Here is a 57,671-nt window from a genome sequence, read left to right on the forward strand (position 1 = left end):
GTTTGGTTGGGGCGAGGGAGCGCATTTTTTCGACCATGCGTTCGTTGACTTTATTAATTAGGTTGGGACTGATTCGTTGCCGAAAGTGTACTAATAGAGATGGGTCAAATGGTAGTTCATTACTGTAGATGGATTGACCGATAAAGTATTGTAGATAGGGGTTTTCACGGATCTGTTCGACTGTTTCCCGATCGCTAATTCCGAGTTTTTCTTTGATGATTAATGCCCCCAACGCCATCCGAAAGGATTTGGCTGGTGCACCCATTTCTGTGGGGAAGTTTTTAGCATATTCTGCTTCAAATTCTGACCACGGGATTACTTGGGTCATTTTTACCCAACGGTTATCTGGTGACAAGCTGCCACATAAGGGCAGTTCAAACTCGGATGGGGGTTTTGGGGCCAGCTCAACTTTTCGGTACACGATCGCAGGTGGTGATGCACGGGTTTTGACCTATTTTACCTATTTATCTTGCACTTTACTCTCGAGCGCGCGATCGAAACCTTTCGCCACGCAATATGCTATCGATTATTCAGCAAGCCCTAAATAACTTAAATTTAGCATTTGTGACCGAGCCGCACTCAGAAGTATGGGTGTGGTTTAATGCACAATAAGCTATAGCAATCCTAAATGATTCACAAAATTTTACCAATTACAATGGTTGTTGAGTATAATAATACTTGTCTACTGGATAGTAGTGAAAAAACAATATGTCTGAGCAGCAATCTTTAAAAGAGTTAAGGGATTTTATCGATAGCAACCCCGACCCGAGAGAACTGAAACGAGCTTTAGCAGTAATGATGTGGATTGAGGGCGTACCTTGTTCTGAGATTAAAAAAATATTAAATGTATCAGCAACATTTATCAGTCAATGTAAAATAAAATTTATCAAAGATGGAGTTAAAGAATTAAAACTGAAATATCAGGGGTCAAAAGCATATCTAAGTCGAGAACAACGCCGGGAAATTATCAATTACTTAGATGCTCAAGAGTATTTGAGCTTACAGGAGGTTCGGGAATACATAGAAGACAAGTATGATGTTCGCTTCAAATCAAGTCAAAGCTATTATACATTGCTTGATGAAGCCAAGATTAGCGGGAAGAAAACTCAAAAGAAGAATCCCAAAAAAAACGATAAATTGGTAGAAACCAAGAAGATAGAAATAGAGAGAATATTAGAAGAAAACCGAGAAGAGATAGAAGCGGGAATACTTGTGGTGTATATGATTGATGAATGTCATCTGCTTTGGGGCGATGTCTGTGGATATGTTTGGGGAAAGACTAATAAAAGAGTAGAAGTGCCCATGACAAATCAGAGAGAAAGACAAACATATTTTGGTGCTTTAAATTATCAAACAAAACAATTTTTTGTGCGAGAATATGGAGCCGGAAATTCCGCAAATACAGTTTTGTTTGTAAAATACCTTCAAAGTCTAAATACAGGAGCGAGAATTTTAATATTTTGGGATGGGGCAAGTTATCATAAATACGCCGAAATGCGAGAATATCTTGGCCTGGTTAATCAGGATTTAGAAAAATCTGAATGGTTGATAAGATGTGAATTATTTGCACCTAATGCACTCCTTGCAAAACCCTGTAGAAGATATTTGGCTCCAAGGTAAAAATTTTCTGAGAGAACATTGGTATCTCTGTAAATCTTTCCCACTTATTAAAAAACTATTTATGCTTGTAACTCATTGTCAAATTTTTGAGTTCTCCAAATTAAATATGTATGGCTTTTTTGCTAAAAAGCCTAAATTAATACCAACTTAATCACGATTAGTGAAGCCGGATTTCTTTGCAACTGATTTAGGATTGCTATACCAGTAGTTGAACACCGAAGACAGGAACTCGTTGGGATTTATTTTACAAAGATATTGTGAAGTTAGCTTGAGAGTTACTAAAATATTAAAATAACAGCTCGCGAGTCGAATTTAAGAGGTAAGAGTTGAAACAAGTTGGGTTAGTGGCGATCGCCGCCGATGCGGTCGTCACCAAAGATGTCGCCGAGCGCGCTCTGTTGGCGGCGTCCCCGCCTGGCATCAGGCGCGGGTCTTCGACGAGACTGAAAAAATTGCCAGCCCAAACTCAAACTCTACCCGGGGCCGATTTAATTAACAGTTGCGACGGCAGCCTCGACCCCGAAATAAAACCCCAGCTAGTACAGTTGCGAGTGTAGCATTTCTACCGCAACACATCAATTCCAACTGCGGTGCGAGGGGCTTTGACCCAACCAAATTTTAACAAATAGGGCTAAGATTTTGCGTTTAAAATTCAACAAAAGCCTCAGGCTTTGAGTCGTAGGAGCCTCCACAACCTCAAATTTTTTCCCTCACTTTTCAAGCTGGTTTCAATCTTTCGAGTACCAACTCAGCGCGCCGCCGTGCAACTTTTCCCACGTAAATTCCTGTGCCCGCTCGCGGGCAGAGTCACTCATCCCAAGCCGCAACTCGGCACAACCAGCTAGCTGTTGCAAGCCCGTCACTAGGGCTTCTTCATCATAGGGCGAAACAATTATGCCATCTTTGCCATCTCGAACAACGCCGCCCGCTCCCATAGGGGACGTTAGAACTGGCAAACCGTTAGCCATCGCTTCATAAGTAACCAGCGGACTACCTTCTTCGAGACTGGGAAACGCAAAAAAGTCAGCTTCGCGATAAGCAAAGGCAATATAGCGTTTCTCAGAAAGATGAGGTACAATAACAGCAGTGAGTAAACCAATTCCCAAGATCGGATAATGTAACTTGATTGAACGCAAACTCTATCGCTTTTGCTAATTCTCGATAATTAGTCGTCTTGATAGAACGGAGAATGTTTTTGAGTTTTGACCATAAATGTTCAATTGGTGAGAAGTCGGGCGAATAGGGCGACAAGTATATTAATTTTGCCCCTTTCTTTTTGATGGCTTTTTCTATTTCTTCTCCGGTAGGAATAGTACAATTATCCATCACTACACAAACCGCTTTCCAGAGTTTTGGTACTAGCTTTCGGATAATAAAAGCCTCAAATGTAATTGTATCAGTTGTACCTGTTAAATTGATGGATGTTAGGATTTCGTTGACCGATATAGCTCCAATTATTGAGACATTTCTGCCCCGTTTATTCGGTTTTGGCCCCTGGGCTCTTGAACCTTTTAGCCTCCCTTGCATATAACCTAACCATTGCCAAGTTTACTCCACATTCATCAATGAATATTAAGTCTTTCAAACAAATTTGTCGAATTTTTTGCCAGAACTAATATCGCAGTTTCTGAACTCTTTCACTGCCTTTGTCTGACGGGAAAAGAGTTTTTTTTTAAGGTCATGTTTAAGAGTTTTGCCATTCTTCCCATCGTTGCTACGCTGATGGTAAAACCAATTTTTTGGTAGAGTAAATAACGGAGTTCTTCGAGAGTCGCATCATTATTTTCTTCAATCAATTTCGCGCTTAATCAGCAGTTGCTCTGCATTCAGTTTTAATTTGACTCCGCATCGCTCAGTTCGAGGAGCAATATTTTGGGTCTCACGATACTGTTTAATTATTTTTTGGACAAAACTTAGGGCTACACAAAAACGGTTGGCTATTGCTCTTTGTGACAGCGGTTCATTATGGTACACGTCCATAATTTTTTGTCTAAAATCAATCGAATAAGTTTTCATTTTTACTAATGTGTGATACTTGCTAAAATTATTGATAGTTGTCATTCGAGTGACTGCTATGGGGTGAGGGACTACTGCTCGAAGAGCCTTCCATTTAATTAGAGCTGCATAACATTTTAGGTTTCTATATTTTTCACTCCGTTCAAGTCAGTTATATCATACCTCATCTTTCTGAGAAATGCTATATCGCTGGTGTAATCCCTATGAATTACATCTGAGCGTGCTAAAATTCCGCTGCAAGTTTCAGCAATTGCTGGCTCCATACTTCCGCAAAGCAGTAGTCTGCCTTTAATTCCCGCTTTTTCCCAAGCCCGCAACAGCAAATGAGCTCCTTTTCTGACGCAAACACTGCCCACAAAGATAACAGTAATCGTGTCTGACAGTGGCTTGTCGATCGAAAAATGCGGGAAGCGCTTGGGAGACCACCCGTAGCTGGTAAGGATCAGTTTATGTTCGGGAACTCCCGCTCCAATAAAAGATTTTTTAACCTCGGGGCTCGGACAAAAAATGAAATCAGCCAAACTAATTTCTTCCTCCTCTTGCTGAATCATATCAGCAGTAATTTTGTGTTGGGGAGCGATTCCTAAGCGGCTGGAAGCATCATCAATAATAAATTTTGCCTGCTTTGTATAGCAGTTGATGCGCTCCAAAAAAATGGGTTTGCTCTGCAGCTTCACTTTCCTAAAGGTTTCAATCGAAGTGTGAGGCCACAAATAAATTGCATCAAAATCCTTGATATCTCGGAGGAAACGCTTTTCTGTAAAATCTTTAGGCCAGTCAGCGCTGCGGTAATACAGCCATTGGAGGTATCTGGGTACAGCTTCCACAAGATTTGGTCTACGACATGATGGATCGCAATTCGGAACAACCATGCGGACTTGAGAGTCAGGGTAATTCCACGGTTCGCAGAGTGAAAAAAATATATGGCTGACTGCCCGATCGCTACAGTAAATTGGGAACAAAGAACTTAAATTCAGCATTTTTGACCAATCTCCACTCAAAATGATGGGTGTGGCTTAATACAGCATAAGCTATAGGCAGTTTAACACCGAAAACCGCAGCTCAATAGAAGTTACAATATAAAGTAAAGATATTGTGAACTTACCTTGAGTATCACTATATTATTAAAATAACAGCTCAGTAGTCGAATTTAAGAGGTAAGACTTGAAACAAGTTGGATTAGTGGCTATCGGACGCAATGAAGGCTCACGGCTTCGCCAGTGCCTAGTCTCGGCCACAGACAAACTTGCCCGCGTCGTCTACGTCGATTCCGGCTCAACAGACGGCAGCCTAGAGTTAGCCCGATCGCTCGGAGCCGATACAGTAGAACTCGACTTATCTATACCGTTTACCGCAGCACGCGCCAGAAACGAAGGCTTTGCCCGCTTGCTGGAACTAGCACCCGACATAGAATTGGTCCAATTTGTGGACGGTGATTGCGAATTAGTTGATGGATGGATCGATCGAGCCTACAGCGAACTCGCAGCCAAACCAGACGTAGCAGCAGTATGCGGGCGAAGGCGCGAACGATACCCCGAAGCAAGCATCTACAACCAATTGTGCGACATCGAGTGGGATACCCCCATCGGCGAAACTAAAGCCTGCGGTGGCGACTCCATGATGCGCGCCACAGCATTTCAGCAAGTCGAAGGTTTCAATCCCGCACTAATAGCCGGCGAAGAACCCGAACTCTGCTTGCGGCTTCGCCAAAAAGGTTGGAAAATCCTTCGCTTAGATGCAGAAATGACCCTGCACGACGCGCAAATGACGAGTTTCGCTCAGTGGTGGAAGCGGGCTCAAAGAGCGGGTCACGCCTATGCCGAAGGTTCCTGGATGCACGGCAGCGAACCAGAGCGCCATTGGGTCAAAGAAACCCGCAGCACCTGGTTTTGGGGATTAGTCTTGCCAGCGCTAGCCTTGGCAATGACATGGCCGACAAAAGGCTGGGGCTTGTTACTATTGAGTGGCTACCCCTTAGCAACCTATCGCACCTATAACTATTATATAAAGCATCGGGAGCTCACAACTAAAGAGGCAGCCATCTACGCTTTGTCATGTGTATTAGCCAAATTTCCTCAGCTACAAGGTCAAATCCAGTTTCACCAGCGCCGATTTCTGGGGCAGCAGAGCAAGCTAATCGAATACAAAACAACCAACTCTATTAATTCAGCCAGCTAGAATTACAGCTAACGTCCCAGAAAGTCCACCCCTGAGTAGCCAACAAATGAGTAATAAAAAATTAAAAGTTTTACTAATTGTAGAACAGTGCAATCCTGACTGGGCATCAGTACCTTTGGTGGGGTACAATTTTTTTCAGAAAATAAACAATTTAGTTGATGCAACACTGGTTACCCATATTAGAAATAAACCAGCCCTTGAAAAACACCCAGAATATGAAAAAACCATCTACCTTGAAGAAGGAAAGTTAGCGAAACAATATTATAAAATAGTCGAAAATCTTACCGCAACCGGGCGAATAAATTGGCCAATGTATCATGCCTTGAATTACCCCATTTATGAACAATTCAATCAACAAGTATATCAAAAATTTAAAGGAAAAATCCTCAAGGGAGATTATGACATAGTTCATGCAATTACCCCCATGATGCCCCGCTATCCGTTTAAGGTAGTCAGTGTATGCCAGCAGACTCCTTTTATTCTAGGGCCGGTGAATGGGGGCATTCCCTTTCCACCAGGTTTTCAAGAAACGGCAAGACAAGAATTTGCTCAATTTAACTTTTTGAGAGCAGTTGGTAGAGCTTTAATTCCAGGTTATGCAGAAACTTACCAAAAAGCCGACAAAATCTTAGCAGGTTCAAAATATACTTTAAATATGCTAAAAGATTTGTTTGCAATCCCTGACCAAAGAATTGATTTATTTTACGAAAATGGGATTTCCGAGAAATTTTTAAATCAAAAAAATATCCTTAATAAAGATGTTAGCAAGATCAATCTGCTTTTTGTGGGTCGGTTAGTTCCTTACAAATGCGCCGATATTGTCATTGAGTCTATTGGCCAATTAGACCCGGCAATTCAAAGTAAAATCCGCTTAATCATAGTAGGAGACGGCTCAGAAAAAAACAATTTGGAAAATAGAGTGAAGGAGCTTAATTTAGGCGAAATAGTCAGCTTTGCCGGATGGGTTAATCAACAAGAAACTCTGGATCATTACAGAAAAGCAGATATTTTTTGTTTCCCTTCGATCCGAGAGTTTGGCGGCGCAGTGGTAATGGAAGCTATGGCTTGCGGGCTCCCCTGCATAGTGGCTAATAACGGCGGTATTGGTGAATACGTGAATGAAGAAACTGGTTTTAAGATCGAGCCGATTTCTAGAGAGTATCTCACCCAGGAGTTGACAAGTAAAATTAAGCTGTTAGTCGAAGACGCTCGGCTGCGGGAAAGTATGTCAGCTAAGGCGATCGAAAAAGCCAGAGAATTTGCGTGGGAAAACAAAGCCAGAAAAATCGTCGAGATTTACGAAAAAATGCTCGGTGAAAAAAGTGTTAGTGCATCGACATAGTAGACCGATATTGTTGAGTTAAAAATGAGAAAGCAGGTAAGAAATGAAGGCAAAAATTGGATACTTTATTCCTCAATTTCCCGGACAAACACACATTTTTTTCTGGCGGGAGCGACAATTTCTTGCAGAACTTGGAATTGAAACAGATTTAGTATCAACTCAACCGCCCCCCAGAGCGCTCGCTTCTCACGTATGGGCAGAAGAAGCTCAAAAAAATACTGTTTATCTATTTCCCTTTGCTGCGAAAGATTTTATTAACTCATTCCTAGAGGTTCTCAAAGCTGGTCCCGCTGCATGGTGGCAGTGCCTCGCAGTTATTGCCAAAGCGAATGACACATCCTTATCTCAAAAGGTTCGGCTATTGGCATTGGTTTTTGTTGCTGGCAAACTGGCAGGGTTAGCAAGAACAAAAGGTTGGTCGCACATCCACGTTCATTCCTGTGCCAATGCCGCCAGTATAGCGATGTTCGCCTCATTACTCTCAAAAGTATCGTATAGCCTGACGCTGCACGGCCCCCTAACTGACTACGGCCCTGACCAAGAACAGAAATGGCACTTTTCTGCCTTTGCAATAGTCATTACTAAAAAGCTTTATGACGAAGTGAACAAATGCCTTGCGGGTCATCTTCCTCCAAAGGTTGAAATAGCTCCTATGGGGGTTGACCTCTCGCGTTTCCAAAGAAAAACACCATACTCCGCATGGAATGGAAGTGATGCTTGCCACATTTTTAGTTGCGGACGTCTCAACAGATGTAAAGGTCATGCGGATTTGATTGCTGCGATAGATATACTCAGAAAACGAGGATTTAATGTTGAGCTGCAAATTGCTGGAGAAGACGAACAGGGTGGCAGTGGCTACCGCCTGGAGTTAGAAAAGCTGATCGAACAGCTTGGCTTGAAAAGTTGTGTTACCCTTCTCGGTGCGGTGTCTGAAGATACCGTCAATGAGTCCCTAGAAAAAGCACAGGTATTTGCCCTTGCCAGTTGGCACGAACCTCTAGGTGTCGCCATCATGGAAGCGATGGCAATGGAGATGCCTGTAGTAGTTACCGGGTCAGGAGGAGTAAAGGAGCTTATAGATGACGGGATTGATGGGCTACTTGTAGAACCTGAAGCCCCCGAGCAATTAGCAGACGCGATCGCCAATCTACTCCAAAATCCAGAACTTGCTTTGAGCCTCAGTCAGGAATCCCGGAAAAAAATCATGGCCAAATTTAGCCACGGCCGCAGTGCAGAAACTTTAGCTCAGTGCTTGGAAAAACTTGGAATAACTAACCCGTCTTAGTGATTCCAAAGAAGAAATTTCATCTCAGAGTACATAAATCCAGTGGAGTCCCAAACAAGTTATGCGAATTTTAATTGTTGCTCAGAATGCCTCAACTAAATTCGGCGGCGAGTCATTGCTGCCGGTCAACTACTTCAGGATACTTCGATCGCGCCAAATAGAGACATGGTTAGTGACGCACGCCCGCACCCAGGCAGAACTCACAGGGCTGTTTCCAGAAGATTGTGATCGAATGCACTTTGTACCCGACACTTGGCTGCACCGGCTGCTTAACAATTGCGGGCGATTTATCCCTGAAAGAGTGAATGAATTTACTTTTGGGCTGCTCACTCACCTGTACACCCAAGTGCTACAGCGTCGTATTGTCCGGCGGCTGGTGAGCGAACACGAGATTGATATTGTACACGAACCGACACCTGTCTCGGCAACAGTTCCTTCGTTGATGTTCGGATTGGGGGTGCCGGTAGTTATCGGGCCGATGAACACGTCGGTTAAATTTCCTCTGGCTTTTCGATCGCGCCAAAATCCGACCATCGATATTTTAATCGCGATCGGTCACCAGTGCGTCGATTTCTTCAATCGTCTTTTTCCAGGTAAAATCAAAGCCGAGACGCTGTTAGTGGCAAACGATCGCACGAAGCAGGCACTTGCATCTGGGGTGCAGGGTAAAATTATGGAACTTGTGGAAAACGGCGTGGATTTCTCGGTGTGGCGAGCGGACTCTAGCTTATCAAGAGCAGGGATCGGGCAGGTTCATTTTATTTTTTTAGGCCGACTGATCGACTGGAAAGCTGTAGACTTGCTGCTAGAAGCCTTCGCGCCCGTCGCCGCTCAAACCGATGCAGTCTTGGAAATCATCGGTGATGGGCAAATCCGAGGGGAACTCGAAGCTCAAACAGCTCGTTTAGGCATCGACAGCAGCGTTGTATTTAGTGGCTGGCTGTCTCAGGAGGAGTGCGCTCTCAAAATGCAACAAGCTGATGCAATGGTTTTCCCCAGTTTGCGGGAACCAGGGGGAGCCGTGGTTTTGGAGGCAATGGCAGTGGGCTTGCCCGTCATAGCAACGAACTGGGGCGGCCCTGCAGATTATCTGAATTCCACTTGCGGTATTTTAGTAGAACCGACTTCTAAAGAAGGATTTGTCAAGGGACTGACAGATGCGATGCTCAAGCTCGCTCATTCAGCAGAATTGCGGCAGAGTATGGGTTGTGCGGGACGGGAACGAGTTCGGCAGCATTTTGATTGGGAACGCAAAGTCGATCGAATACTTGAAATTTATCAACAAACCATCGACGATTGCCCGAAGCATGAGGTAGCCGACCATTAAAGCATAAAGCAGCAGCTTTCAGGTTGAAAGCTGCTGCTTGGGGGTGCTAAAAAAGTATGTGGCGGTCCAAAGACCCCCCTGTACATCCTAGCGATCGATCTAAAAACGGGTTAACCCGTTTGTTTGGTTAACCCGCGAGCTTGGAAACTTGCAGTTCAATTAGTTTTGCACTACCAGCTTAACGTTGGCATTTTGCAAACCGCGCTGCTTGACTGCGGCCAAGGTCTTGTTAACTGCGTACTTCTGGTTGATAGAGTTGATTAACTCAGTTTGATTGTGTTTTTTGGCGACGCCCCAGAGGTCGGCAATCAGGTCAAAGGAACCATCGCTATTGCGAGACCAACCTAGGTCATATTCGCCTTCGAGAATCGCTACGATGTCGGAGCGAACGCGCTGACCGTTATAGCCACGAACATCAGCTTCTGACTTGACTGAAATGCCCAAGTCGCGCAGGGAAGCTTTCAGGATTTCGGCATCGGTGATTTTGGTACGCAGAGTGCTAAAGTGAGACATTGGATTTCCTCCTAATAAAACTGAGAGAGAAACAACAACGGTCTGGATTTAACGGTGCCGCTGGGCGGCTCTTCAATCGAACTGCTAGCTGTTGCTAGCCTTTGCTCCTGTTTGGACCAGGAGAAAGCTTTTAGAATTCCATTCGCTGATATTCAGCGACGGAAGACGCAGCGGGCCGTGCACGCTGTCTAGCCCAATCTCGAAGGGCGGTGACCTGTTCGGTCATTGTTTTAGACAGTGGCATTGTAGATTTAATGGCCGCGATGATGTCTAGCTGCGTAAACTCTCGATCTTGAGCGAAGGCTTCGTACATTGCGGCTACTAGCGCTTGCTCAATCTCTGCACCTGAAAAGCCCTCGGAAACATTGGAAAGTTGCTCTAAATCGAAGCGAGTAATTTCCCGACGCCGCTTTGACAGGTGAATCTTAAATATATCTTGGCGTTCTTCTTTGGTAGGCAGATCAACAAAGAAGAGTTCGTCGAATCGGCCTTTCCTCAAGAATTCTCCCGGCAACCGCTCGATTCGGTTGGCTGTTGCCATTACGAAGACTGGGGAAGTCTTTTCTTGCATCCAAGTGAGGAAGGAACCGAAAATCCGGCTGGAGGTGCCTCCGTCTGAGTCGGCCGAACCAGTGCCGCCTGCAAAGGCTTTGTCTAGTTCGTCGATGAACAGGAGGGCTGGAGAGATGGATTCTGCGGTTTTGAGGGCATTGCGGAGGTTGGCTTCTGAGCGACCCACCATCGAGCCGTCGTAAACTCTACCCATATCTAGCCTCAGCAGGGGCAGTCCCCAAAGGCGGGAGGTAGTCTTGGCAATCAGCGATTTTCCGCATCCTGGTACGCCGAGAATTAACATCCCTTTTGGTTGGGGCAGACCGTATTCTCTCGCCCTTTCTGTAAAGGCGTTGGAACGCTGTCTCAGCCACCGCTTCAGCTCTTCTAAACCGCCGACTGCATCCAGGGTTTCGTCTTCTTCAATGAACTCTAGAATGCCGTTGCGCCGAATTAATTGCTTTTTCTCTGAAAGAACTATGTCTACTTCTTCTTCTGTGAGGCGCCCAGTCGAAACTTGGGCTTTACGATAAACTTTTTCAGCTTCGTCCTTGGTCAATCCCAAGGCGGCTTTTAAAAGTTTTTCTCGCGCTTCTGTGGTAATGCGTCGCGATTTCGTTTGCTCCAACTGACCAGACAATACTTGGTTTAGTTCCTTCATGTCTGGCAACGCGAAGTCTAATACCACTACTTCCTTTTCTAGCTCAATCGGAATTTGCTGCAAAGGAGACATCAGTATAATTGTCTTTTGCGTTCCTTTGAAGTTGGCGATCGCATCGCGCAACCACCTCGTTACCGGAGGAGAATCTATAAAAGGATGCAAATCTTTGAAAATGTAGATGCTAGCGTTACTGTTGGGTTCTCGCTGCCTGATCACCCATTCAATTGCTGCCTCTGGCGAGACGGTGTTGTGTTGGGTGGTGGTGCGGGGTTGACCATACTCCACAATGCCGTGAGTTACAGTCCAGATAAATACTCGTCGCTGTGGTTTTGCTTGAGCTATTGTCGAAATTGCTTGCTCACACCGCTCTTCCTCGGATGTCACGAGGTAGATCAGAGGATATTGAGCTTGGATTAGAATACTGATCTCTTCTTGCATAGTCCTCGACCCACTAGAGACGGTGCTATCTTTGCTGAATCTCAATGCTGCCCTTCGTCCTCTTACTGAAAATTTCAGTTTTAGCTTTTTGGGGAAGCAAGGCATTCTTAGCAGGGAACCAATTCTTCCTCTCCCGGTTTAGCCGTGCTGGCGCTGACGCCCGACACCTGCTTTACTGGAAGATCCTGTTCAGCCAATACGCTCGGCTGACTTGTTACGGAGGCCAGTTCTCCATCTCGCATTACTACTGAACCCGTGCATTCTGGACAGTTGTATACCCGATGGGTTTGTCCGTAGGAGGCTTCTACTTCGTCAACCAGTTCGGGATTTCCTAGGTAGAAGACAATTGCCCTTTCTGCAATTGATGACATCGGTTCAGTTTCGACTGCGGCTCGGATTTTGAGCTGGCGATGCAGTTCTGGTGGAAGATACAATGTAACTTTTTGCTTTTCTTGCATATGACAGTGAATTGACTTACCCGGGTATGTATATCAGATTAGCCGCTTAATTCTTTGCTGTCAAGCCTCTATGCAGCTTTAGCGTCATCTTGTAATATTTCGTTACATTTAAGGTAAATGTGGGGCTGTTAATAACGAAAAAGTTAGGGGTGTAGCTGATGAGGCCGAGGTGCAGTGGCAGGTATGGGTAGCGTCAAGGACGATCGACCAACTATAAATATGAACAATAGATATATAAGAGTAGGGCCAACAAATCCTTTGAGTGGCCATCTGGGGCTGAGTGCGCCATCAGCACTCAGCCCGCTCATGAGTGGTGAAGAATGCCCCCAAAGGCTTGAAATGTCATAGGGGGCGATCGGTAATATATACTTGGATGCGAACCTGCTAACCTGAAATTTTTAATTTTAGATATCCAAGAACTGACTGATGGATTTAGACCAACAGATTCAAGCATTGATCGAAAAAGCTCCGCCCGACGGTTCAACGCCACAAATCTTAAAGGCGATCGCCCCGGCACTGGTGTTACTTGCCCAACAGCTACAGCACCTCGAATACTCGATCCTGCAAGCGGTAGACCAAAGTTGGGCGATCGTGGTTTTGAGCAATCTCAAGCAACCGGGACGGGAGAAGAGGGTGATTTATGCTTGGAACAGTCTTAAAGATGCGTCGCAGGCTGCGGCTGCTGGGGGCGATCGCCTCAGACCGGTACTTTTGCCTGTCACTCACATTTTATTTCAGATGATAGCTCTTGAAGGTCTTGACAGCATTGTTTTTTTTGAAAGTCCCGGCAATCAGGAAGTCGGGACGGAAATCCCTCGTGAGCAAGTACAGAGCTTAATTAACGTTTACTTGCAACAGTATCGATCGGCTCCACCGCCGGATATTGCCTAAACAACTCAATTTTCTATTTATTGGTAACAGGGGATTAGGAATTGGGAATTACGCATTACCAATTCCCCATTACCAATAAAATGTAACTTTTTAACCTCTAATAAAGTCTACTCAAAACGTATTCAGCCAAATCAATCAAAGCTTGACGGGACTCTGAATGGGGCAGCGCAGCTAAGTATTCGACGGCTTTCTGTGCGTGATTTGTGGCTAGTTCTCGCGAGCGCTCTATGCCTTTAGAATCTTCTACAAGTGCCAAGGCCTGCTCTATATCTCCTTCTTGGGCAAATTCGCGTTCTATGAGAACTTCCAAGTAAGGCTTTTCTTCTAGGGCAAATAGTGCTGGTGCTGTCAGATTACCGCTTCTGAGATCCGAGCCTGCTGGTTTCCCCAAAGTTTCCGTTGAAGCGGTGAAATCTAATATATCATCTACTATTTGGAATGCCAAACCAATGTTGCGACCGTAGTTGTACAAATCGTCTGCTATTTCCGCTGAAACTTCGCTCAAACAGCCCGCTGCTTTGGAACTGTTGGCAATTAAAGACGCTGTTTTGTAATAACTTTTTTCTAGGTACGCTTCGATCGACAAGCTGGTGTCAAATCCATTTAGTCCCTGTTGAATTTCCCCCTCAGCTAAATCCATAATCACTTCTGAAAGCAGTTTGACTACTGGCAGGTTGTCGAGATTTGCCAAATGCCAGGAAGATTGAGCAAACAGAAAATCTCCCGCCAATACTGCCACTCGGTTGTTAAACCGACTGTGAACAGTCGGCACTCCGCGCCGCAGATCCGACTCGTCCACCACGTCGTCGTGCACGAGACTAGCTGTGTGGATCATTTCCGTGATTTCAGCGAGGCGGCGGTGTTTTTCCGTGATTTCCCGATCGGGCATAGTCGCCTTGGCCATCAACAAAACGATTGCGGGTCTCACTCGTTTTCCCTTTGTGCCGAATAAGTATTCTGCAGCCGCGTACAAGATGGGATGACGGGCACCCACTAACTGTTTTAAGTTTTCTGTCAACAGTCGCAGGTCTTCTTCAACCGAGGAAAATAGGAGAGTGCTAGAGATCATGGATACGCCGACTCAAGCCGTAAAGTAACAAAATTTTACAAATCATATCTTTATTTTAAGGTAATTCTCTGCAATAGAAAAGAAAAATCTAGGCGATCGGCAGTTATTTGTCATCTGTCACCCGATGGTAGTCACCCGCCTGCCAGAGGCGAGTTGCCGACTCTCAGAGGCGTTGCCCCTATTGTATCGAATTGTTAAGGACACTGCCCAAAAATCTCTAAATCCCAGAAACCCTGTGTTATTATGGGTATTAAGGATTTAAACAATTCTATACATTAAGTACAGCCAGTAAGTACAGCCAGTAAGTACAGCCAGTAAGTACAGCCAGTAAGTACAGCCAGTAAGTACAGCCAGTAAGTACAGCCAGTAAGTACAGCCAGTAAGTACAGCCAGTAAGTACAGCCAGTAAGTACAGCCAGTAAGTACAGCCAGACTGGCAGGTAGCTTTTAAGTGCCTGTAAAAGTTTCGTAGAGCCAGCCTTGTTAGTCGATCGCAGCCAAAATTTCTGGGACAGATTTTTAGTTCCTCGCGGCTAAAAGTTTTCAGAAGTTAAGAGTAGCGCATCTTATGTGCACGGTAGCTCAAAGCAGCTAAAGTGGATGGTTTTAGGCTGTTTAAGCATCTGTAAAGCAGTAAATCATTATTGATGACGGGGAACCCCTAAATGTTCCCGCAGGCTTGATATGGAAAAACAGCCTTCAGAACCAAGGCATGGTCTTGCGTGCTGACTTAATGTAGTAGGTCTTGAACTTGTCCTGCTCCTCCTCGTCCTTGACTTTTGGTTCTAATTATGATTTATCGCGATATTCCTCTAATTATTCCCATTCTGGCCGCCGGCTATGTAATGACTATTTATGTAGTGCTGATGTTGGCCGAACGCAGCGCTAAAATCACTCGATTGGGCGAGTAGTGCACTGCTGGGCAGCCGAAGTCGGCAGCAGCGTCCTCGCTTCACCCTTGAAAATTCGGAATACTCAATAATAACCCTGCCTTGAATGCTTGCACGCAAAGGCAGGGTTATTATTTACAATTACCGGCACCATGATTTTCTGGGCTGCTAGTTACTGCAACACATAGCTACAGTTATCGATGTTCAATGCCCACAGCCTGTGAGGCAGGATATTATATTTAGTAGCAGCTTGTATCGCTCACAGCAAGTTTCATGTCAGGGAAACCCGACCACTATTCCGAGAAAGCTATTAATAAATTACTCTCAAAAAGGCTGAGTTTGTAGTTGTCGGTTATTTTGTCCAAAATTGCAATATTCCTATTTGGTAGGCTCAGAACTTACAGGAATAAAACGCGAAATTTCTGAATATAGGAACCTGCTTGCTCAACTGAAGGAATCCATAAACTTGCACTGCAATCAAATATTTCATTAAAAGGTGATTAAAGGGCTTATTCAGGCAGATAGTCTCTGCGATTTATTCACATATTCCCAAGAAGAGAATTTGCGAGACAGAGCCACAAAAGGAATTTTTAATTTAAAAAATATTCTCGATATAACTGTAGGGTAGAAAAGTGATGACCAATATTAATCACCCATTAAAACTTTATTAAGTTTTGATTAAAATAACTAAAACACAAAGTAGAAGTTGTCAGAAATTCTCAACTTCCACTGGCTAAATTGTTGTGTAATCCCGACGAACTGAAACAAGTTTCCATAAATATGATGCACAATGGTTTACAAGCGATAGAGAATTGCCGAGTTTTAAAAGTAGAGGTGAGAGCAGAAAATCAGAGCCTGCTCGTCAGTGGCAACTGAATTACCCAGGAATTTTGCTACGAATATTTGATCGGTTCTTTACCCTAAAACCCCACGACGGCAGCGGGTTGGGACGGGAGATTGTTAAAAAAAGTGTGGCAAAAAATTCGGGTAAAATAGAAGTAACATCAGTTATTGGTCAAAGGACGTGTATTGTGTCAATTCCGATCGCCGTTGAGCGCGATCGCACTAAAAATCATACCAATGCGGGACTAAAAATACAACTCTAGACCGATGTCAAGTCTCGATTGCCGTGAGTGTGTCGCGAGTGTAAAATCTGAAATCTAAAATGTTATTAAGTGGCGGTTCCGCCTGCATCCCTCCCCTTTAATTTGCCCATGTCAACAACAGTTTCTGATACCCAAAGCTTGCTAGAACAGGCGATCGACCCCAAACCGCCGGTGGTGCCTCCAGATACACCCTTGAAAGTCGCAATTGCTGCCATGACTCAGGCGGGTGCCAGTTGCATTTTAATTGCGTTTGAGCAGCAACTGCTCGGAATTTTTACAGAACGCGATGTTGTGAAAATAACTGCTAGCGAAATACCGCTAGCAGGGGTGGCAATTTCTGAGGTAATGACTGAAAACCCGATCGCTATTTCCCTCGATCAGGAGGGAAATATCTTCAAGGTATTGAGCATATTGCGATCGAAAAGAATCCGTCATTTACCCCTCACAGATGAAGGTGGCAACTTGCTAGGCGCTATCACCTGTGAAAGCATCCGTCAAATCCTCAAACCGGCCGATTTGTTAAAAATGTGGCGCGCCGAAGAAATTATGACCACACAAGTAATAGTTACCTCAAGCAGCGCCTCAGTTTTAGAAGTCGTAAAACAGATGAGAACCCAGCGGAAAAGCTGCATAGTCATTTGCACTGAAAGCGACAACAAAAATCAGAAACCTGTGGGCATAATTACAGAACGCGACATTGTTGAATTCCAAGCTTCTGGACTAGATTTCGCAGGTACTCCAGTCACCGTCGCGATGAGTTTTCCGCTGATACCGTTGCAGGCAAAAGCCACCTTATGGCAGGCTCACCAGTTAATGCAGCAGCACCATATCCGGCGCTTGGTGGTGGTGGACGAGGAAGGATATTTAGCCGGAATTGTGACTGAAATTAGCTTGCTGGAGGCCTTAGATCCGGTAGAAATGCACGCCAATGTCGAGCTTTTGCAGGAAACTGTTGCCGACAAAATTCAGGAGTTGAACAAAATGAACGAAGAGTTGCAAAAAGAAGCGTTGCGGAGAACAGAGGTCGAGGAAAAATTGCGAATTTTAAATGATAACTTGGAAGAACAAATCAAACAGCGAACTTTAGAATTAATTAATGCCAACAGTCAGTTAAAAAAGGAGATACAAGACCGCACCACCGCTGAAGCTGAAGTTCGCCGCCTCAACACGGAACTCGAACAGCGAGTTCTAGACCGCACGGTTCAACTAGCAGCCAGTAACGAAGAATTGCAGCAACAAATTAGCGATCGAAAATTGCTCGAAGAAAAATTGCACTTTTCCGAAAGGAAAGTCCGCGCCGTTTTTGAAGCGATGACAGACATCGTTCTCGTGCTAGACAGTCAGCGGAACATAGAAGTTTTGCCAACGAATGTGGCAGCGGCTCCTGAGCCTGATTGCGATATACTTAGCTTGACCATAGAACATTTTTTTGACGATGAAAACCCAGATGATTGGTGGGTGTTAGTTCAGCAAGTGTTAGAAACACAACAAACTCTCAATTTTGACTACAGCTTAACAGTTTGTGGTCGCACAATTTGGTTTTCCGCCTGCATTTCTCTCTTCTCACAAGATGCAGTCATTTGGGTTGCCCGCAACATCAATGCCCGCAAAATAGCCGAGTCCGCGCTGTGCCAAAAAAATGCAGAATTATCTCATACCTTAGAAGAACTGAAGCGCACTCAAAAAGAACTCATTCAATCAGAAAAAATGGCAGCCCTCGGACAGTTAATTGCCGGAGTGGCTCATGAAATCAATTCTCCTTTAGGGGCGATTCGCTCTTCGGTGCAGAACATCGCCGACTTCTGGACTGAACAATTGCAGCAGTTGCCGATATTTTTTCAACAACTATCCCCACAACGGCGACAGGATTTGTTTGCTTTGCTACACAAGTCCAGTCAAGAAACAGATACATTATCTAGCAAAGAAAAACGTCAGTTAAAAAAACTTCTGCAGCGACAATTAGAATCAGAAAACATTGACGACGCCGCCAGTCTTGCCTGTACTTTATTAGATATCGGCATCGGCAATAATGTAGAAGGTTTTTTACCTTTGTTGAAAGACAGCCAAAGTCGAAATATTGTACAAACTGCCTACCAATTTGCTACGGTACAAAAAAGCACTAAAAATATTGCTACGGCCACGGATAGAGCCGCTAAAATCGTTTTTGCTTTAAAAAGCTACTCTCGTTACGACCAGTCTGGTTCCAAAGTAATCGCTAATATTACCGACGGTATTGATACTGTTTTAACGCTTTACCACTACCAAATTAAACACGGTGTGGAAGTAGTCAGAAACTATGGTACTAATTTGCCCTCTGTGCTATGCTATCCTGATGAACTCAATCAAATTTGGACAAATTTGGTTCACAATGCTTTACAAGCGATGGGTAACAAAGGAGTGTTAAAAATTGATATCAAACACCAAGGGGACGTAATATCAGTCAGTATTACCGACAGTGGTCCCGGCATTCCCCCAGAAATTATGCCGAGAATTTTTGAGCCTTTTTTCACGACTAAACCTCCCGGGGAAGGCAGTGGTTTGGGATTAGATATAGTTCAAAAAATTCTACAAAAACACCAAGGTGAACTGCAAGTAGAAAGCGTGCCTGGTGAAACAAAATTTACTATATCCTTGCCCATCGAAATTCCTTGAGAGCAATTAAAAAAAGAGGGGAAAGCCCAAGTTTTAAAATTTAATAGAAGTAAAGTTTTATGTCTAAACCAATAATTTTGTGCGTTGACGATGAAGTGGTGGTCTTAAATAGTTTAAAAATTCAACTTAAAAAAGAATTTGGGGATGCTTACCTCTATGAAGTAGCAGAAAATGCAGATGAAGCTCTGGAAATTATGGAGGAAATTCAAAAAGAAGATGAAAGTGATATTTTGGTCATAGTATCGGACTGGTTAATGCCGGGTATTAAAGGAGATGATTTTTTGATTATGGTTCACAAAAAATATCCTAATATTGTGAAAGTCATGCTGACCGGGCAAGCCGACGAAGTAGCAATAGCACGAGTGAAAGAGCAAGCAAACTTGCACCGTTGTTTGTACAAGCCGTGGGAGCGCAAAGAATTAGTAGAAACTATAAAATCTGGTTTGACAAAAATATGAACAATAAACCTGTGATTATTTGCGTGGATGACGAACCAATAATTCTGGAAAGTTTGAAAATTGAGTTAAAAAAAACTCTGGGGGAAGAACATTTATTAGAAACCGCTGAAGGCGGCGAAGATGCTTTAGAGTTAATAGAGGAATTACTGACCGAGGGCAGCGAAATTGTAGCAGTTATTTCCGACTATCTGATGCCGAATATCAAAGGGGATGAATTGCTGAAGCAGATTCACAGAATTTCGCCAAAAACTATCAAAATTATGCTGACGGGGCAAGCCGACCTAGAAGCGGTGGCGAATACGATTAAATATGCTAAATTGTACCGATACATATCGAAACCTTGGCAGTCAGAAGATTTGAAGTTGACGGTAAAAGAAGCGATTAACAGCTATTTTAGGGAGAAGCAATTAGCGGAACAAAATGCTCAACTCCAAAAGCTAAATCAAGAATTGGAAACTTTAGTCGAGGAGCGGACTGCACAACTGCGCTTGTCTGAGGAAAAGTTTGCTAAAGCTTTTCGTTCTTCTCCCAACCCGATTGCTATTACCAGACTTAAGGACGGTCGTTATTTAGAAATTAATCAGGCTTTTTGCCAGACAATCGGTTATTCAGCCGCAGAAATCCTCGATCGCACGGCGCTTGATTTGAATCTGTGGGATAATATACAAGCCCGCGCCGACTTGTTTAAAATGTTAGATGAGAAACAAATTATTCTCAACTACGAATTTGATTTTCGCACTAAAACAGGGGGACTCCGAACCGGGCTGCTGTCAGCAGAAATCATTGACATTCATGGCGAAACCTGCATGATTTCTGTGATTCAAGATATTAGCGATCGCAAATTAGCCGAAGAAAAACTCCGAGCTGTAGCGGCTTCTTTAGCAGCAGCACAAAGAATCGCCCGTGTCGGTAATTGGGAATGCGATTTCTCTGCCAACACAACTACTTGGTCAGAAGAGTTATCTCGGATTTTTGGCCTCGATCCAACCCAGCCTGCGCCCACACTAACTGAGTTTTCGCAATACGTGCATCCGGACGATCGACAAAAGTGGCAAACAACGCTCGATACTGCTATTGCTAGCGGGCAATGTTACAGTTTGGAATATCGAATTCTGCGGCAGGAACCGAAAATCGCTGCGGATAATTGCCAGCCAAAAATAAGTGAAGCCGGCTTCATCCGCTACATGGAAGCCAGAGGAGAAGTAGTTGTCAACCAACAAGGTCAAGTGACAAAACTATTCACAACTTTGATGGACATTACCCCACGCAAGCTGGCAGAAATAGCTCTTGCAGAGAGCGAAGAAAAATACCGTCATTTAGTTGAAACTTCCCAAGATATTATCTGGTCTTGCAATGCTGAAGGACACATTACTTTTGTGAACCAAGCAGTTAAACAAATCTACGGTTACGAACCTGAAGAAATGCTCGGCTGTTCTTTTAGCGATTTCTTGGCCCCAGGAGAAATAGACTGGAAATGGGAACTTCAGCAGCGCTTGCTGACGGGAAAAACTGTGTTTCAGTACGAAAATATAGTATTAGGCAAAGACGGCAGAAAGATTGATGTAAATACCAAGGCGATCGCGCGCATGGACGCTGAAGGAAACATCATCGGCACAACAGGCACTGCTAGCGATATTACCGAACGCAAACAAGCTGAAATAGCCCTGCAAAAAGCCAAAGAAGAAGCCGACAGAGCGAACCGGGCAAAAAGCGAATTTCTCTCGAATATGAGCCACGAATTGCGAACTCCCCTCAACGCAATTCTCGGTTTCAGCCAACTGCTGGCCCGCGACCCCGACCTCGGTGCCGACCAACAGCAATACTTAGGAATTATTAGCCAGAGCGGGGAACATTTGCTAGTTTTGATTAACAATATTCTACAAATGTCAAAAATTGAAGTCGGGCTGGTGACACTTAATAACAGCACCTTTGACTTGCACAAAATGCTAAAAAACACTGAAAATATGCTGAAGCTGCAAGCCGAAAAAAAAGGGTTGCAGTTAATTTTTGATTACCCACCAGACCTACCTAAATATATAGAAGCCGACGAAAGCAAGTTGCGCCAAGTCTTGATAAATGTAGTCGGAAATGCTATTAAGTTTACTACGGAAGGTGGTGTTAATTTGAGAATTAAACATGAGGAGTTAAAAACTAAAACTCATGGAGAGATTCCGCTAATTGACAGTTGCTATTTACTATTTGAAGTGCAAGACACTGGCTCAGGAATTTCTGCGGAAGAAATGGAGAATTTGTTTAAACCTTTCGCGCAAACAGAAAGCGGAAAAAAAGCTCAAGAAGGAACCGGTTTAGGCTTGCCAATCAGTAAACAGTTTGTTCAGTTAATGGGGGGGAAAATTACGGTAACAAGCACCCTCGGTCGCGGCAGCATTTTTAAATTTGATGTTAAAGTTTCGCTCCCTAATGCAGTGGAAATTCAGGTGGCTCAAACAGCTCGCCGAGTGGTGGGGCTGGAACCCGGACAGCCTGAATACCGGATTTTAGCTGTTGACGATCGCCTGGAAAGCCGCTTGCTGTTGGTCAGAATGCTGACATCGCTGGGCTTTGCGGTGAAGGACGCGGAAAATGGGCTTCAAGCTGTGGAAATGTGGTCGAGTTGGGAACCTCATTTGATTTGGATGGATATGCGGATGCCGGTGATGGACGGTTACGAAGCTACTAAACAGATTAAAGCGCATTTGAAAGGTCAAGCAACGGTGATTATTGCTCTGACTGCAAGTGCTTTTGATGAGGAGCGATCGCTGATTTTGTCTGCTGGGTGCGATGATTTTGTAGCGAAGCCTTTTCGGGAGCAAGTGATTCTGGAAAAGATGGCTAAGTATTTGGGAGTCCGCTATGTTTACGATCGAGAAGCTTCGCTAAGTTCTGATCCTGCGGTGTTCGCCGAGGTTTCCACGGCAACTGAAACGGCTGATTTGGCTTGTACGCTCAATAGTTCATTTTTGGAAGCTATGCCTGCTGAATGGGTTGATAAATTGTATTCTGCCGCGGATGCGGTTGATAACGAGGAGATTTTTCGGCTGTTGTTGTCGATTCCTCCTATTAATGCTAGTTTCCGCAGCGCGATCGCCGATTTGGCGAATAACTTCCGATGCGATCGGATTATCGATTTAATTGAAGAGTTTAGAAATTGTTGAAGGATGAAAGAAGAAAGGAGAGGGGCAGGTTCAGGATTATGGATGATGTAGGTCGATCGCCTATTTGTAAACTCGCCTGCAGGCGATCGGCTAATTTACTTGTAGCCAAGCTGCACACCCTGGTAATCATCAGTCATTCCCAATTCTTTAATCTCAAATCTTAAATCTCAACTAAGATAAGTTCTGTAAATATAAAAGACCTCGCTCCCGGCAGTAGTGCTATAGTAAGTATTTAACCCGTTTTCAAAATTTCAACTATTCTTAAATTAACAAAAAATAGAGATAGATGACCAGCACTCAAACAGAAGAGAATAAAGCCAACATATTAATTGTTGACGATACTCCCGAAAATTTGCAAGTTTTATCAGCAACGCTGTCCGATCGGGGCTACACAGTCCGAGGCGTAATTAACGGCAAAATGGCCATCAGAGCCGCGCGATCTGGTTCTCCCGATTTGATTTTACTCGACATCAAAATGCCGGACATGGACGGCTACGAAGTCTGCATACAGCTCAAGGCAGATCCGCAAACATCAGAAATTCCAGTTATTTTTATTAGCGCTTTAGATGAAGTATTGGACAAACTAACCGCCTTTAAGGTGGGAGGGGTAGATTTTATTACAAAACCATTTCATGTAGCAGAAGTTTTAGCGCGAATTGAACACCAACTGACTATCCAAAGACTGAAACAACAATTGATTGAGCGCAATAAAGAACTGCAACAAGAAATAATAGAACGCAAAAAAGCCGAAGAAGCAGCGGCCGCTGCATCGCTCGCAAAAAGTCAATTTGTTGCCAACATGAGCCACGAACTGCGGACTCCCCTGAACGCCATCCTAGGTTTTACCCAACTCATGAGCCGCGACTCTTTACTCAACCAAGAAAATCTCGAAAATCTCCGCATTATTAACCGCAGCGGTCAACATTTGCTGGAACTAATTAACGATGTTTTAGACTTGTCGAAAATAGAAGCAGGGATAATTGGCTTAGATGAACGTAGCTTTGACCTTTATCAACTCCTCGACAGTCTCGAAGAAATGTTTCAAATCAAAGCTGAAACCAAAAAATTGCAACTGAGATTTTCCGTGGAGGCGAATGTTCCCCAATATATAAAAACTGACGAAAAAAAGCTGCGCGTATGCTTAATTAACCTGCTGGGAAATGCCATGAAATTTACTCTCGACGGTGGCCGTATTTGGCTGCGCGTGAGCGTGGAAAGCAACCAGCCACAGCCGAGAGAATTGGAAACTCATCCTAACTCTAACTCAGTCGCACCAGTATTAATTTTATTTGAAGTTGAAGATACGGGAGTTGGCATACCAACAGCAGAAATTGATACTTTATTTGATGCTTTCGTGCAAACACAAGCGGGGAGAAAAGCGGCTGATGGTACGGGGTTGGGTTTGACAATTACTAAAAAATACGTGCAGATTATGGGCGGGGATATTTGGGTAAAAAGTGTTTTAGGCGAGGGAACCAGTTTTAAATTTAATATCCGAGTATTTGCGGCTATTTCGTCTGAAATAACAGTAGCAACATTGCAGCGGGTGATTGGACTAGAAGCCGATCAACCGGTTTATCGGATTTTAGCAGTTGACGACAATCAAGAAAATCGGCTGCTGGTGGTTAAAATGTTGCAAACAATTGGTTTTGAAGTCCGAGAAGCGGAAAATGGCTACCAAGCGGTTGAAATTTGGGAAAGTTGGCAGCCTCATTTAATTTGGCTGGATACGCGAATGCCAGTAATGGACGGTTTTGAAGCTGTCCGACAAATTAGAGCGAAAGAGAAAGAAACTCAGTGGCGAACTGTAATTATTGCTCTGACTGCTAGCACTTTTGAGGAAAAAAAAGGCGAAATTATCGCCGCAGGTTGCGACGATTTTGTGCGGAAACCTTTTCAAGAACAAACCCTCTTTGATAAGATGGCTTGCTACTTGGGAGTGCGCTATCTTTATCAAGAGTTGCCCCGGCTCCCAGTGGGGGCTTTACGGCGTTATTGCGTGAGCGAAAAACCCGATTCATTTTTCGGAGGGCTGCTGGCCCAGATGCCTCAAAGCTGGGTGCAGGATCTCTACGATGCAGCTAATGATGTTAATGAAGAGCTGGCGATTCAACTTGTCGATCGCATCGGGGAAAGTCATCCAACTTTAGCTCATGCTTTAAAAGATTTGCTTGCCGATTACCGACTCGACAAGATCCTGGATTTAACTGAATCGAGTTTAAAATAAATGGATAATAGCGAAATTAAAGTATTGGTGGTTGATGACCAGCCGAGCAATCTGCGGTTCTTATCCAAACTGCTAACATCCCAGGGATATCAAGTTTACCGAGCTATTTGCGGTCAACTGGCGTTGAATGTTGCGATCGCCCATTGCCCGGATTTAATTTTACTCGACATTAGAATGCCGGAAATGAACGGTTATGAAGTTTGTCGGAGACTGAAAGCGACACCAGAAACCGAACAAATTCCGGTGATATTTTTAAGTGTATTAGATGAAATGAACGATAAATTACAAGCTTTTCGAGTAGGAGGAGCCGACTATATTACTAAACCATTTCAAGTAGAAGAAGTTTTAGCGCGCATCGACAAGCAAGTCGGCTTGCAAAGACTGCAACAGCAATTAAAAGAACAAAATAATCAATTGCAACAGTCGCAGTCGCTGCTTGCTAGCATATTAAATAGTTCCTTAGACTGTGTGGTGGCTTATTCTGCCGTCCGCAACCGTGAGGGAAATATTGTAGATTTCCAGTGGTTGTTGATCAACCCGGCTGCGGAAAAATTTTATGGTCTACTATTAAATGAGATCGTTGGCAAGAATTTGTTAGCCAAAATTTCCCAAGTTAGCAATAGCGAGTTATTTGATTTGTATGTTTCTGTAGTAGAAACAGGAGAAACTGTAGACCAAGAATTTTCTTACAAACATGAGCAAGATACAATTGTTTGGCTGCACCTTGTTGCGGTCAAATTAAACGACGGTCTGGCAGTCACATTTCGCAACATTACCGAGCGCAAACGAGCAGAAATTGCCCTGCGAGAGAGCGAAGAACGCTTCCGCGCGATATTCGAGCAAGCGGCAGTCGGCATAGCTAAAACCGCGCTCTGTGGTCAATTTATCCGAGTAAATCCTGGCTTTTGTCAAATTGTCCGCTATGCAGAATCGGAATTGTTACAGCAAAATTGGCAGGCAATTACTCACCCGGATGACAGAGAAGCTGACAGAGAATACGTGCGATCGCTCTTATCGGGGAAAATTCAAACTTTTTCTCTGGAAAAGCGTTTGCTCTGCAAAGATGAGGCAGTGCGGTGGGCGAATGTTACTGTTTCGGCAATGCGCGATGTCAAGGGGACAGTGCAGTATTTGATTTGTGCGATCGAGGATATTTCCGAACGCAAGCTGGTACAAGAATTGCTGCAAGAGAGTTTAGACGCTCAAACCCGCTACGCTCAAGAATTAACTCGTTCTAATGCCGAACTAGAACAGTTTGCCTACGTGGCTTCTCACGATTTGCAAGCGCCTTTGAGCACGATTGCCGGCTACGCTCAACTATTAGAAAAACGCTCTTCCAACCAACTTGATGCCCAAGGGAATAAATTTATCCGCAATATTGTTAATTCTTGCGAGCGGATGCAGGCGCTGATTGATGACTTGCTGGAGTATTCACGGGTCGGTCGCAGTCAGAAACCTTTTGATCTCATAGATTGCAATCGGGTTTTTGAGGATGCTTGTGCTAATTTGTACTTAGCCATCCGCGAGAATCAAGCTTCTGTTACTAAGGGGGATTTGCCCAGGGTAACAGGTGACTGTTTTCAACTGCTGCAACTGTTTCAAAATTTAATTGGTAACGCCATTAAGTACCGCAGCAGTGAGCCACCGGTGGTGCATGTGGACGCTTCGCGTCAGGGCGATAGCTGGGTGTTTTCAGTGCAGGATAATGGGATTGGGATTGCCTCACAGTATCATCCGCGAATTTTTCAGATTTTTCAGCGCTTGCACACCCAAAAACATTATTCGGGAACTGGGATCGGTTTAGCGATTTGTCAAAGAATTGTCGAGCGGCACGGCGGCAGCCTTTGGGTAGAATCAGAACCCAATCGAGGCTCGACTTTTTATTTTTCTATTCCTCTACCAAAGTGAAGTCAGCAGCCCGCCTGAAGCAGTCAATCGATTTTATATTTTATATTTTAGATTTTAGAATTGAAAAAAGCGACCTCACTGATACAGCATATTCCATATAAATGTAGTACAGAGAAACCGGATTTCTTGAACAGAATCAGTAAGGATGCGAGAACTCTAAAGAAACCCGGTTTCTGGGGTGTAATTTATAAAGCTGGAATACGCTGTAAATCCCGGGGCTTGTGATGAAGATTCGGAGCTTTTTTCTCGATTCACGGATGAATGCGGGGGCTTGTCACCGAATTGCTTGATTGTCACCCGTCCTTTACTTAAGCTTTAAATATCTTTATCTTTTCTTTACAAAAATGCTTATAAAGTGTAGCATATTCACTGATGACATGGAGCTAAAAATCTATCAATATAAATCTATGAGATCTATCCTTATACAACTTATAAATCAGCGGTGCGCGCAAGACTTGTTAATTTTTTTCAACTGTATCCAGAGCATCTTGCTTTGGGATGCAATAGTTTCGCTAGTAGTTCGCCCAGAAGGATTTGTGATGTGTTTGCAGTTTGCCGCTTCTCGGACAGACTGGGAAGTGAAACAAGCATGATTCGCAAACCTTTGCAAATCGAGAAAAATCGTAAATTACTGCAACACACTTTCAGTGTTCTCAGACAGATTTACCGAATGATGGCAAGAGATGCTGTGCAGGTACTCAGACACGGCTCAAAATCCCGCAACCTCACAAAAGACGTTCGGAGTGAGGCAAAGCGGTGAATTATAAAAAGAAAAAATTTACTCTTTTAATAGCAAACGATGACGAGGATACGCGCTTTTTGATGGAGGAAGCACTGCGAGAAGTTCGATTAGCAATTACGAGCGAATTTGTGGAAAATGGAGAACAGGTGCTAGACTACTTGTACCGTCGGGGTCAATATTTTGCTAGCAGCAATTGGCATCAGCCAGACTTGATACTTTTGGATCTGAATATGCCGAGGCTGGACGGGCGCGAAACACTAACTTCAATCAGATCAGACCCCCATTTGCAACACATTCCGGTTGTAATGCTCACAACTTCCCACCGCAGAGGAGATATCTTGCTTTGCTACAGATTGGGAGCCAATTCTTTCATATCCAAACCAGTCACTTTTGAAGGATTGCTTGAAGTAATGAAGACTTTATGTGAGTATTGGTTTGAAATCGTTTCACTCCCGCCAGATATGTAAACTTTAATGTAGGGCTAAATCCCTAGTTTAAGTGTATAGTGAATTTGAGAAGCAGCCATATTGGCCGAGCGCAAGTATCGGTGTCAAAACAAAAAAGTTTCCTTAGACCCGCTCCAAACCTATAGTTGTGTTAACTCGTAAGCAATGTTTGAAAATTTTGTTGGTTGAGGATGACCTCGGAACTCCGACAATGATCGAAGACCTTCTAGGGTCATTCAGCGAGTCTTTATTTCTTCTCCAAACGGTTAAGTCTCTGGAGATAGGAGCCGGGTGTCTGGAAGTAGAAAAGTTTGACGCCGTACTATTAGATTTGTCAGTGTCAGACAGCTTGAGGGGAAGCGAGGCGATCGCAGTTTTGAAAGCGCGATGGCCCACATTGCCAATTGTGGTGCTGACAGATATAAGCGATGAAAATATGGCCCGGTCGGTATTGCGCTGGGGCGCTCAAGATTGTTTGGTAAAGGGAAGATTTCACAGAACTCTGCTGGTGCGGGCAATCCATTACGCGATCGAACGCCAGGAAATCGAAGAACAATTGCGGCAGCAGGCTCTGCGACAGCGGCTGTTGGGCAAAATGATCGAACATATTCGATCGTCAATAGATCCGGCCAGCATTCTCCAAAATACCGTTGCAGAAGTGCGCCAATTTCTCCAAACAGACCGCGTTTTAATTTATCGCTGTCAGGATTGGGTGCCTCAATTGGACGGGGAAGAGCAAAAAGGTGCGATCGTCGCCGGTGACGGTTTGCCAGAAGGTTATATTGAAAACCAAACTATTAGTGCTGCTTTGGCGGTGTCATGCTTTGTTTTAGTCGAATCCCAGTCGGTACAAGCAATAGCAGATGTCAGCACTGCCCCCTTGGCTGGCAGTTGCAAAGAATTGCTGGCAGATTGTGAAATGACAGCAGTTATTAGCGTGCCAATTTGGCAATCAGGCGACTGGGAAACGGCAAAAGAAACAGAAGAAGCCCTTGTTTGGGAAGCCGAAAAAAATCTAGATGCAGCGGAAAATTATATCTGGCAGCAGACGACTGGCCAACCGCAGACCCCGGGTAAAAATTTGCCGGATTCGATCGCAGAAAATGGCAATATTTTGTGGGGAATGCTGACAGCATACAATTGCAGCGGTGTCAGGGAATGGCAGCAGTGGGAAATAGATTTTTTACAGCACTTGGCAAATCAAGTGGCGATCGCGATCGAACAATCTCAACTTTACCGCAAGCTAGCAATAGCCAATCAAAAATTGCAGCAACTGGCAACTACTGACGGACTGACTGGCATTGCCAATCGCCGCCAGTTCGATCGCGTTTTGAGATTAGAGTGGCGCAGATTGGCAAGAGAGCAACTGCCCCTGTCTCTAATTATGTTGGACATCGACTTTTTTAAACTTTACAACGATTTTTATGGGCACCTCGGCGGGGACGATTGTTTGCGCCAAGTTGCTGGGGAGATCGCCAGATCCACCAACCGGGCTGGGGATCTGGCCGCCCGCTACGGTGGGGAAGAATTTGCCGTAGTGCTGCCCAACACTAGCGCCGAAGGGGCAAACGCTGTCGCCCGGAAAATTTGCGACGGCATCGCCAGCTTGAAACTGCCCCACGCGCGATCGTCGATCGGCCCCTACGTTACCCTCAGTTGCGGCATTGCGACAGTGATTCCTTCTGTCCAAGAATCTCCCAACACCCTAATTCGCAGCGCTGACAGCGCCCTTTATCAAGCCAAAACCGCAGGCAAAAATCGCATTTGTCACGCCAGCAGTAATTCGGAATCTTCCCCGATTTTTATGTAAAAGTTGAAGGTAATTGGTAATTGATAATTACTAATATCGTGTTTAATTTTTTACTCAAAATTCAGAACTCATATTGTTGACCTTTGCATCGGAATAATAATTTTCGGAGTGCAGTGCCAGCGGAATGCGATCGATTGACCCGGAGCAAGGAGAATGCTCGCTTGCAGGCTATAATTCCAATGCTTGGGTATTTGATATTACTGAGATGTTGCACTATTCTCAATTACTTGTTTACGAACAGGCAAGATGCCTGTTCCACAAGAAAATTCACTCTTTGATGTTACTGAGATGTTGCACCATTCTCAATTACTTGTTTAGGAACAGGCAAGATGCCTGTTCCACAAGAAAATTCACTCTTTGTGGAACAGGCATCTTGCCTGTTCTTGAGAATGGTGCAAGATGTGAGATATTACCCATTTCCGCTGCCCAATTTCCAATTACCAATTGCTAATTTATTGCCCCATATTTGAGTTCGTTTAGGAACAGGCAAGATGCCTGTTCCACAAGAAAATTCACTCTTTGTGGAACAGGCATCTTGCCTGTTCTTGAGAATGGTGCAAGATGTGAGATATTACCCATTTCTGCTGCCGAATTTCTAATTGCAAATTTCTAATTTATTGCCCTAAATTTGAATTTCTACCAGTTAAAATCGGCCGCACTGGAATTTCAATCAAAAACTCCGCTCCCTCACCCGGTGTCGAAATACAGCTCAATCTGCCGCCGTGGCGATCGACGATAATCGAGTGAGAAATCGACAATCCCAAACCCGTGCCCTTGCCCACAGGTTTAGTCGTGAAAAATGGGTCAAACAGCCTCGATCGCACTGACTCTGGTATCCCCCGCCCGTTGTCGGCAATAGATACCGCTACGAAACCGGCACCCGCCTGATAGCTGCGAATAGCGATCGTGCTGGGATGTCGATCGCACTCCTCGATCGGACGCTGCTTGTCCCGTTCTTCCAAAGCATCGATCGCATTAATTAAAATATTCATAAATACCTGATTCAACTCGCCCGGAAAACATTCAATTGGCGGCAATAGTTGGTAATCTTTAACAATCTGAATTTCCCGATGACTGCTGGGAGATTTCAACCGATTTTGCAAAATCATCAAAGTGCTATCAATTCCCTCGTGAATATTGACCGACTTCCCAGCGGACTCGTCCAATCGGGAAAAATTACGCAACGATTTCACGATCTCGACAATTCGCTCGGTTCCTACTTGCATCGAATTAAACAATTTCGGGAAATCCTCAGCAATATAATCCAAGTCTATTTCATTAATTTTCTCCAAGACTTGGGCTGGAGGATTAGGACAGTAATGCTGGTAAAATTTAATTAATTCCAGCAAATCTAAAGTGTAATTACGAGCGGGAGTGAGATTGCAGTGAATAAAGCTAACAGGGTTATTAATTTCGTGAGCAACACCAGCAACTAACTGACCCAAACTCACCATTTTTTCATTCTGAACAAGCTGAGCTTGAGTAGTTCTGAGTTTGTTAATAGCTGCTTCTAACTCTAGGGCTTTTGAACGTTCTCGCGCTTCCGATTCCTGCAAAGCTGACTCGGCTTGTTTGCGATCGGCAATTTCACTTTGTGCTTGCTCAAACAGCATTGATTGCTGGATCGCGATCGCCAACTGCACGCTAATTTGTTTGAGACACTCGACCTCAATTTCCAGCCAGTGACGGGGGCCCGCGCACTCGTGAGCAATCAATAGCCCCCACAACTTCTCGCCTTGCAAAATCGGCACTACCAAATTAGCTCGCACCTGAAATTGACTTAATAAGTTAATGTAACACTCAGAAAGGCCTGCTTTGTAAATATCATCTACAGGTAGAGGGCGACCGTTTTCGTAAGCAGAGGCCGAGCTGTCTTCCAAGCAGGAATCTTTAATAGTTATTCCCTGAATAGGCAGCCAATTTTCGCCCACAGACTCGACAGTTATAAAACCGCTCCAATCGGGATTAAACTGATAAATAACAGTCCGGTCTGTTTGTAAAAATTGCCGTACTTCAGCAACAGTTTTTGTCAAAATTTCTTCTAAATTTAGAGAAGAGCGAATGCGTTCCAGCATCCCTACCACCAGGCGTTCTCGCTTTAATTGCTGGCGCAAGATAGCCTCGGCAAGTTTGCGAGTGCTAATATCTTCAATCACAGCAATTACATAGCTAGGTTCGCCCAACCCATCCCGCACTAATGATACAGTCATATTAGTCCAAACAAATGAACCGTCTTTGCGAATAAAGCGTTTTTCCAGGGAATAATTAAAAATTTCTCCAGCTAACAGTCTGTCGCGCGACTCGACCTCGGCTGCTACATCGTCGGGGTGAGATATATCCCCAACATTTCGCGATTTTAGCTTCAATTCCGAGTATCCGACAATATTGCAAAAGCCTTGATTTGCATTCAAAAATTGACCGTCTGGCCACACTTTAACAATGCCGATCGCCGCTTGTTCAAATACAGCTCGAAATCGCTGTTCACTTTCTTGTAAAGCAGTTTCGGCTTTTTTGCGGTGGGTAATATCCATTGCCGTGCCAAACAGCCTCACCACCTGACCAAACTCATTTTTAACCGATTGTCCTTTAGCGTTAACGTGCCTGATTTCTCCTGATGGAAAATAGATGCGGTGGTCGATGTCGTAAGCTGTCCCTTCAGTCACTGCCTTTTGGACAACTTGTGTAAAAACTTCTTTGTCATCGGAATGAATTTGCTCTAAAAGTTCTTCCATTGTCGGTGGCCGATTCCCTTCTCGACCGTAAACTCGAAACAGTTCTTCCGACCAAGTAATAATTCCTGTCTCGATATCGAATTCCCAATTGCCGATGCGGGCTATTTTTTGCGCGGCTTGTAACTGTTCGGCAAGTTTTTGCAGAGATGCGATCAACTGCGTTTTTTCGGCTTCTGCTGCAACGCGGGCGCTGATATCTTTATGAGTGCCTGTTATCCGCAACGGCGCACCCCATTCGTCGTACTCGACTACCTTGCCCATCCCCAGAATCCACTGCCAATTGCCCGCTTTGTTGAGCATACGAAATTCAACTTCATAGATATCAGTCTCACCTTCCAAATATGAATTTAAAGATTCCATTACCTTCAGTCGGTCATCTGGATGCAGCAAACTTTCCCAACCTTTGAGGTTATTTTTAATGTCGGTTTCTGCGTAGCCAAGCATGGATTTCCAATGAAAGTCGAAATAAGTTTCGCCAGTAGCTATATTCCAATCCCACAGCCCCAAAGAACTGGCTGAAACCGCCAACTGCAATCGCTCTTGACTGAGTTTTAATGCCGATTCGGTGCGTTTTATTTCTGTGAGGTCGGCAATTATGGCTATCATTCCTATCGGTTGACTAGCGCTATCTTTAATACAGTTAGCTCGCAATAAAGCTTCTCTACTATCGCCATTTTTACTCTTAATTTCTATTTCACTGTCCCAGGAAAAACCTTTCCGCAGCACCCTAAATAACTTTCTCAAATCTTGAGATTTGGGGTACATTACTGCTGGGCCGCCGGCATTATTGAGTTCCTCAACTGTATAGCCGTAGCGCTGAATAAATGCTTGATTGTGATAAACGGAATAACCGTCCAAATCGGCGATCGCGATCGCATCAGTAGCGCTGTCTACAGCTTGAGTTACCAGGCACAGAGTCAGTTCGGCTTGTTTGCGATGGGTAATATCAAAAATCGCTCTGTCGAGCCACCAAACTAGCCCTTCTAGATTGTAAGTTGGTCTACCTCTTTCCGAGATCCACCGCACCGCGCCGTCAGCACGCACAATCCGGTATTCTAGATGGTACGGCAGTTTCGACTCTACTGCTGCGCTGACTTGTCGATCGACCATTTCCTTGTCTGCCTGGTGGACGAGGCTAGCAAAATTCAAGCGGTTGTTGCGAAGAAAATCCTCAGCAGGATACCCACTAATTACCTCAATTTCATCGCTAATAAATACCATCGTCCACTCAGCATCGTACAAGCTGCGGCAGATAGCGCCGGGGATATTCTCAACGAGCGATCGAAATCTGGCTTCGCTCTCCCGCAAAGCTGCTTCTGCCTGTTTTAAATCAGTAATATCCAGCACCATGCCTTCCCAAACTATATCCCCTTCCTGCCCTATTTCCGTCGCACAATCAACTCGTTCCGGTCTCGAAACCCCTCGCACCCACTTAAGTTTTCCCGACGGTACAATCACGCGCCATTCCTGCTGCCAGGGCTGCATATTTGCCGCCGAAACTGCAATAGATTCTTCAAATTTTTGACGGTCATCTGGATGAATAAAATTAAAAAGTAGTTGAGGATTCTGCTGAAGATTTTCTGGTTCCAATTCATATAAATCGCGGCTCCCCGAAGAAATATAAGGAAAACTTTTTTGGCCGTCGCTTGAGAGGCGAAATTGATAAATTATTCCCGGTAAATTGGCAGCAAGTTGTCGCAGTCTAGCTTCGCTTTCTTGCAGGGCTAATTGTTTGCGCCTCTCCTCAGTGATATCTCGAATTATCCCCACCAGAATTTTACTGCCGTCGGTATTTTCAAAGACAGTTTTTTTAGTAGACAGAATGTGCTTTGTACCGTTGGCGTCCGTAAATATTTCCTCGCTCTGGTTTTCTTTCCCCGTCCTAAACACTTGTTGGTCATTCTGCCAAAAAATCTCAGCTTCTTGTTTTGGGAAAAAGTCGTAATCCGATTTGCCCAGCAGTTCCTCGCGCTGCTTCCCGATCAGCTTGCAAAAAGCATCATTTAACAGTATCCAACGGTGCTGTTCATCCTTGACAAAAAGTGGGTCTGCAACTGCATCGATCGTATAATTCAAAAACTTTTTACTAGCTTCGAGTTCGGAAAGTGCTAAAATTTTATCTGTAATATCATTGATAGTTCCTGTCGTACCCTGCACCTCGCCGGTCCAGCCAAAAATAAAAAATTCTTGGACTTCCACCCACCTAATTTCGCCATTTTTGGTAACATATCGACTTTGGTAACAACAGGATGCTTCTTGATTTGGTCGGCGACCTCTAAACGAATTTAAATATTGGTATTTATCCTCAGAATGAATGTAACTCAAACAGGAAGTTCCTAAGCTTTCATCAACGGTAAATCCCGTAATTTCCGTCCAAGCCGGATTGAGAAAAGTCCAATTGCCAGCAGTATTTGTTTCAAAAACTACTTCTTTGATATTGCCAACAACCTGCTGGTATTTTTCTTGACTTTTTTGCCATTCTGCTTGCCGTTTCTGGCGGGCGATCGCGCACCTGAGCGTCCGCAACAGCAGGCGGCTGTCTACTTGTCTTTTCACCAAATAATCTTGGGCGCCGGCAGCAATTAACTCGACAGCCAGTTCTTCGTCATCGGCCGCTGTCAGAATGACGATCGGAATATTTATACCGCAATTTTGAAGGCGGAAAAAAGTATTAAATTTTAGGCTGTCAGGAAGTGAAAGATCTAATAAAATTACATCAAAAATTTGGTCGCTTAAAATTTCTATAGCTTCCCGGAGGCGAACTACATTGGTCAGATCAATTGATTGTCCTAGTTGGGGTTCAGACAGCAGTTCTTGAATGAGTTCTGCATCTTCTGCACAGTCTTCTACTAAAAGAATTTTCAAACAAGCAGGCTTTAAAGTTGACTCAAAAACAGATGTCATACCATTTTAGATTTTAGATTTTAGATTTTAGATTTGGAATGACTGACGACTATCGCAGCTTGGTTCTTGCGTACAGTGGCATTTTTTTTACTGCTATCCTTTTGCTATTTTTTAGTAATTATAAAATCTCAGCAGGGGATGCAGCTACCTAGCTCATGATTGGGGAACTTGAACCGCACGCTTGAGAGTGGGCTGTGTGCTTGCAGACCCCGCAGATTTATTTGTAGAATTGAGTTGTTCGCTGCAAGTTCTCCGCCTCGCCCGAAACCTAGTGGCCCAAACTTATCATAGTCTTACCAATATTGCAACTCAACTCTATTTTAATTTACAACCTTTGGCAGGGGAATAGCAAGAGGCAAGTCAAAAGAGCGCGGAGTAATCAGAATTTGCATTGCTGATAGCCTTTGAAACTTTAGATTTTAAATAGACGTTTAAAGCTTGCCTAAAGTGGCCTTATTTTTTCAAAATGGTATTACTACTAAGTTACGAGAATTACCGTTGATTTACAAAATACGCTGTGAGATTGTGTTAGCTTAATTGCCCGCAATTAGCGCCTATTTGTATTGAGCAATGCAAGTCCTCTCTTGATCGAGGAACCAAGACTTGCATTCCTTGCTACAAATTTAATTACCAACTTAATTATGGTTGTCTAACCGGACACAATTTAACTCAGTTGAGTCGCTCAAATTTTCTGCGGTTTGGGCAGCACAACTGTAAACACGCTGCCTTGACCGACATTGCTGCTAATAGCAATCTCACCGTTAAAAGGCTTTAAAAGTTCAATACAAGTATAAAGTCCTAGGCCAGTTCCTGTCGGTTCCCCTTCGGTTTTTTCCTCGCCTTTAGGTGGCTTGGATGTGTAAAAAGGGTCAAAAAGTTTTGGCAAGTCTTCAGATGATATGCCGCATCCCGTATCTGCAATATCCAGGTATATGTTCGAGTCATCTTGCCGAGTCACGATAGTTATTTCTCTGCTTTTCTTTTCCCACATAGCATCCATTGCATTATTGATTAAATTATAAAATACTTGAGAAAGATAGGAATAAATTAATGGAATACTGGCAATTTGTTCGTCATAAAAGTATTTTTTTCTAATCTTATTTTTAAAATACATATTGCCTTCCAATAGCTGAATTTCTCGCTGCACTAAATCGTTGATATTCACCGGGTGCAAATCTTGCTTTTGCTCATTTCGGCTTTTCATCATCAGAGTATCCATGATCTGATTGATTTTTGTGACCGCTTGAAATATATACTTAGTATAATTAAACAGAGAGTCTTCTTGAATTTGTGTGGCTTTTGTTTCAATCAAATCGACGCTAGTCTGGATCACTTGCAGGGGACTTTTGAGGTTGTGAACCATTCCCTGGGTCAAACGTCCGATGATGGCTGTTTTTTCCTGGTTTATTAATTGTTTGGTTTTTTGTTCAACAAGTCTTTCCAGGTTTTGGTTGAGGTGGGCAAGTTCGAGGTTTTTTTCTTCGAGTTTTTTTTGCAAGCTGCGGATTGTCAAGTGGGTTTGAATGCGGCTCAAAACTTCTTCGTGCTGGAAAGGCTTAGTGATGTAGTCAACGGCTCCTGTCTGAAAGCCTCTTACTTTATCAGGCGTATCGGAAAGGGCGCTCATAAATATGATGGGAATATCTTGCGTTGACGGGTCTGCTTTCAAACGTCGGCAAGTTTCAAAACCGTCAATTCCTGGCATCATGATATCCAAAAGAATCAAGTCTGGATGGATGTAGTCAATTTGCTCGATCGCACTTTCGCCGTCTAGAGCCACTAATACTTTAAACCCGTAATTCCTTAACAACTCGAAAAGTACGTCAAGATTTGTTTGGTTGTCATCGACAATTAGTATGATGCTTCTTTCGGAATTCTTATCGTTCATATTCAAGGCAAACATTCAAATTTTTTACTTTTTAGTTGTGGGTTGTGAGTTTAAATCGGATTCAAGTGATTTTCGGCGGCTCTCGAAACCCGGTTGCTTCGTAGATGCCTTTATTTGCAATCACTCTTTTCTTTTATGGGCGGGTAGGATGCCCACCACACAAAAAATTCAGTCTCTGTGGAACAGGCATCTTGCCTGTTGCTGACAATAGTGCAAGATGTGAGCTTTAACTGATTTTGAGTTGTCTGTTAGCTACGGTCAATTTTAGGACAAATGTTGCTTCAAAAAATCTCGAATTTGCTTGAGCTGAAATCCTTTAGCAAGTTGGCGCAGGTGATGAACGAAAGGCACTAATGTCGGGTCAGAATCTTCGAGTTTAGCAGTCTCTTCCAGAATAGCTTCAATATCGCCCATTGCAGCCAATCTTAACAATGCCGAGACGGACTCTGAGGCAGGAGACACCATCGTTGAGTCAGCAGCAGCAATCTCAGAACATGCTTTTGCAGTTTGATCTATCCGCTTTTTGGTTTGTGAGCCTTCTTCGTAAACCCATTCTAGTCTCAAATGCAGGCGCAATAATTCTAAAAGCTCATTAGTTTGAATCGGTTTGGTGAGAAAATTATCGCAACCTGCAAGTATGCTCTCTTGCTTGGTAGTCTCGTAAACGTTAGCGGACAAAGCAAGGATAACCGTATCTTTTAATTCCGGCAACTGTCGCAGCCGCCTGGTAGCTTCCCAACCGTTCATGACGGGCATCAGCAAATCCATTAAAATTATATCCGGTAGAAATTCCTGTGCTTTGTGCAAGCAGTCTTCGCCGTCTGTAGCTTGTGCAATTTCAAATCCTAAATGAAAAAGCAGCCTCTGCAACATGGCGCGATTTACTTCGTGATCGTCCACTATTAGCACTTTCCGCTGGGGGCCGGTAAAACCTAAAAGCCGCCTTTTTTCTTGCCGGGAGGGGAGTTCAGAAGACTGGGCGACTGCTGGCAAGTCTAGATCCAACCAAAATATACTACCTTTGCCGGAGGTACTTTGGACGCGAATTTGGCTGCCCATCATTTTGGCTAATTTTTGGCTGATAGAAAGTCCTAGTCCGGTACCTTCGACGAAATTGTTATGATCGCCCACTTGATGAAAAGGCAAAAATATTTCTTCTAATTTATTCTGCCCGATGCCAATGCCGGTATCTTCGATTTGAAAGCGAATTTTAGGGGTAGGGGCACGATCGCTGGTATTGTCTGCTGTTATCACCTCGCGGGCTTCTTGTGTTCCCTGCGGCTGGCTCGACATTTGCTGCGCGTCTAAGTTCGCGGTCAAATTGATCGTTTGGGTGGCAATTTCCGCTGTAAAATTACAAGTTTCGCAGTTGGTTTGAGGATAATTATCGGGGAATTTTTCTGCATAACCGACTTTGAATGTAACGCTGCCGCTGTTCGTAAACTTAACGGCATTGCTGAGCAAATTAATCAAAACTTGACGCAACCTTTTTTCGTCAGCCAAAATGCCGTCGGGCAGCGCTGACACCTGCTCGTAATTAAAGGCAATTCCTTTTTGAGCCGATCGCATCTGGAACAAATCAATAATACTTTTAACAAAGCTGAAAAAATGCACGTTTGTCAGCGACAGATCCATTTTACTAGCTTCGATTTTTGAGAGGTCTAAAACGTCATTAATCAGCATCAGCAGGTGGTTGCCGCACTGCTGAACGTTGTGGAGACTTTCCTGCTGCTCAGCGGTAAAATTTTTATCCAGTTTGAGCAGTTGAATGTATCCCAAAATCCCGTTCAAAGGCGTCCGCAATTCGTGGCTCATGTTGGCGAGAAAGTCGCTTTTAGCACGGTTGGCGGATTCGGCGGCTTCTTTAGCTAATTGCAGGGCGGCTTCTGCAACTTTGCGATCGTCAATTTCAGTTTGTGCTTGTTCAAATAGCATTGATTGCTGAATGGCGATCGCCAACTGCACCCCCAATTGTTTTAGGCACTCTCCCTCGAATTCCTGCCAGGGACGCGGGCCCTTGCAGTGGTGGGCAATTAACAGCCCCCACAAGTTTTCGCCTTGCAAAATCGGCACTACCAGATTCGCTCTCACATCGAGCCGAGTCAACAAAGCCAAGTGGCAATCGGCCAGGCCGGCATTGCAAACATCTTCTGTGGCTCTAATTCTGCCGTCTAGGTAAAGAGTAACGTAGGCTGCCCCAAAACAGGGGTCATAAATTTCCGTTCCTACAATTGCTCGGACATTTTCGGCAACCGACTCGACAGCGATAAATCCGCTCCAATCCGGATTGAATTGGTAAATAACAGTACGGTCTACTTGCAAAAACTGCCGCACTTCTTCGACACTTTTGGTAAGAATTTCTTCGAGATTGAGAGAAGATCTAATGCGTTCCAGCATGGCTACTACCAACTGTTCGCGCTTTAACTTTTGGCGCAAAATTACTTCTGATTCTTTGCGTTTTGTGATGTCAGTAATTACTCCAATTAAGCCGATGGAATTACCATTACTATCGTGAATACTGTCGGCTCGCACGAGAGCAGTTACTGCTTCGTAGCTCTTAGTTCGCATGGCCACTTCGCCACACCACGAGCGACCTTGGCGAAGGCTTTTATAAATTTGTTTATAATTTTTATGCCGGACGTAAAGCGCCGTCATATCGCCAATATCGTTAAGTTCTTCCACGGTGTAGCCGTAGCGCTGAATGAAGGCTTGATTGTGGTAAAGAGACCGCCCTTTCAAGTCGGCGATCACGATCGCATCACTGGTACTTTCGACGGCTTGAGTGACCTGCAGTAAAGCTAATTCTGCTGCTTTGCGATCGCTAATATCCGTCATCGAACCCACCATCCGCAGAGGGTTTCCGGCTTCGTCCCACACTGCTTGAGCGCGGGCGAGCACCCACTTATAGCTACCGTCTTTGCACTGCAAGCGGTATTCGGCGGCGTAATTGGGGGTTTGGCGATCGAGATAACCTTTGATCGCTGCTTGCACTCGTGAGCGATCGTCTGGATGGATGCGATCGATCGATGCGCTGTGGATGCTTTCAATTTCGCCGTCTGCGTAACCGATAATTTCTTGCCAGCGGGCAGATCTAAAAGCTTCATTTGTTTGAAGATTCAGATCCCAAATTCCGTCTTGATTGCCTTTGAGAACTAACTGCCAGCGTTCTTCACTTTTACGCAATTCTTCTTCAGCTTGTTTGCGCTGAATATGATCGCCCAACTGAGTCGCTACAGCCTTGACCAACTCTACTATACGCGGTTCCATAATCGAACGATCGCGCTTGCAGAATACTAAAACTGCCAGCACCTTTGAGCTAGCGTGAATAGGCACTCCGAAACAACCTTTCAATCCGACTGATGCCGCCATTTGCGATCGGGCAAAAATATGATTCGTGGCTACAGAAATATCTTCAATCCATTCTACATTTCTGCTTGACCAAATCCGTCCAGGTACTGCCACTCCGGCGGCAAATTTAATTTTTTTACTTTCGCGGCCGAACCTCTCTAAATCGCGATCGCTAGCGTACCAAGTTTCGCTGTGTTCCAAACAAGTACCGTTAGCAGACGGTATCCAAGCTTCCGCAAAATTCCAGCCGATCGCATTACACAGCAACCGCAGGATATCTGGGAGGGCGCTGTGAAAATCGGCTGACTGACTAATTGCTTGAGTTGCTGCCAGCAACAGCTTAATTTCATCTTCTGCTTGCTTGCTTTCTGTAATATCAGTTCCCGTGCCGAGAATTTGTTTTAACTTACCGTCTGCTGTTTTTGCAAATACAGTATCTCGGCTGACAATCCAGCGCCAAAAACCATCCTTGTGCCTGATTCGGTATTCAATCTCAAATATATCCCCTTCCATTCCCGTTTCGACTTGCACTAAATAATCAGGTATTTTGATTGAATCTTCCGGGTGGATTAAAGTTGACATCATCCACGGCCCGATCGCCTCAATCTCCTCTACTGTATAGCCGAGAATGTGGTATATAGAAGCGTTCGCATAGATATTTTTTTGTTCTATTAAGTCATAAACATACAACATATTAGGACTTGCCCCAGCAATTTGTTGAGCGAACCGCTGGCTTTCCCGCAGTGCTGCTTCTGTTTTTTTTCTTTGGGAAATATCGCGAACAATGCAAATGATTTCCCCGTCGGGCAGCATTGTCAGCGAGACATCTATAGGGACTTCGGATCGGTCGCGACGGCATCCTAATGCTTCGGTGCTGTAAGAACCTTTCTGCACTAAATTCGGCAGGACTTCTTGCTCGAACCTTTGCAGCTCTGCACCTTGGTAGAATATTTTCCAACTTTTACCTAAGATTTCTTCGAGAGAGTCGTAACCGTAGATTTTTAGTCGGGCTGCGTTGCAATAAATCACCTCTTTGTCGGCACTGAATATGGCGATACCTTCGGAAGCTTGGGCCATTGCTGCTGCTTGCCTCTGGAGTACGGACTCGGATCGTTTGCGTTGAGTGATGTCGCGGACGATCGCGATAATTTCGTCATCCGTGCAGAAAACAATTCTTGCTTCAAAAGCGTACAGTTCATCATTAACTGGCATTTGATATTCTACAACTTGAATCTCGTCGTTGTCGATCGCTTGTTGGTTGCGAGACAAGATTTTTTCAACAAAACTAACCGGCAATATGTCTTGTGCTTTTTTGCCAATTACTTTTTTTTGATGTAGGAGATTCGGGAAATCTTTGGCTGGTTTGAAGTCTACAAACGTGCCGTCTGCCCGACAGCGAAATATCATGTCTGGTATCGCATTTAAAAGAGCGCGATTCGTGGCTTCACTTTTACGCAATTCAGCTTCAGCTTGCTTGTTCAATGTAACGTCGCGGGCAACTGCATAAATCAAACCTTCTTCTGCAAACGGCGAGGCAGTCCACGACAGCCATTTATAATTGCCATCTCGGCAAATATAGCGGAGTTTTACGTTAACAATTGAACTGCCCTTTTTGAGTTCTTCTAATTGGCTCAAACAGGTATTTCTGTCTTCTGGATGCACGAATTCGACCCAAGGTTGGGCTAACATTTCATCGCTGCTGTAACCTAATACAGTAGACCAAGCCGGGTTTAAGCGCTTGAAATAGCCGTCAAAACCTGCAATGCAAAGTAAATCCAGCGAGATATTAAAAAATCTATCGCGGTCTTGTTGGGTGTGTTTTAACTCGGTGACATCCATCACCAAGCCATCCCAAACTATATCGCCGTTGGCTTGCTTTTCTGGCTTCGACGCACCTTGCAGCCACTTCACTTTGCCTTGGATAATTTGCCGCCACTGGTGCTGCCAAGGTTGCAGAGTCGTTGCTGACATTTTGATCGATTTTTCAAAGCCTGTGAGGTCATCTGGATGAATTGTTTCATAAGCAAAATTTTTCTTTTTTTCTATATCTTTCGCTTCTAATTGGTAAAGGTTTTTGCTGCCAGAAGAAACGTAAGTAAAATACTTTCTGCCACCCGCTTCGAGCCGGAACTGATAAATCATTCCTGGCACGTTAGATGCCATTTTTTGAAACCTAGCTTCGCTCTCTTGCAAAGCTAATTGTTGGCGTTTGTACTCGGTAACATCTCGAATTGTTCCCACTAACATTTTACTGCTGTTAGTTGCTTGACAAACACTTTTTTTGATAGAAATTATGCGTTTCTTCCCAGTGGAGTCTGTAAATTTTTCTTCCCTTTCTTCAGCGATGCCTGTTCTGAATACCTCTTCGTCTTTTTGCCAAGACCTTTTGGCTTTTGCTGGTGACAAAAATTCGTATCCCGACTTACCAATCAGTTCTTGTCGCGTTTTTCCCATTAAATCGCAGAAAGCGTCGTTTAATACGATCCAGCGATGCTGCTCGTCTTTGACAAAAATTGGGTCGGGAGTAGCATTAATCGTGTGCTTGAAAAACTCTTCTGATGCTTTTAATTTGTGTTCGTAACGGTAGCGATCGCTGACATCCAAGATTACTTTTATCATCCGCTCTATCGAGCCGTCGCGGCCGCGAATACAGCGCAGGGAAACTCGAGTGTAAACTATTTCTCCATCTTTTTTGCGCCACCGTTGGTCTAAAACATAGCCTTCACTCTCCCCGGCTAAAATTTTATTTAACTGCTCTAAACTAGCCTGCAAGTCTTCAGGAAAACCCCACCGTTCCCAATCCTCGTGCAAAAAATCTTGGCGATCGTATCCCAGCAAATCACACAAAGCATCGTTCACTTCCAACCACTGGCATTTTTCTGGGGCTGAGGGGGAAATCGGAGGAGCAAGAATGGCAATTCCGACGAGAGAATTCTCGACTACCGAGCGATATTTTTCTTCGCTTTTTCGCAAAGCTTCTTGGTTGTGCTGTCGCTCGACTGCGTAGCGCAGCGATCTAATTAACACTTCGCTGTCGATTTTTCGCTTGACTAGATAATCCTGAGCTCCTGCTTGGATTGACTGCAGGGCGAGTTCTTCATCGTTGCGCGCAGTCAGTACGACAATCGGAGTATTTAGGCTATATTCTTGTATTTTGACAATTGTACTTAAGTCTTGGCTGTCGGGCAGCGAAAGATCAAGTAAAATCACATCAAACTGTTCGCAGACCAAAAGTTCCTGCGCTTTGCTGAGACGGTCTGTACAACTTACTGATACCCTTTGGGGTTCGGCTCTACTGATATTTGTTTCTAATAATAATTCTTCGATCAGATCGGCTTCTGCTTGATTATCTTCGACCAGAAGAACTTTAAAGCCGTTGCACTTTGCGGGGGGGCTCAAAACTGATATCATATACCTTGTTTTTTGTCATAAGGCAGTCTAGCACACTATTATAGCATATAAAGAATTCTATAGCCACAAATCCCGCCTTTCCCAGTTAAAAACTCTTTCGTTCAACAATTACAATGCACTCTCTCTCATAGGTGCGACTCTTCTCAACAATTCGCTTTCCGGCCCATTTCACAAAGAGTAAATTTTATTGGGAGGGCTTCTTCTAACCAGCCCTTAAAAGGCTTATTGAAAATGGTGCAATATCTAATATCTATGCGACTGTGTTTTCCTCTAAGTAGGTCAAGGCCATCAAAGGTAAAATTTTTAGGGTTTTTACAAGCTGGGTTTCAGGAGGAAACTAAGCTGCTGAGTGTTTTTTTGGGCGATCGCCCCTGTGAACCGATTTTAGATTTTAGACTTTAGATTTAGTCCACAGATGAATCGGGGAGGTTGAACTAAAATCTAAAAGTTTGGGCGACTCACGACTACTGTGGGAAAGTAAGTATCTGTTTTTGGGCAGGTTCAGCCGATCGCGCGATCGAACCCCACCCTTTGTTGTCCTTCAATTCTCCTACCAACACCATCCAAGCGATATCCCCGCACCAATGAGCGCTCAACCCAAAAAAAGCGGGGCGAACTATCTTCACTATTCATATTTTTATCACTTCTTTTATAATACCTTAAATAAACTCATTACTGCGATTTCTTTACTTTTTGCAATCAAATAAAAAATCTCCACAGGCCTTGCTATTTAGCAAAAAAGTGATAATCTTGAAATAGAGGCAATCGAAAACTCGGTTGATACAGCCTAGGAAAAAATCACAGAATTTTGGTAACAAAATTACAATTCATCAAAATAAACCGTCTTTTGTTTACTGTCCTTTGACAGAACTGAGATGAAGTTTAGAGGAAAAAAGCAATGATCGAAAAATTAGAAATTGCACCACGACCCGTTTTAATTCCCAAAGAAAAAGCCTTAGTATTATTGTTTGATGAAGTCGGCATCGCCGACATCCCATTAGTAGGCGGGAAAAATGCTTCTTTGGGCGAAATGATTCAACAGTTAACCGCCCAAGGAGTCAGAGTTCCCAACGGATTTGCAACTACAGCACACGCTTACCGCTACTTCATCGAGTCGGCGGGTTTAGAAGCTAAATTGCGCGAAATTTTTGCCGATTTAGACGTAGAAGATCTGCAGAACCTGCGACAAAAAGGCAAGCAAGCCCGCGCACTAATTCTCGACACACCATTTCCGCGAGAACTCCAAGCGGCGATCGCGGATGCTTACGAAAAATTGTGCGATCGCTACGGCGACAGTACAGACGTAGCAGTGCGTTCCTCCGCCACCGCAGAAGACTTACCAGACGCCAGTTTCGCCGGACAACAAGAAACCTACCTCAACGTCCAAGCTTGCGCTGGCGTCCTGGAATGCTGTCACAAATGCTTTGCTTCCATATTCACCGATCGCGCGATTTCCTACCGCCAACAGCGGGGTTTCGACCACTTTGAAGTCGCCCTATCAGTCGGCGTCCAAAAAATGGTGCGATCGGACTTAGCATCCTCCGGCGTCATGTTCAGCATCGACACCGAAACCGGATTCAAAAACGCCGTATTAGTCACCGCCGCCTACGGATTAGGCGAAAACGTCGTCCAAGGAACCGTCAACCCCGACGAATACTTCGTCTTTAAACCAACATTAAAACAAGGTTTTCTCCCGATTCTAGACAAACGCCTCGGCAGCAAAACACTCAAAATGGTGTACGATATCGGCGGTTCTAAATACACCAAAAACGTCTCCGTCATAGCAGCCGAAAAAAATAAATTTGCCATACAAGATGATGAAATTCTGCAACTAGCCAAATGGGCAGTCATCATCGAAGAACACTACTCTAAAGTGCGCGGAACTTATACGCCGATGGACATTGAGTGGGCAAAAGACGGCAATACGGGCGAATTGTTTATCGTCCAAGCGCGACCAGAAACAGTACAATCTCAAAAGTCAGCTAAAATTTTGCGAAACTACAAATTGCAAGGTAGCAGTGCAGTTTTAGCAAAAGGACGCGCCGTTGGCGAATCAATCGGACAAGGAAAAGCCCGCGTGATTTTAGATGTTCACAGAATCGCTGAATTTCAATCAGGAGAAGTTTTAGTTACTAACAAAACAGACCCCGATTGGGAACCGATTCTGAAAAAAGCAAGTGCGATCGTCACCAATTCCGGCGGCCGCACTTGTCACGCAGCCATCATCGCCAGAGAAATGGGAATTCCCGCCATTGTCGGCACCGGCGACGCCACCCAAATCTTGCACAACGGGCAAGAAATCACGATTTCTTGTTCGGAAGGAGACGAAGGCAAAGTTTATGCCGGTTTGGTTCCTTTTGAACTTCAAGAAACTGCGATCGAGAATTTACCCCGCACCCGCACTCAAATTTTAATGAATGTCGGGAACCCAGAAGAAGCCTTTGGTTTATCAGCAATTCCTTGCGACGGCGTAGGCTTAGCGCGGCTAGAATTCATCATTGCCAATCACATTAAAGCACACCCGCTGGCACTGATTCACTTTGACGAATTGGTGGATGAATCAGTCAAAGAAGAAATTGCAGAACTCACAGCACTTTACCAACACAAACCCGATTTCTTCACCGACAAACTCGCCCACGGAATTGCCACAATTGCCGCCGCATTTTATCCAAATCCAGTTATCGTGCGGATGAGCGATTTCAAGAGCAACGAATATGCTAATCTTTTGGGAGGGCGGCAGTTTGAGCCCAAAGAAGAAAACCCGATGATCGGGTGGCGCGGCGCCTCTCGCTACTACGACCCAAATTACCGCGAAGCTTACGCTTTGGAATGCAAAGCATTAAAACGAGTTCGCGACGAAATGGGCTTGACAAATGTGATTCCGATGATTCCATTTTGTCGCACCCCGGATGAAGGGCGAAAAGTGTTAGCCGAGATGGCAAAACACGGTTTAGTTAAGGGCGAGAACGGCTTGCAAGTGTATGTGATGTGCGAATTGCCGAGCAATGTCATATTTGCGGACGAATTTGCCCAAGTTTTTGACGGATTCTCGATCGGCTCTAACGATTTAACTCAGCTAACATTAGGATTAGACCGGGATTCTGCTTTAGTCGCGCACATTTTTGACGAACGGAATGAAGCTGTCAAGCGAATGGTAGCAATTGCGATTAAAGCTGCCAAGAAGTACGATCGAAAGATTGGGATTTGCGGTCAAGCGCCCAGCGATTATCCTGAGTTTGCTCGTTTCTTGGTTGAGTTGGGAATTGATTCGATTAGTTTGAATCCCGATTCGGTTTTGAAGACTTTGTTAGATGTTGCTAAGGTGGAAGGCGCGGGTTCGTTGATGGATTTAGCGGGGGATATTGCTAAGGTTTAACCGTTTTAGTTTTTGAGAGCAACCGGGTTTCTTAAAAAGTTTGTGGGACGGGCGGGACGCCCATCCCACAATAACAATTAAAATTGTAAGTTATTTAATTCGCCCTCCTCAGCCGCCAGCTAATGCTTAACACAGGGGCGGCATAGTTTGAGAATTGAGCGGGAACTTTTCTTATTTAAAACCGTCTTTTCGGGGAGGATTTTTTGTGGCCATCGCCTAAATCAAAAAACATATTCTCCACATACGCTCTGAAAAAGTGCTAACTGCTCTCCTGATTATTTTCATAGGTTTAGCTCCCTCGCTGCTGTCTTTGTGGGTGATGCGCTATGCCCAGAGCCAAGCCCGCGACAGAATTGCAGCGGCCAGACTTGCGGTAGCGAATAGACCCATGCGAGCTCAACTACCAACTGCCGATCGCACTTACATACAAAGCCTCGCTTATTCGATCGGCGATATCACTTGCGAGTATAACGCCCGCTCTAATTACATTCGCTGCGCTGTCAATCCTTCTGGGCCCTGTCAAGATTGTCGGTACTACCAAGCCAGAACTCTTGACGCTCGCGGTGAAAAGATATAGCTTATATTGGTGCTTGTATCTATACCTATTTGGGGATGTAATAATCAATGAGTTAATATATACTTACGTGTAAGGCTTATTGTTGAAGCTTGTTTTGGACGACCCACGCCCAAACTCAGCACTTAAAACCTAATCGAGCATTATTGCTTGGTTACAGTTGGCATAACAGGGGAATTGCGATCGGTGTTTTTCTAGTTGAGGATTTACGATCAGAAACAAAGTTTAGATGATAAATTTTGGTTGGGCGACGAGGAATCTAGCCATAAATTGGGTTTCTAATCTCCTGGGCGTAACTCCTGCAGTTAAGAAAATTAGCCAACAAAAATCGTAATTAGCCCAGGAGCAAATCTCCAAATCAGTTTCTCCAAAACATCATGAAAAATTCTGCACCAAACATTGTCCCGAGCATTTCTCTTAAACAGAAACCAGCTCGAAGACTCTAAGTTGACAGTTTGAGAAGTTGCTTGTGGGCGACACTAATCTGTTTTTGCGATCGTAGCGAAACAGTCTCAAACCTAGATTGCTATCTCCAGACTCCAAGTCATGAATTTTTAAGACGCTTCGTCGATACAGGGTATGCCAATTTCAATTGAATCTCATATGTTGCACCATTCTCAAGAATAGGCTTTCCGGCCTGTTCCACAACAAGTGAATTTTATTATGGGCGGGGCAGGAGAACCCCCCCATAAAAGGGTTATTGAGAATGGTACAAGATCTCAGTTGAATAACACTTCGGGCACGGTCGCCATAATTATGTCACGGCTATAACTCCCTAATTAATGTCTGGTTGCTATTGTGAACAGGGCTTGCACACCAACACCAAAGAAACCGAGTTGTTTAGCGGGAGCGAGGGCTGGAAAGAAGTCTTTTCGTGCCTCAAACCGGGTTTATACGTCTAGAAATAGTTAATTTTCTCTGCAAATAAAATGCCTTAGACGATGTACAGCAAACCTCATAAAGTAAATTTTTGAGAACTCGTATTATTATCTACTGCGCGATGTAAGAGATAAGCGTGTAACAGATCCACTCGCTAACAGAAAAGAAAAAAGCCGAAGGCAAAATATCACCAGATAGAGAGATTATTGGGATTTAAACCCCAAATCCTCAGCTTTTCTGCCGCCGATATTTGCAATGCTAGGAAATGTTTATATAGCACTGCTTTGTGCTGAGTAAAATTCGCTTTTTGCTCTTGCTTCAAATCAAGCAGCAGAGCCTCTTACTGTGCAATTTAATCTTGTCAATAGGTGATAATTATCATCTTGAAGTGGGTACATCATCTACAATCCGTGAGCCAATTTGACCATGCAAAGCATCTGCAACAAACCAATTTTTATCACCCCACAAATATGTGAATCCCCCGCAAGGATTGCGGGCGCAAACTCCCGAACAACAGCAACTCATCATCAGAAAAAACCCATAAAACAAGTAAAAACAGAGGAGTGTTTCCTGTCCCAGAAAGTGCGTGGCGACAGGGGAATTGGGCATCCCCACAGAGAATTTTTGCGAGCAACCGAGTCTTTGGGCGCCCAGACTATAAAAAATGTACTGTTCCTCGATGCCAGAGTAGAGAACGGCGACAGCTTGGCAAAAGGAGCAACAGCCGATACAGAGGTATTTGTATTGGACTCGACGCGGGATGGAGTCGAGCAAATTACTAGAATTTTGACCCATTGCAGCGATTTAGACAGCCTTCAGATAGTTTCTCACGGTCGAGAAGCGGGGGTGCAGCTAGGGTCGATCGAACTTTGCAGCGACAATTTAGAAACCTACAGCCATTTGTTACAGCAGTGGGGAAAAGCCCTCAGCGAGAGAGGAGATATCTTGTTATTCGGGTGCAGCGTCGCAGCGGGGGAAAGCGGCGAGGCCTTCGTGCGGCGGCTGAGCTTAATAGTCGGTGCAGATATTGCAGCTTCCGACAACTTGACGGGGAGTGCGGCACTCGGCGGCGACTGGGAATTAAAATTTGCGATCGGGGAAATAAACGCGAGAATCGCCATTGAAAAAGAAGTGCTCGCAGCCTACCGTTACGCCCTCGGCACATTAGTTAACGAAACTTTCAAAAACTCCACAGTTAGGGGGCCTTGGATTTACGGGGGAAACGACGGGGCCCTATTTGATCCGAGCAGCGGGGTTCCAGCAGCCAATCAACTTATCCCCGGCATTACCGGAGGCACAGTATCCGGCGTACTTCCGGCTTTAGGCGGTTCCACTCCCGGCGATGGCGCTCTGCTATTAACTCCAGCAGCAGGTGACAGGGAAGCCTTTGTCATCTACAACAACCCCATTCCTTCAACCGACGGTATCAGAGTCCAATTTGATTTTTATTCTTACGGTTCAAGCCAGCAATATAGGGCTGAGGGCCCCTTTATTAGCCCTCAGCCAGGGGATGGTCTGGGTTTCTTCTTGATTGACGGCACTGTTAGCCCAACTAGGACTGGGGGTTATGGGGGTTCTCTGGCTTACGCTCCACGAACGGGTATACCCGGTATTGAGGGAGGTTATTTAGGCATTGGGCTTGACGAGTTTGGCAATTTTTCAACATCCACAGAAGGGCGCTCTGGCCCGGAGCCGCCTCCGATTCCCGGCTCCTCTATTGGTTCTTTCAGACCTGATTCAGTAACTGTTAGAGGAAATCAAGCAGAGGGTTATCCGTTTTTAACAAATGCGATCGTTCCCTTCGGCATCGATAACATTCCTACGAGCATTGACTTTAGTGGCCCTGAACCCGGCAGCAGTTTTAACTTCAGCAATACGTTCACGCTCGATCGCAATTTAGCCAAAAGATCCGTTCAAATTACGCTGAATCCATCTAACGATCCGGTAAATCCCTCTCGCCTCACCGTTGCCTTCGATGAAAATTTCGACGACATCTACGAAACTACATTGATCGACATCCCCAACTTGGCCACCGAAAACGGCCCAGTACCGCCACTTTTCAAATTTGGTTTTGGCAGTTCCACCGGAGGCGCCAACAACATTCACGAACTTCAAAACGTGGTAGTTGAAACTATCAATCCTCCCAGTATCGCCGCAGAGGTTGCCACTATTAAGACCGGCCCGCAGTTCGTCAAGTCCGAAGGCAGCATTACCTACACGATTACTACAGTAAACAAGGGGCCAGCGCCTGCTACAAATGTTCTGATTCAAGACGAAATACCTTTAGAACTGCTGCGTCCGGGCGGATTACCGCCGGTTCTCAATGCCTCCAACAACGGCACTTACCTGAACCAAACCAAGGCTGTCACCTGGCCGTTAATTCCGGTTCTCAATGCCGGCGAGACTGTGACTTACACCCTGACAATTGATTTGCCGCCGGGTTTAACCAGTGGTAGCAGTTTTGCCAACGTTGCATTCAGCACTAGCTCGACTTTCGACCCCGACCTTAGCAACAACAGCGGTGTGCTTGCGCCAGGGCAAATCGAGGGGCCTGGTGTAGTCTTTACCACAGTTGTCGATACAGTCGCGGATTTAGTTACTGCCAAAAGTGGCCCTGTGACTACTTCGGCCGGGTCAAGCGTCGCCTACACATTGACTACGACTAACATCGGGCCAGACCCCGCTGCCGATGTGACTATCACTGACAGCATTATTCCGGGTTTAACAGGAGTCAGCGTATCGGACGGCGGCACTTACGACCCAGTTTCGGGCATTGTCACCTTCCCAGCACTGACAGCGCTGGCAAATGCAGCTACTGCGACCCGCACCATCAGTTTCATTGCCCCAGCCACCCGTACCGACATCAGCAACACCGCCCGGAGTAGCGCGGCGACTTTCGATCCGATCGCCACTAACAACAACGGCTCGACAACCAACAAAGACGGCACTCCCACTAACTCTACGGTTACAACAAGTATTGCGCCCAACGCGGATCTTGCAACCACCAAAACCGGCTCTACGGATGCTCGCGCCGATAGCTCGGTCAGCTATACGATCGCCACAGTCAACTTAGGCCCAAGTCCGGCAGAAGCTGTAACCATCACTGACAGCATAGTTCCCGGATTAACTGGAGTCACGGCATCTAACGGCGGCGTTTACGATCCAGCGACTGGCATTGTCACCTTCGCGCCCGTGGCAATCGCCAATGCGGAGACTGTCACCCGGACGATCGGCTTCACAGTACCACCCACCCTAACTTCCATCAGCAACACGGCCAGAAGTACCTCCATCACTCCCGACTCCACTCCGACCAACAACAACGGTACAAACCCCAACGCCACCGTCATTACCTCGATCGATGCTCTGGCCGATGTTGTCACCCAAAAAACGGCTCCGGCCAGCATCAACGCGGGCGACACTCTCACTTATACAATTACTACTAACAACAACGGGCCGAGTCCTGCGGCCAACGTAGTCATCACCGACAGCTTGATTCCCGGCTTAACGGGAGTCACCGTGTCCGACGGCGGAACCTATAATCCAGCCACAGGGGCGATCGAGTTTCCAGCGATCGCGACTTTAGCCAGCGGCACCAACCAGAGCCGCACCATCAGCTTTGTACCGCCGACTACCCTGACGAGCATCACCAACATTGTCTTGAGTCGATCGGACACTTCCGACCCGGACTTAACAAACAACAACGGCTCGACAGTCGCAGTGCCCGGTCAGGCGGGGGGTCGAGTCACCACCTCGATCGATCCTGTGGCCGACCTGGTTACGTCCAAGAGCGGTCTCACATCTGCTCCTGCTGGTAGTTCCGTGACTTATACTATAACTACCGCGAACAATGGGCCGAATGCTGCTGAAAACCTAGTGATTACAGACAGCATCATTCCCGGTTTAACGGGTGTCAGCGCATCCGATAACGGCACTTACGACCCAGTGACAGGGGTTGTCACCTTCCCAACAATTCCCAGTTTGACTAGCGGCAGCAACATCAACCGCGAGGTAACAGTAGTCGTTCCAGCGACGGGCGCCATTAGCAATACTTCCCAGAGTCGATCGAGCACTTTTGACCCCGAACCCAGCAATAACAACGGTTCCGAGTCCAGAGCCACTGTCACCACCGCGATTATTAGCGCGCAGCCCATACCCAACCAACCTCCATCAGCCTACAGCAGCAACGCTGCGCTACCGCCCAACAGCGTTGTCCAAATTAGCGGGCTCGGAGGCAGAGACTCAGACGGCACAGTGGTTACATTCACCATCAGCACCCTGCCGCCGACAAATCAAGGCGTCCTGTTCTTGAGCGACCCCGCAACGGGGGGAGTCGCCGTCACGGCTGGTCAAACCCTGACAGCCGAGCAAATGACGCAGTTATTCTTCCAGTCGGGCGGCAATTTCACAGGAGCTAATTTTACCTACAGCAGCAAGGACAATCTCGGTGGCAGCAGTCCTACAGCCACAGTTTCTCTGGTGTCACTGGCGTTCAACTACCCGCCGGTACCCACAAACTTCAGCCAGACCCTGGCGCCAAACAGCAGCGTCAACCTCACAGAGCTGACGGCCAAAGACCCCGACGACTCGATCGAATTCTTGACTATCAACACCCTGCCGGCTGCAAATCAAGGCGTCCTGTTCTTGGGCGATCCCAGCCAGGGAATCCGGGTCACGGCAGGCCAAAGACTGAACACAACTCAAATCAGCCAGTTATTCTTCCAAGCAACCAGCGAATTCGCAGCCACCAACTTTACCTACAGCGCCACAGACAGCCGGGGCGCCATCAGTCCAGCCCCCGCTACAGCCTCCCTGCTAGCACTATTACCTCCCGCCGACGAGCCACCCGTCGCCAACAACTCCAGCGTCGCTTTGTTGCTGGAAACCACCGTGAACATCCCCGGACTCGGAGGAACCGACCCAGACGGGACGGTGGTTTCCTTTACCGTAAACACCTTGCCGCCAGCCAATGAGGGCACGCTGTTCTTGGGTGATCCCAGCCAGGGAGTGCGGGTCACGGCTGGTCAAACCCTAACAGCCGAGCAAATTACCGAGTTGTTCTTCCAGGCGTCCGGCAATTTCACAGGCGCAAACTTCACCTACAGCGCTACAGACAACCTCGGCGCCACCAGTGCGGCAGTCGCCACTGTTTCTCTCATTCCCCTTAAAGAATCGATACCGACGCCAACACCCGCGCCGATACCGATACCGACACCTGCGCCGCAACCAATACCAACACCCGCGCCGATACCGACACCCGTCCCAGAACCAGAACCAACGCCAACACCCGCGCCGACGCGGACGCCGACACCAGCGCCGGAACCAACTCCAATACCCGTCCCAGAACCAACACCAACACCCGCGCCGGAACCAACACCAACACCGGAACCAACACCAACGCCAACACCGGAACCAACACCAACACCAACACCAACACCAGCGCCGGAACCAACACCAACACCCGCGCCGGAACCAACACCAACACCCGCACCGGAACCAACACCAACACCAGCGCCGGAACCAACACCAACACCCGCACCGGAACCAACACCAACACCCGCGCCGGAACCAACACCAACACCACCAACACCCGCACCGGAACCAACACCAACACCCGCACCGGAACCAACACCAACACCAGCGCCGGAACCAACACCCGGGCCAACACCAGCGCCGGAACCAGCCCCAGAACCAACCCCTATATTCAACCCAGTAGCCGAACCGGATACCAGTTGCGGTTGCGACCCCCTACCTCAGCCCCCCAACATCACATTTACCCCCCCCCAGCCCTCGCCAATACTCAACTTCGACTCCAACGCCGCCCAACTCATCGACATCCAAAACACCAGCATCGGAACATCCGGAAACGATTCCTTAACAGGAAACGAAACCAACCAACTGTTTCTCTCCTTTGGTGGCGACGACACAGTGTTAGGTGAAGGCGGCAGCGATATCGTTTACGGCGACCAACAGCGAGACTTCATCGCAGCAGGTAAGGACGACGACATCGTTTACGCCGGCAAAGAAACCGACGCCGTATTTGGCGGCAAACAAAACGATCGCATATCGGGCGATCGCAATTCCGACACCCTGTATGGCGATCGCGGTTCCGACACCATAGTCGGCGACAACGGCAACAACATCGACTTGACCGACAACGACAGCGACCTGATTTTCGGCGGGTCTTCAGGCGACGCCATTGCAGGCACTCAAGGCAATGACACGATTTACTCCGGCAAAGGGCCTGACAGCGCCTATGGTGGCATCGACAACGACCTAATTTGGGGTGACAAAGGCCCGGACACCCTTTGGGGCGACAACGGAGACGACTCTTTGTTTGGTGGCCTACTCAACTCCCTAGACAGCGACCCCGACGGCTTCGATTTGCTGCTGGGAGGTGATGGCAACGACTTGATGAACGGCCAAGAACAAGACGACACCTTGCTAGGTGGCAACGGACGGGATTTGGTGTTTGCAGGCAAAGGAGGCGATCGCGTTTTCGGCGAAACTGACTCGGATACTCTCTACGGCAATCAAGGTTCCGACACCATAATCGGCGACTACGGCACTCAACAAGCCAGCACAATTGCGACATCTGAAGGCGATTTAATTTTCGGCAACGACACTGGCGATATCATCGGCGGTGGTAGTGGTAACGACAGCCTTTTTGCCGGCAAAGGTAACGACTTAATTTACGGCGGCAAAGATAACGATCGCATTTGGGGCGAACTCGGTTCCGACACCATTGTCGGCGACGAGGGAGACGATTCGCTTTACGGTAGTTTGCAAAACGAGTTAGTGTTGGATGCCAACGGCCGCGACTTGCTATTTGGGGGAGATGGCAATGACTTCCTTAATGGTGGTGAGAGTTCCGACTCTCTAAGTGGGGGTTTTGGTAACGATAGCCTTCGTGGTGGCAAGGATGACGATGTAGTACAGGCAGATGCTGGCGAGGATTTGATCTACGGCGATGATGGCAGCGATATTTTGTGTGGCGATCAGGGTAACGATACCATTTTTGGCGATCGAGGGCAAAATGAGCGAGGCGCTGTGGGTGAAGACGGTCAGCAAGACTGTATTAATGGTGGTAGTGGCGATGACCTGTTATACGGTAATGAAGGTCAAGATACTCTCAACGGTGAGGATGGTAATGACACTATTTACGGAGGGAAAGATAGCGATATTCTCAATGGGGGTGCAGGAGATGACTGGCTGTTTGGTGATGGCTCAGATGATACTTTGATTGGGGGTAGTGGGAATGATCACTTTGTGTTAGGCGCTAATAGTGGTATGGATACAATACTCAATTTTTCCGTAGGAACTGATAAGTTTGTCCTGGCTGAGGGCTTGAGTTTTGAGGCTTTGCAAATTAACCCGACGCCGAATGCCCAACTGCTGCAAGTTGCAGCGACTGGCGAGGTTTTGGCTCAGGTTTTTGGCGCTGATAATTCTCTGACTTCTCTGGATTTTCTCGCTCTTTCTCGTTAAGAACGAAGGGCATTTAATGCGCGGTCTTTTTCATAAAAATATACCAACTCGGTTTGTTGAACCAACCGGGTTTTTATTTTTTTAAAATTTTAAAGTCTCCTAACACCAAGGTCGTTAATTAGTGGATGTTCGGCTGAGCAAAACCATAAAATTTGTTGTTAAGGAGCAATTTATTCCGGATAAAAGTCAGAGGGCGGAGTTGATGAGTACAAAATTTATAACCATTTTTTACCGAAATAGAAATAATCGGAGATTGGACTGAGTGACTACCATAAAATTGGTTTGTGATGATGACTCAAGTTTTAATAAAAGTCGGAGCCATTAAGGCGTAGGTACTACAAAAGCTCACAACTGTCAACAGCTTTTAGGCCAAAAATCTCGTGTTTTAAGTCGTATTTTTGTACCTCTAGCGCGGTTTTTTTATGCTAAAATAATTTACTGCCAAGTCGGATTTGGCTAAAAAAACGCCTGATTTCCCAGGTAAATACAGGGAACTGCTACTTTGGGAAGATGTCGATAAAAAAAAAATCGAAGTAAATAGAACTTGTTAAGTATGCGAAGTCGAGAAATTAGTAATTAAAAGTTTCCCATTAGCAATTAACAATAATATCACCCCTGAAGGTTGACAATTAACAAGTCAAGGAGCTATGTAACTCATGAAAAAATCATTGTGCAACTACTTTTTCCCAATTCAAAAATCAAGTAGCGATCGCCGCGACACAGACTACCTACAAGATTCTTTGGTTGGGACGCAATTAGTCGGTGATCCGGTGATCGATATTTCCTCTTTAACAAAAGCGAGTCTGGGCGTTAAGACTCAACATAAAAAATATTTAGTTTGCATTGATCCGAGAGTAGATAATTATCAGCATCTTGCCAGCGGAGTCAAACCGGGGACAGAGATAATTGTCCTCGATAGAATGCGGGACGGAGTAGAACAAATTACCGAGATTCTATCTAAACGCAACTTAATTACTAGCCTTCAAATAGTTGCTCACGGCGGCGAAGCTTCGCTACAACTGGGGTCAACTATACTGAAAGATGAAAACTTGCAAAAGTACGATCGGCATTTGCAGCAGTGGCGCAATGCCTTCACGGAAAAAGCCGATATTTTATTATTAGCGTGTAAGGTTGGGGCTGGAAAATCCGGGATTGCTTTCGTGCGGAAGCTGAGAGAATTAACAGGTGCAAATATAGCGGCTTCCAACAATTTAATTGGCAGTGCAATATTAGGAGGAAACTGGCAATTAAATGTTACAGCAGGACGAGTAAAAACCGCAATAGCCTTTGAAACAAAAACCCAGGAAACTTACAGCGCTGTCCTCATTAA

Annotated in this window: 34 protein-coding genes and 1 pseudogene (2 of these 35 cut by a window edge); 23 read left to right on the plus strand and 12 right to left on the minus strand. The window is 45.4% G+C overall.

What is annotated here, in order from left to right; translation table 11 throughout:
• A protein-coding gene (locus D0A37_RS25325) for an IS5 family transposase (RefSeq protein ID WP_445242447.1) occupies nucleotides 1–421 on the minus strand; the annotation gives its coding sequence in 2 pieces (ribosomal slippage) (nucleotides 1–16 and nucleotides 16–421; 1,497 coding nt in all); it reaches 1,075 nt to the left of the window's first position.
• 287 nt (nucleotides 422–708) lie between these two features.
• On the opposite strand from D0A37_RS25325, the gene D0A37_RS25330 reads away from it, so the two are divergent.
• Both D0A37_RS25330 and D0A37_RS25335 read left to right on the plus strand, forming a co-directional pair.
• Nucleotides 709–1,771 (plus strand): IS630 family transposase gene (locus tag D0A37_RS25330; RefSeq protein ID WP_242718638.1). Its coding sequence is split into 2 segments (ribosomal slippage): nucleotides 709–1,578 and nucleotides 1,580–1,771, totalling 1,062 coding nucleotides; the frame shifts between segments, so codons are not numbered across the junction.
• A 175-nt stretch (nucleotides 1,772–1,946) separates the two neighbouring features.
• The gene (locus D0A37_RS25335; RefSeq protein WP_242718640.1) at nucleotides 1,947–2,177 is read left to right on the plus strand and encodes a hypothetical protein; all 231 of its coding nucleotides are present in this window, start codon (nucleotides 1,947–1,949) and stop codon (nucleotides 2,175–2,177) included.
• Nucleotides 2,178–2,348: 171 nt separating this feature from the next.
• Here the strand turns inward: D0A37_RS25335 and D0A37_RS25340 are convergent, their stop codons facing one another.
• The 3 genes and pseudogenes from D0A37_RS25340 to D0A37_RS25350 all read right to left on the minus strand — a co-directional run bounded on the left by D0A37_RS25340 (nucleotide 2,349) and on the right by D0A37_RS25350 (nucleotide 4,616).
• Complete coding sequence (locus D0A37_RS25340) at nucleotides 2,349–2,726, minus strand: glycosyltransferase (RefSeq protein ID WP_242718642.1); 378 nt, start codon at nucleotides 2,724–2,726, stop codon at nucleotides 2,349–2,351.
• A pseudogene (locus D0A37_RS25345) lies at nucleotides 2,680–3,636 on the minus strand (IS630 family transposase). The gene D0A37_RS25340 and the pseudogene D0A37_RS25345 overlap by 47 nt, the downstream one beginning before the upstream one ends.
• Nucleotides 3,637–3,752: 116 nt before the next feature.
• Entirely contained in the window at nucleotides 3,753–4,616 is an 864-nt protein-coding gene (locus tag D0A37_RS25350; protein WP_242718644.1) for a glycosyltransferase family protein, read from the minus strand.
• 184 nt (nucleotides 4,617–4,800) lie between these two features.
• Between D0A37_RS25350 and D0A37_RS25355 the strand changes: the two genes are divergently transcribed.
• The 4 genes from D0A37_RS25355 to D0A37_RS25370 all read left to right on the plus strand — a co-directional run bounded on the left by D0A37_RS25355 (nucleotide 4,801) and on the right by D0A37_RS25370 (nucleotide 9,768).
• The gene (locus tag D0A37_RS25355; protein WP_242718646.1) at nucleotides 4,801–5,814 is read left to right on the plus strand and encodes a glycosyltransferase family 2 protein; all 1,014 of its coding nucleotides are present in this window, start codon (nucleotides 4,801–4,803) and stop codon (nucleotides 5,812–5,814) included.
• A gap of 46 nt (nucleotides 5,815–5,860) precedes the next feature.
• Entirely contained in the window at nucleotides 5,861–7,156 is a 1,296-nt protein-coding gene (locus tag D0A37_RS25360) for a glycosyltransferase family 4 protein (RefSeq protein ID WP_242718648.1), read from the plus strand.
• A gap of 43 nt (nucleotides 7,157–7,199) precedes the next feature.
• Nucleotides 7,200–8,441: an exopolysaccharide biosynthesis GT4 family glycosyltransferase EpsE gene (gene epsE, locus D0A37_RS25365; RefSeq protein ID WP_242718650.1), complete on the plus strand. Its 1,242-nt coding sequence runs from the start codon at nucleotides 7,200–7,202 to the stop codon at nucleotides 8,439–8,441.
• 61 nt (nucleotides 8,442–8,502) lie between these two features.
• Nucleotides 8,503–9,768, plus strand: a complete 1,266-nt coding sequence (locus D0A37_RS25370; RefSeq protein ID WP_242718652.1) for a glycosyltransferase family 4 protein — start codon at nucleotides 8,503–8,505, stop codon at nucleotides 9,766–9,768.
• Nucleotides 9,769–9,927: 159 nt separating this feature from the next.
• On the opposite strand, the gene D0A37_RS25375 is transcribed toward D0A37_RS25370, so the two are convergent.
• From D0A37_RS25375 to D0A37_RS25385, 3 genes are all read right to left on the minus strand, one after another.
• Complete coding sequence (locus D0A37_RS25375) at nucleotides 9,928–10,281, minus strand: DUF1257 domain-containing protein (protein ID WP_006635781.1); 354 nt, start codon at nucleotides 10,279–10,281, stop codon at nucleotides 9,928–9,930.
• Between the two features lie 130 nt (nucleotides 10,282–10,411).
• Nucleotides 10,412–11,932: a stress-responsive protein Ycf46 gene (ycf46, locus tag D0A37_RS25380; RefSeq protein WP_006635782.1), complete on the minus strand. Its 1,521-nt coding sequence runs from the start codon at nucleotides 11,930–11,932 to the stop codon at nucleotides 10,412–10,414.
• Nucleotides 11,933–12,039: 107 nt separating this feature from the next.
• Nucleotides 12,040–12,390 carry a slr0373 family blue light stress response protein gene (locus tag D0A37_RS25385; RefSeq protein ID WP_006635783.1) on the minus strand — a complete coding sequence of 117 codons (351 nt, stop codon included), beginning with the start codon at nucleotides 12,388–12,390 and terminating at the stop codon, nucleotides 12,040–12,042.
• Nucleotides 12,391–12,816: 426 nt separating this feature from the next.
• Between D0A37_RS25385 and D0A37_RS25390 the strand changes: the two genes are divergently transcribed.
• A complete protein-coding gene (locus D0A37_RS25390) occupies nucleotides 12,817–13,281 on the plus strand; it encodes a hypothetical protein (RefSeq protein ID WP_242718654.1) in 465 nt (154 codons plus the stop codon).
• Between the two features lie 97 nt (nucleotides 13,282–13,378).
• Here D0A37_RS25390 and sds read toward each other — a convergent pair whose 3' ends face one another.
• Nucleotides 13,379–14,350, minus strand: a complete 972-nt coding sequence (sds, locus tag D0A37_RS25395; protein ID WP_190658411.1) for a solanesyl diphosphate synthase — start codon at nucleotides 14,348–14,350, stop codon at nucleotides 13,379–13,381.
• A gap of 1,780 nt (nucleotides 14,351–16,130) precedes the next feature.
• Between sds and D0A37_RS25400 the strand changes: the two genes are divergently transcribed.
• From D0A37_RS25400 to D0A37_RS25450, 11 genes are all read left to right on the plus strand, one after another.
• Nucleotides 16,131–16,346: a hypothetical protein gene (locus tag D0A37_RS25400; RefSeq protein WP_242718656.1), complete on the plus strand. Its 216-nt coding sequence runs from the start codon at nucleotides 16,131–16,133 to the stop codon at nucleotides 16,344–16,346.
• Between the two features lie 108 nt (nucleotides 16,347–16,454).
• Complete coding sequence (locus tag D0A37_RS25405) at nucleotides 16,455–18,998, plus strand: CBS domain-containing protein (RefSeq protein ID WP_242718658.1); 2,544 nt, start codon at nucleotides 16,455–16,457, stop codon at nucleotides 18,996–18,998.
• Between the two features lie 59 nt (nucleotides 18,999–19,057).
• Nucleotides 19,058–19,456: a response regulator gene (locus D0A37_RS25410; RefSeq protein ID WP_242718660.1), complete on the plus strand. Its 399-nt coding sequence runs from the start codon at nucleotides 19,058–19,060 to the stop codon at nucleotides 19,454–19,456.
• A complete protein-coding gene (locus D0A37_RS25415) occupies nucleotides 19,453–22,611 on the plus strand; it encodes a PAS domain S-box protein (RefSeq protein WP_242718662.1) in 3,159 nt (1,052 codons plus the stop codon). Before D0A37_RS25410 ends, D0A37_RS25415 begins: the two co-directional genes overlap by 4 nt.
• Nucleotides 22,612–22,897: 286 nt before the next feature.
• A complete protein-coding gene (locus D0A37_RS25420) occupies nucleotides 22,898–24,838 on the plus strand; it encodes a response regulator (protein ID WP_242718664.1) in 1,941 nt (646 codons plus the stop codon).
• Nucleotides 24,839–26,746: a PAS domain S-box protein gene (locus D0A37_RS25425; RefSeq protein WP_242718666.1), complete on the plus strand. Its 1,908-nt coding sequence runs from the start codon at nucleotides 24,839–24,841 to the stop codon at nucleotides 26,744–26,746.
• Nucleotides 26,747–27,153: 407 nt separating this feature from the next.
• The gene (locus D0A37_RS25430; protein ID WP_242718668.1) at nucleotides 27,154–27,339 is read left to right on the plus strand and encodes a hypothetical protein; all 186 of its coding nucleotides are present in this window, start codon (nucleotides 27,154–27,156) and stop codon (nucleotides 27,337–27,339) included.
• Complete coding sequence (locus D0A37_RS25435; RefSeq protein ID WP_242718670.1) at nucleotides 27,336–27,506, plus strand: hypothetical protein; 171 nt, start codon at nucleotides 27,336–27,338, stop codon at nucleotides 27,504–27,506. The genes D0A37_RS25430 and D0A37_RS25435 overlap by 4 nt, the downstream gene beginning before the upstream one ends.
• Complete coding sequence (locus D0A37_RS25440; protein WP_242718672.1) at nucleotides 27,503–27,955, plus strand: response regulator; 453 nt, start codon at nucleotides 27,503–27,505, stop codon at nucleotides 27,953–27,955. Before D0A37_RS25435 ends, D0A37_RS25440 begins: the two co-directional genes overlap by 4 nt.
• 127 nt (nucleotides 27,956–28,082) lie before the next feature.
• On the plus strand, nucleotides 28,083–29,744 hold the full coding sequence (locus tag D0A37_RS25445) for a sensor domain-containing diguanylate cyclase (protein ID WP_242718674.1): 1,662 nt from the start codon (nucleotides 28,083–28,085) through the stop codon (nucleotides 29,742–29,744).
• Between the two features lie 329 nt (nucleotides 29,745–30,073).
• On the plus strand, nucleotides 30,074–30,214 hold the full coding sequence (locus D0A37_RS25450; RefSeq protein ID WP_242718676.1) for a hypothetical protein: 141 nt from the start codon (nucleotides 30,074–30,076) through the stop codon (nucleotides 30,212–30,214).
• Nucleotides 30,215–30,358: 144 nt separating this feature from the next.
• Here D0A37_RS25450 and D0A37_RS25455 read toward each other — a convergent pair whose 3' ends face one another.
• Nucleotides 30,359–35,380, minus strand: coding sequence for a PAS domain S-box protein (locus D0A37_RS25455; RefSeq protein WP_242718678.1), 5,022 nt, complete (start codon nucleotides 35,378–35,380; stop codon nucleotides 30,359–30,361).
• 196 nt (nucleotides 35,381–35,576) lie between these two features.
• On the opposite strand from D0A37_RS25455, the gene D0A37_RS25460 reads away from it, so the two are divergent.
• The gene (locus D0A37_RS25460; RefSeq protein ID WP_242718680.1) at nucleotides 35,577–35,729 is read left to right on the plus strand and encodes a hypothetical protein; all 153 of its coding nucleotides are present in this window, start codon (nucleotides 35,577–35,579) and stop codon (nucleotides 35,727–35,729) included.
• Nucleotides 35,730–36,062: 333 nt separating this feature from the next.
• On the opposite strand, the gene D0A37_RS25465 is transcribed toward D0A37_RS25460, so the two are convergent.
• From D0A37_RS25465 to D0A37_RS29205, 3 genes are all read right to left on the minus strand, one after another.
• On the minus strand, nucleotides 36,063–37,268 hold the full coding sequence (locus D0A37_RS25465) for a hybrid sensor histidine kinase/response regulator (protein WP_445242562.1): 1,206 nt from the start codon (nucleotides 37,266–37,268) through the stop codon (nucleotides 36,063–36,065).
• Between the two features lie 264 nt (nucleotides 37,269–37,532).
• Nucleotides 37,533–44,027: a PAS domain S-box protein gene (locus tag D0A37_RS25470; RefSeq protein ID WP_242718684.1), complete on the minus strand. Its 6,495-nt coding sequence runs from the start codon at nucleotides 44,025–44,027 to the stop codon at nucleotides 37,533–37,535.
• 501 nt (nucleotides 44,028–44,528) lie between these two features.
• Entirely contained in the window at nucleotides 44,529–44,660 is a 132-nt protein-coding gene (locus D0A37_RS29205; protein ID WP_278187114.1) for a hypothetical protein, read from the minus strand.
• Nucleotides 44,661–44,925: 265 nt separating this feature from the next.
• On the opposite strand from D0A37_RS29205, the gene ppsA reads away from it, so the two are divergent.
• The 4 genes from ppsA to D0A37_RS25490 form a co-directional block, all read left to right on the plus strand.
• Entirely contained in the window at nucleotides 44,926–47,403 is a 2,478-nt protein-coding gene (gene ppsA / locus D0A37_RS25475; RefSeq protein WP_242718686.1) for a phosphoenolpyruvate synthase, read from the plus strand.
• Nucleotides 47,404–47,659: 256 nt separating this feature from the next.
• Nucleotides 47,660–47,980, plus strand: a complete 321-nt coding sequence (locus tag D0A37_RS25480; RefSeq protein ID WP_242718688.1) for a DUF6464 family protein — start codon at nucleotides 47,660–47,662, stop codon at nucleotides 47,978–47,980.
• Nucleotides 47,981–49,282: 1,302 nt separating this feature from the next.
• Nucleotides 49,283–56,341 (plus strand): DUF4347 domain-containing protein, encoded by a 7,059-nt coding sequence (locus D0A37_RS25485; protein WP_242718690.1) that lies wholly within the window; start codon nucleotides 49,283–49,285, stop codon nucleotides 56,339–56,341.
• 656 nt (nucleotides 56,342–56,997) lie between these two features.
• Nucleotides 56,998–57,671, plus strand: partial view of a DUF4347 domain-containing protein gene (locus D0A37_RS25490; protein WP_242718692.1) — the beginning only. It continues 6,079 nt past the right edge of the window; the window shows 674 of its 6,753 coding nt (coding positions 1–674); its start codon is at nucleotides 56,998–57,000; the stop codon falls past the right edge of the window.

It is taken from the genome of Microcoleus vaginatus HSN003, from assembly GCF_022701255.1.
Taxonomy (GTDB): domain Bacteria; phylum Cyanobacteriota; class Cyanobacteriia; order Cyanobacteriales; family Microcoleaceae; genus Microcoleus; species Microcoleus vaginatus_B.

Excerpts from the sequence above, each read along its gene's own strand:
- D0A37_RS25370 (WP_242718652.1), top strand. The coding sequence starts at position 8,503 with ATGCGAATTTTAATTGTTGCTCAGAATGCCTCAACTAAATTCGGCGGC.
- D0A37_RS25415 (WP_242718662.1), top strand. The coding sequence starts at position 19,453 with ATGAACAATAAACCTGTGATTATTTGCGTGGATGACGAACCAATAATT.
- D0A37_RS25410 (WP_242718660.1), top strand. The coding sequence starts at position 19,058 with ATGTCTAAACCAATAATTTTGTGCGTTGACGATGAAGTGGTGGTCTTA.
- D0A37_RS25430 (WP_242718668.1), top strand. The coding sequence starts at position 27,154 with ATGAGATCTATCCTTATACAACTTATAAATCAGCGGTGCGCGCAAGAC.
- D0A37_RS25485 (WP_242718690.1), top strand. The coding sequence starts at position 49,283 with ATGCAAAGCATCTGCAACAAACCAATTTTTATCACCCCACAAATATGT.
- ppsA (WP_242718686.1), top strand. The coding sequence starts at position 44,926 with ATGATCGAAAAATTAGAAATTGCACCACGACCCGTTTTAATTCCCAAA.
- D0A37_RS25420 (WP_242718664.1), top strand. The coding sequence starts at position 22,898 with ATGACCAGCACTCAAACAGAAGAGAATAAAGCCAACATATTAATTGTT.
- D0A37_RS25465 (WP_445242562.1), bottom strand. The coding sequence starts at position 37,268 with ATGAACGATAAGAATTCCGAAAGAAGCATCATACTAATTGTCGATGAC.
- sds (WP_190658411.1), bottom strand. The coding sequence starts at position 14,350 with ATGATCTCTAGCACTCTCCTATTTTCCTCGGTTGAAGAAGACCTGCGA.
- D0A37_RS25350 (WP_242718644.1), bottom strand. The coding sequence starts at position 4,616 with ATGCTGAATTTAAGTTCTTTGTTCCCAATTTACTGTAGCGATCGGGCA.
- D0A37_RS25390 (WP_242718654.1), top strand. The coding sequence starts at position 12,817 with ATGGATTTAGACCAACAGATTCAAGCATTGATCGAAAAAGCTCCGCCC.
- D0A37_RS25425 (WP_242718666.1), top strand. The coding sequence starts at position 24,839 with ATGGATAATAGCGAAATTAAAGTATTGGTGGTTGATGACCAGCCGAGC.
- ycf46 (WP_006635782.1), bottom strand. The coding sequence starts at position 11,932 with ATGCAAGAAGAGATCAGTATTCTAATCCAAGCTCAATATCCTCTGATC.
- D0A37_RS25450 (WP_242718676.1), top strand. The coding sequence starts at position 30,074 with ATGCCTGTTCCACAAGAAAATTCACTCTTTGTGGAACAGGCATCTTGC.
- D0A37_RS25470 (WP_242718684.1), bottom strand. The coding sequence starts at position 44,027 with ATGATATCAGTTTTGAGCCCCCCCGCAAAGTGCAACGGCTTTAAAGTT.
- epsE (WP_242718650.1), top strand. The coding sequence starts at position 7,200 with ATGAAGGCAAAAATTGGATACTTTATTCCTCAATTTCCCGGACAAACA.
- D0A37_RS29205 (WP_278187114.1), bottom strand. The coding sequence starts at position 44,660 with ATGAATAGTGAAGATAGTTCGCCCCGCTTTTTTTGGGTTGAGCGCTCA.
- D0A37_RS25360 (WP_242718648.1), top strand. The coding sequence starts at position 5,861 with ATGAGTAATAAAAAATTAAAAGTTTTACTAATTGTAGAACAGTGCAAT.
- D0A37_RS25375 (WP_006635781.1), bottom strand. The coding sequence starts at position 10,281 with ATGTCTCACTTTAGCACTCTGCGTACCAAAATCACCGATGCCGAAATC.
- D0A37_RS25435 (WP_242718670.1), top strand. The coding sequence starts at position 27,336 with ATGATTCGCAAACCTTTGCAAATCGAGAAAAATCGTAAATTACTGCAA.
- D0A37_RS25385 (WP_006635783.1), bottom strand. The coding sequence starts at position 12,390 with ATGCAAGAAAAGCAAAAAGTTACATTGTATCTTCCACCAGAACTGCAT.
- D0A37_RS25405 (WP_242718658.1), top strand. The coding sequence starts at position 16,455 with ATGTCAACAACAGTTTCTGATACCCAAAGCTTGCTAGAACAGGCGATC.
- D0A37_RS25455 (WP_242718678.1), bottom strand. The coding sequence starts at position 35,380 with ATGACATCTGTTTTTGAGTCAACTTTAAAGCCTGCTTGTTTGAAAATT.